The organism is Novosphingobium aquiterrae (assembly GCF_042434435.1).
Classification (GTDB): domain Bacteria; phylum Pseudomonadota; class Alphaproteobacteria; order Sphingomonadales; family Sphingomonadaceae; genus Novosphingobium; species Novosphingobium aquiterrae.
Window position 1 is genome coordinate 946503 of the sequence record NZ_JBHLTL010000001.1, and the last position, 56687, is coordinate 1003189.

Sequence of the window (56687 nt, forward strand, 5' to 3'; positions counted from 1 at the left end):
ATTGTATTGGCCGCGGTGCCCATGATTGCCGCCGCCGAAATCGACCAGCAGAACATCGGCTGCGCCTTTGTCATGGTCAATTTGTGGCGGCAATTCGGCCATGCTTCCAACGAATGTCCCGCCGCCGTGATTGGCCTGGCGCTCCCTTAGCGCGGCGGCGGGTTCGTGCAAACAGTGCCTTACAGGGTGCCCGCCGCCATGATCCGCCAGGCTCCGCGGTAGCGATAGCGGACATAACCATTTGCCGAGGCGGCCATCGTGTAATTGTTCGCGCTGACCGGATCGATTACCTGCAAGGTGAAGGCACCGGGTGTTGCAGCCTTGCGGACGATCTCGAACTCCATGCCCTCGTACAGCCCGGTATTGGGTAGGGTTACGGTGCGCGCAGCCGTCAGCGCGACGTTGAGGTACTGGATCCGGGTCGAAGCCGCGGTCAGGACGACACTGGCATCGGTCAGGTCGGTGATCCGGTCCTTCTGCCGGCGGTCGGCGTCGAACTTTGGACTGCACCCAGTCTGGGGGAAGATGTCATCGGACGAGCGCGGCCCGATGACCTTGACGTCGGCGACGAACGGCACCGTGTCTGCGGTATAGCCATAGAGTGTGCCCCCGGTCAGCGCATCGTTCACCGACAGCCCATAGACTGTCAGCGTCGTCCCCGAATTGCCGAACAGGAAATAGGTCACCCCGCCCGATCCGAGCACGCCGTTGACCGACGAATTGAACGCGCGGACATTGCACTGCGAAAACTTGAACAGCTGCGAACCGGTGGCGAGAACGTTGTAGTTCTCGGTCTTGCAGTCCATCAGCGTCACCGCGAAGGTGGTGGTGATCTGGATCAGCCCGACCGGCGCGGTGCCGTTGAGGAATTCCAGGCTGCGCAGGGTGATGACGTCGCCCGTCGAAATCTGGATCAGCTCCTCGGCGCTCGCCGCGCCGTCGAGCATGCAGCTTTCGATGCAGATGTTGGGCTGCCCGACCGAGGGGTTGGGCACGGCAAAGAACGCCGCGCCCTTCATCGTGTTGGCAAAGGTGCAGTTGTGGACGTGCACCCCCCAGATCGATGGGCTGAGCGTGGCATCGGCGGCGATCGCACGCCAGCCTTTCTCAAAGGTGCAGTCGCCAATCTCGAACTGGAAGAAGGTGTGCCCGGCGGTGCCCGTGCCGAAGCGGATCGCCACCGCGCTGGTATTGGCAGCAGTCTGCGCGGTGTTCCACGAGAAGAGCAGCCCGCGGATCGACCAGCCCCAGGTGCCGGTCCCTTCGAACGAGAAGATCGGGGTGTTGGAAGTGAACTGGATGATCCGGGTGGCGAGACGGCTGGCGCCTTCGATCGCCCAGCCATAGCTGACCGGGATGACCAGCTTGGCGGTGATCTTGTAGGTGCCGCGCGGAAAATACAGGCGGCTGCCCTGCCCGGTCAGGACGTTGTTGATCGCGGCCTGGATCGCGGCGGTATCGTCGGCCACGCCGTCACCCACCGCGCCGTAATCCTTCACGCTGACCTGGTCGCGCAGCCGGTCCTGCATGGTGCGGCCGACGGCGCTGCCCCCGGCGTGATATCCGACCAGGGCCGAACCATCGCCGCTGACGGCGGAAGCCAGCCGCTGGCTGGTCTGGCGGATGAGCCCGCGGGCTGAAAAGTCCGCGCTCATTGGGCCATCCGATAGGCCAGCGTGCCCGAAGTCAGGGTGACATCGAGATAGAGGCGCGCGTTGCCGTCGTTTTCTTCCCACACCGCTTCGCAGCAATTGCCGGTGAACTGGGCCCAGCTCGTCCCGGCTACGGTCAGCGGCAGGCGTGTTGTCCCGCCGTCGGTGGAGCGCATGACCTTGACCGTTCCGGCCCAGGTCCCGGACAGTGCCAGGACGACATCACGGCCCAGCGCCGGCTGGTAGGGGCCAAGAACGCTCGTGGTCGCAGTCGTGCCCGCCAGCGGCGTTGGCGAGGTGCCGGTCACCGCCGCCATGGTCACCGGCAGCGGGGTGGCCGCGCTGACGAGCAGCGCGGTGCCGTCGACATCGGAATAGGCCGCGGCCCGGCTGGGCACGAAGCTGGCCGGGGATTGGATCGGGGAATTGGGCATGACAGCTCCATGCTGATTCGGGAGGAGCTGCGTACGTAACCTATATGGTTATTTGTAGGAAAGTTTTTTGGTTATCTACCCGCGGCGTTTCGATTTCGTCTTGCGAATTGATCGAGGATCTTCCGGTATAATCGCGCCAACGGTAACCGGACCGACTGAATTACGGCATCACGGGCCGAAATATGAAAGCGGAAGGCCCACATCTGCCGCTCGCTCTCAGTGCCCGGCACAAGCGAAGCGGGATCCACCAGGGGCCATGTCAGCGTGCCGGTAGGGCGGCAGAAGCGCGGCACCGAGCGCAGCGCGGTGTTGGTGGCCAGCCTGCCGAAACCCAGGTTGCGGACCAGCGGCACCCTGGGATGCAGCGCGACCATGCCGCGGTGCCAGCAGGTCAGCATCCATTGGTAATCCCATGCCTTCATCCTGCCGGCCTTGGTCTCGTCCATGATCATCCGCCAATAGCGCACGAAGCGCGGCGAGGCGCCGGGCATCGCGGCAAGGCGGCCGCTATCGGCAAATTCCGGCCATGCATCCATCGCGGCGTCATAGTGCCGCCAACGGTCACGCCAGGTCGCCCAGCCCCACATGTCGATGAAGCTGGAGGCGTGGTAACTGCTCTGCGCCGGTTGCTGCAGGTAGGAAATTCCGCCGATCGTCGCCACAGCAGGGTTGTCCCGATACCGTTCGAGCAGTTCATCGCAAAAGCGGAAGAAATCGGGCTCCGGCGCAACATCGTCCTCGAGGATGATCGCCTGCTCCTCGGTTTCGAAGATCCAGTCGATCGCATCGACGACACCGTGCTGAACCCCAAGGTTGGCATCGCGGAAGCGCAAGTGCACGTCGCAAGGCCAGTCGATTCCTGCCGCGATCAGGCTGCGGCAGGCAGCGGTACCAAGGCAGTCTTCGGGGACGTCGGGGCGCGGTCCGTCGGCGGCCACGTAAAGCGTCGCAGGCCGGACGGCGCGCAGCTTGTCCAGCGCGATCTCGACCAGTTCCGGGCGCCGGAAGATGATCAGCAACACGGGGGTGCTGACCGGTCCATACGGCAAATCCATCAGGCTTCATCCAGCAGAAACAGGATGTTGCGGCCGATTTTCTGGACCCCGGCATAGCCCTGAACAACCATGAACCGGTATAGCGGATCGTCGAAGATGGTATCGAGCCGCGCGCTCAGGCTTTCGGCCAGCACCAGCCGGGGGCGCCAGCGCTGCCAGTCGTTGGATGCCAGCACCTGAAGGTCCAGCCCTTCGACATCGACGGTCATGAAATCGATCTGGCCGACCCCATGGCGGGCCAACACGTCGCGCAGCGGCAGTGTCGCAACCTTTTTCCGCTGAATGACGTGATAGGCCGGGCGCGCGCTCTGCGCCTCGGCCAGTGCGGGATCGAAGGTGTTGAGCGCGGGCTCGTTGAACATGACGTACTCAAGCTCGCCGGGTTCCTGCGAAATGCCCGCGGCAACCACAACGTCACGAGGACGGGCGCGGGCAAAGGCCTCGGTCACGCCGGGCAAGGGATCGATACACAGCCCCGACCAGCCGCGCCGATAGAGCCGGTAGGTGTTGGAAAACCGGTAGGGATGGTGGCAGCCGACGTCGACGTAGAAGCCCGCCTGGATGTGCTCCAGCAAGGGCCCGATCAAGATGTCCTCGCCTTCCTGCGAATAGCTGCGAACGGCCCAGGATGCGGGAAAGGCCGCCTTGTAGTAAGGCCGCAGGACCCGGCGCACAGCATCCATGACGCTCATTCGGCAACCCTCACCTTGCGCACGATCCCAAGCTGCAGGAAGAACATGTCACGACACGTCACGTAATTGATCAGCAGCGCCGAGGTAAAGTAGGACAGGTTTGCCGCGACAGCTGCGCCCATTACGCCATAGCGGGGGATCAAGGCCAGGTTGGCGATCAGCGAAACCACGCTGCCGGCAACCGTGTTGATCAGCAGCAGCTTGCCCTTGCCGCTGATCGTGGCCCAGACATTCCAGGCCAGCCCCAGCGCGACGGGGATGTTGGTGAAACCGTAGACGCGCAGTGCCGGAACGGCGCCCGCGTAGGCCTGGCCGAGCAGCAGGTTGACCGCAGGGCCCGCGGCGACCGCGATCAACAGGGCAATGGCAAGGCTCAGCGCGCCCAGCAGCAGGAACATGGCGCGCAAGGCCTGGGCATAGGCCTCTGGCCCCTTCTCGGCTTCACGCGCAATGACCGGCGTCAGGCTGGCGACGATCGAAACCGGCACGATCTGCCAGACCTGTGCCAATGGGACGATCGCCGCAAAGATGCCCAAAGCCTCTACCCCGTCGATCTGGCGGAGCAGCACCTGATCGAAACGCATGTAGATCGCAATCGCCAGGGCCGAGGCCATGAACGGCAACCCTTCGTGCAGCAAGCCGCGCGCGCGGTGTGCTGAAAAGCGCCAGCCTACCGATTGGCCATGCCACAGATAGGCGGCGGCGATAGCGGCGGCGGTCAGTCCGAACTCCAGACTGATCGCCAGGGCGAAAGTCCACAGCGGCATCTTGGCGAGGATCAGGCCGACCTTCAGCGCCGACATGACCAGGCTGACCACAAGGCGCAATCGCACCCCGTAGCGGCTTTCAAGCCGCGACTGGAACCAGCAATCGATCACTTCGGCGGATTGGAACACCAGCTGCCCGGCGATCAGCGCCCCGACCAGTCGCCCGGTAGCGGTCGGGTCGGTCGCGAACAGGAAGGCAATGGCGCCCACCAGCCCGAGCAAGCCTGCGCCCATGCGCAGGACAACACCGGTGCCGATAATCTCGCCGGCGGCACCGGGTTCGCGCGCCAGATCGCGGACGATCAGGTTGGATATGCCAAGCTGGGCGACGGGTCCGAAGAACGTCACGATCGCCAGCGCATAAGCGATCGACGCGTAGTTTGTCGGACCCAGATAGCGCGCGACCCATGCCGTCACCAGGGCGGCAAGCAGCGCGCGCCACACCTTTTCGCCCAGCAGCCAGCCGGTGTTGCCGGCGATCGCCCGCAAACCCTTGCCGCGCGATCGCGCGATCAGCGTGTCGAGGAGGACTCTCGGACTGGCCCCGGGCGGATCCGTGCTCATCGCACGAACATCGCGTCGAGGAAGATCACCTGGCCGTCGGGGGCGGGGTACTGTGCATAGTTGCCGGCATAGCGCAGCCCGGCGGCATAGGCGCGGGTGCACAGCGCAAGGAATTCGGCCTGGCCTTCGAACATCGGGCCGACGTTGACCTCGGTGATCAGCGCCGCGACCTGCGCCAGAGTCCGCTCGGCGCCTAGCATAACCTGTTCTTCAAAGCCCTGGACATCCAGCTTGATGAGGGTCTGCGGACCGATTTCGCGCCCCAGTTCGGCCAGCGCATCGTCGAGCCGGCGGACGCGGATCTCGGTCAGTTCGCTGCGGCCCATCTGCGGGAACCGGGCCACCCCCTCGCTGTGTGTCGGCAGCAGCGAGGAACTGGGTGAATGGCCGACGTGGCGGTGGAACGGCAGCACACCCTCGCTGTCGCCCAGTCCGATGTTCACCGCAGTGGCGTTGCCATCAGCCTGCGCCCAGGCCTGCAATTCGGCGAAGGGTTCGGGCAGCGGTTCAAAGCTGATAATGTGGGCGCGGGGAAACTTGCCGCGCATCTCGCGGGCGAACTGCCCGGTGTTGGCACCAACGTCGATCACCAGGTCGATCGGGCGATGGACCAGCCCGAGCACCGTGGTTCCCGGCTGCTTCGCCAGCTTTTCGACATGGGCCCCGGCCAGCGCGGCAAGACGCTTGATGGCGTCGTAAATCAGCATGGTGGCTGCGCTAGCCAATTGTCCGCACGCTTGGAAGGGCAATCACCGCGTCGGGACCGGCGCCTCGCCCGAATAGTCGTAGAAGCCGCGGCCGGCCTTGCGCCCCAGCCAGCCGGCCTCGACATATTTGACCAGCAGCGGCGCGGGCCGGTACTTGCTGTCGCCCGTCGTGTTGTAGAGCACCCGGACAATGTCGAGGCAGGTGTCGAGCCCGACGAAATCGGCCAGCTCGAGCGGGCCCATCGGGTGGTTGAGGCCGAGCCGGCAGCCCTTGTCGATATCGGCGATGGAGGCGGTGCCCTGGCCGAGCACGAAGACCGCTTCGTTGATCATCGGCAGCAGGATGCGGTTGACCACGAAGCCGGGCTCGTCCTCGGCTTGGACCACCTGCTTGCCCAGCATTTCGGCAAAGGCGCGGGTCCGCGCGACGGTATCGGCGCTGGTGGCAAGCCCGGGGATCACCTCGATCAGCCCCATCACCGGGACGGGATTGAAGAAATGCAGCCCGATGAAGCGCTTGGGATCGGGCGAGGAGGTCGCCATGCGGGTGATCGGGATCGAGCTGGTGTTCGAGGCGAGGATTGCATCTTCGCGCAGGACCTTGCCCGCCGCTTCGAAGATCTTGCGCTTGATCTCCTCGCGCTCGGTCGCCGCCTCGATGATCAGGTCGGCCTCGGCCATCGGGGCATAGTCCGCTACCGGCACGATCCGGGCGAGCGCCGCTTCGGCTGCATCGGGGGTCAGCTTGTCGCGCGAGACCAGCCGGGCCAGCGCCTTGTCGATCCCGGCCTTGGCCTTTTCGGCCAGGGCGATGTCGACATCGGACAGCAGCACCTTGATCCCGCTTTGGGCAATGGCCTGGGAAATGCCCGAACCCATCTGGCCCGCGCCGATAACGCCAACTGTCCGCATTTCCAGGTCCTTCGCAAGTGCAGCAAAGGCGGCTGCTTAGCGGCGCATTTCCGCGCTGGCTAGCGGTTTTGGCCGGGCACCCATTGGACGTCGCCGCCCGCCGCGGCGTTGACCGCGCGGCACAGCACGAAGAGGTAGTCCGACAGCCGGTTGATATAGGCCAGCGCCGCGGGATTGACCGGCTCGGCTGCGGCCAGCGCGGTCATCGCCCGTTCGGCGCGGCGCATCGCGGCGCGGGCGACATGGAGCCGCGCCGCGGCTTCGCTGCCGCCGGGCAGGATGAAGCTGGTCAGCGGCGGCAGTGTTTCGTTGGCCGCGTCGATCCGCCCCTCGATCCAGTCGGTCTGCGGCGGCACGATCCGCAGGACCATTTCGGATGGGGCAAAGTCACTGCCCGGCGTGGCAAGATCGGCACCAAGATCGAACAGGTCGTTCTGGACCCGGGTCAGGTCGGCGGCGTGCGCGCCCCCGGCCAGCGCAACCACCGCGACGCCCAGCGCCGAATTCGCCTCGTCCACCGCGCCAATCGCTTCCATCCGCGCGGCGTGCTTGGGACAGCGCGAGCCGTCGACCAGCCCGGTGGTACCGTCATCGCCGGTGCGGGTGTAGATCTTGTTGAGCTTGACCACTGAGCCGTGCCGCGGATCAGCGGTTGGCGAACAGCAGGATCGCCACGATCATGATCGCCGCGCCCTGGAATAGGATGCGCTGCATCATGGCCTTGTTCTGGCGCAGCTGGTTGGCGGTCGGACCGTTGCCCGCGGGGGCGTTGAGGTCGTCCCTGGTGCTCTGCATGAAAGCGATGATGCCCGTCACCAGGCTGTAAACCACGCCGGCCATCAGCGCGAGGAGGACTAAGGTGAGAAAGATTGTCATGGTTCCTCCATTAGGCCGACCCCCAGCGAAATACCAGCGGGGAAGCGTCGGGTGCGCAGGTTTTCGGCCAGCGCTCGCCCGTTTTCGCCAGCTTTGCGGCGGTCCGCAAGCGAGGGCGATCCGCGCCGTTTGGCCAGCTTGCGCCCATCGCCTTCGATCAGCAGGTCATGGTGATGCCACGTCGGCACCGGCAGCCCCAATAGGGCCTGGAGCAGGCGGTGGACATGTGTCGCTTGGTACAGGTCGCGCCCGCGCGTCACCAGGGTCACCCCGTCGGCGGCATCGTCCAGCGTGGCTGCCAGATGATAGCTGGCCGGGGCGTCCTTGCGCAGCAGGACGACATCGCCGAACAGCTCAGGCCGCGCGATCTGCGCACCGGCGCTTTCGTCAGTCCATTCGAGCGGTCCGGCCAGCGCCACTGCCCTGGCCATGTCGAGCCGCCATGCTGCGCCAACCGGGTCCACTTGGCGTGCACGGCACGTGCCGGGATAAAGCGGCCCGTCGGGACCGGAATCGCGCGCCGCGGACAAAATCTCTGCCCGGCTGCATTGGCATGAATAGAGCAGGCCCATTGCCTTGAGGCGCTCCCCGGCCGCGGCGTAGCCCGCCAGGCGCCGTGACTGGAAGACCACTGGACCGTCCCAGGCCAGCCCCAGCCATGCCAGATCGGCAAGCACTTCGGGGATCAGTTCGGCCCGGCTGCGCACCCCGTCGATATCCTCGATACGCAGCAGGAATTGCCCACCCCGCGCCCGTGCCAGATCGTGGGCAACGATCGCGGCATAGGCATGGCCCAGGTGCAGCGGGGCATTTGGGCTGGGGGCAAAACGTGTCGTCACGGTCACGGCGCGCTTGTCCTGTGGATTTCGGCATCACGCAAGCCTTGACGCACTGACTCTCGCCATGCTCTTTGTCCCCATGCGTTGTCACAGATCCGCAACCGCGACCAGTTACCGGGGGCCATGCTCAAGTCGGAGCTGATAGAGCGCGCGGCCCGGTTCCGCAGCGCGGAGGGGGATCCCTCCCGGCACCTGAACGATTGTCCGGCGCTGGTGCTAAATGCCGACTATACCCCGCTCAGCTATTATCCGCTCAGCCTGTGGCCGTGGCAGACCGCGATCAAGGCGGTGTTTCTCGAGCGGGTCGATATCGTCGCCAGCTATGCGCGCGAGGTGCATTCGCCCAGCTGGACCATGCCGATCCCCAGCGTGATTGCGCTGCGCCAGTATGTGAAGCCCAGCGAGTTTCCCGCCTTTACCCGTTTCAACCTGTTCCTGCGCGACCGGTTCTGCTGCCAGTACTGCGGCAGCCCGAACAACCTGACCTTCGACCACGTTGTCCCGCGCCGGCTGGGCGGCCGGACGAGCTGGGAAAACGTCGCCACGGCCTGTGCCCCGTGTAACCTGAAGAAAGGTGGCCGCACCCCAGCCCAGGCCAAGATGCCGCTACTGGTCCAGCCAATTCGCCCGACCAACTGGCATCTGCAGGAACGCGGTCGCGGCTTTCCGCCAAACTACCTGCACGAAACCTGGCGCGACTGGCTCTATTGGGACATCGAACTGGAAGCTTGAGGGGAATCGGCGGTCAGCCGACCGTCGCCGCTGGCCTGTTCAATCCAGCCTTGTTCTTGCGCCCGCCAATCACCCGGACCACCAGCGCCGTGAACGCCAGCATGATCGCCAGCGCGTAGCTGGGGTGCGCCGGGATCCGCTTGCCGAAATTGATCAGGAACATCAGCCAGATGAACCAAACACCAGTCGTATGCAGGCGGCGCCAGGTGACGGGCCCGATCGCGCGGGCCGTGGCATCGAACGATGTCGCCAGCATGGCAACGATTACGACATAGGCTGCGCCGCCGAAGATGAACGAGGCGGGCGTAGTCAGCGTGTCAAACAGCGCCGGATCGCGCCGCGCCAGGGCAACCAGCGCGGCAGCGTGGAGCAAGTGCGACAAGGCGAATCCGACCCCGATCTGACGGCGGTTGCGGCGCAGCCACAGGGCCGCCGGCGCCGAAGTCAGGGCGACCAACCCTGATGCGCAGAATGCCGCCATGAACAGCACCAGCGAAGTCCGGGCCGTGGCGCGAATGACCACGCGAATCGCCTCGGTGGTGTCGGGCGCGCCTGCTGCCAGGATCAATGTCATCGCCGCCAGACCGAGCGCGATCAAAAGAACAATTGCCCAATTTCCGCGCTGCTGCCCTGCCTGCTGTGTCACGGTTCGGTCCTCTGCGTTATGTAATCGTCGCTTACATAACGCAGAGTGATGTCGGTGCAAGCAAAATTGATCACTGCTTACATTAAGTCTGACATGCGCTATGCCGCCGCGATGACAGGATCCAAGCTGCCACGACTCGCCACGCGCAAGGGCTATCACCACGGCAACCTGACCGAGGTACTGGTGGCCGCCGCCGTCGCCCTGATCGAAGAGCGTGGGGTGGAGGCGCTGTCAGTACGCGAAGTTGCCAAGCGCGCCGGGGTTTCATCCGGCGCACCGTTCCGACATTTCGACAACAAAACCGCACTGCTGACCGCAGTAGCCGAACAGGCGATGGAACGCTTTGTCGCGGCCGTGGACCAGGCGTTGGACGGCTGGCCCGCGGGGGATCCGATCGGAGCGCTGCGCGCAATGGGGCGTGCCTATCTGCAATGGGCCACGAAAAGCCCGGTGCATTTCCGCATCATCAGCTCGCGCCGCATGATCGACTTTACGGGATCGGCCCGGCTTGTCGCGCAGAACGCAGCGCTTCAACAGACGATGCGGCTGTGGGTAGAGCGGGCAAGGAACACCGGGAAGCTGCGAGAAGGAATGGATACGACGGTGATCCTGTTGTCGAGCCGGGCCCAGGTCTATGGTCTGGCGCGGATGTGGTGCGATGATCACTTGCAGGACTGGCAGGGAAGCCAGGATTCGGCAGCAGCGATGTTGGCCAGCCTTGACAGCTACATCGACGGCTTAACCCCTCACTCCTGAGGCGCTCAGGCCACGCCGATCTGAACCAGGAAGGCACCGATCTTCACCTTGATCAACATGCCGTGCCGATTGTCGAACTACAGTCGGAGCAGCAGTTCGAGCGACAGCGCGCTGCCCCAGATCCGCCAAGCCATCGCCTGACCCCGTTCGGGTTGTCGGCCTAACGCACCGCCGCCAGGGCCTTCTGCCGCCGTCGCTGGACCGAACTGCCCAGCCCTATCGCCTCGCGATACTTGGCCACGGTACGGCGGGCGAGCTCAAAGCCCTTTTCCTTGAGCAGGTCGACCAAAGTATCGTCGGACAGGATCGCCTTCGGATCCTCGGCATCGATCAGCGTCTTGATCGCCGCCTTGACCGCTTCGGCCGAGGCCCCGCCTTCACCCTCGGTCGAAGCGACGCCAGAAGTGAAGAAGTACTTGAGTTCGAAGGTCCCGCGCGGACAATGCAGGTACTTGTTGCTGGTCACCCGGCTGACCGTGCTTTCATGCATCTCGATCGCTTCGGCTACGGCGCGCAGGGTCAGCGGCTTCAACTGCGAGACACCGCCCTGGAAAAACCCCTCCTGCTGTTTGACCAGTTCGCTTGCCACCTTGAGGATGGTCTTGGCGCGCTGGTCGAGCGCTTTCAGCAGCCAGTTGGCGTCGGCCAGCTTGTCCGACAGCCAGCCGCGCGCCGCCTTGTCATCGCAGGCGCCGCGCATTTCGACGTAATAGCTGCGATTGACGATCAGCCGCGGCAGCGTCGCCTGGTTGAGCTGGACCTGCCAGCCTCCGTCGGCGCCGGGCATGACCAGAATATCGGGCGTCACCGGATCGCCGCCGCCGCTGCCGAAGCGCAGGCCGGGCTTGGGATCGTAGCCGCGCAGTTCGCCCATCATCTCGGCGAAATCCTCGTCATCGACCCCGCAGATCCGCTTGAGCCGGGCCAGTTCGCCCCGCGCCAGCAGGTCGAGGTTGTCGAGCAGGCGCGCCATGCACGGATCGTGGCGGTCGGCCTCGATCGCTTGCAGCATCAGGCATTCGGCCAGGCTGCGCGCGCCGACCCCGGTGGGATCGAGCGACTGGAGCAGGGCGAGCCCGGCCTCGGCCTGCGCCGCCTCGATCCCCAGGTCCGCAGCCACCTCGCCCAGCGAGACCGGAAGGTACCCGGCCTCGTCGAGCAGACCGACGAGGTGCCGCGCCACGAAAGCGCTGACCGGATCGCCGGCCGCCGGGCCGATCTGGGCATGGAGATAGTCGGCCAGCGACACTTCGCCTTCGCCGCGTTCGTCTATATCGGGACCGGCTTCCCCACCGCTCATCCGGATATCGCCGCCCCAGTCGGCATCGCCCGGTTCGCGGTCGCGGTCCAGCGCGCCCGGGTCGATGTCAAGCGGACGATCGTCTTCGCCGCGGCCTTCACCGATCAGCTGGTCGACCGGAGAGCTCTCCAGAGTCGTGCGGCGCAGGTCGGGTTCGTCGTTCGCGCCATCGGTCGCGGCCGGCGCGCCGTCGCCAACTTCAAGCAGCGGATTGGCATCGAGTGCATCGCCGATGAAAGTCTCGATTTCCAGATTGGACAGCGCCAGCAGCTTGATCGCCTGCTGCAGCTGCGGCGTCATGACCAGCGATTGCGACTGCCGGAGATCGAGGCGCGGCCCCATTGCCATGGTTCAGTTCCGGCGCGAACCCTGTGTCACAGGGTAAACCCTTCGCCCAGGTACAGCCGCTTGACGTTTTCGTCCGCGACCAGCTGTTCAGGCGTTCCGCTGAACAGCACCTGCCCGCCGAAGATGACGCAAGCACGGTCGACGATGTCGAGCGTTTCGCGCACGTTATGGTCGGTGATCAGCACACCGATGCCGCGCTGCTTGAGGTCGATCACCAGGTGGCGGATGTCGCTGATCGACAGCGGGTCGATCCCGGCAAAGGGTTCATCGAGCAGCATGATCGAGGGCTTGGCCGCCAGCGCGCGGGCGATCTCGCAGCGCCGCCGCTCGCCGCCCGACAGTGCCATGGCCGCGCTGGCGCGCAGCCGGGTCAGGCCGAACTCACCCAGCAGGCGTTCCAGCTCGTCCTCGCGCACGGCCGCATCGGGCTCGGCCAGTTCGAGCACGCAGCGGATGTTCTGTTCCACCGTCATGCCGCGGAAGATCGAGGTTTCCTGCGGCAGATAGCCGAGGCCAAGGATCGCCCGGCGGTACATCGGCAGCTTGGTGACATCGACCCCGTCCATCAGGATGCGGCCGCTGTCAGGGCGGACCAGCCCCATGATCGAATAGAAGCAGGTGGTCTTGCCCGCGCCGTTGGGGCCAAGCAGGCCAAGCACTTCGCCCTTGCCGACCGACAGCGAGATGTCGCTGAGCACCGCGCGCTTGTCATAGCTCTTGGCGATCGAGATCACCTCGAGCCCGCCTTGCGGGATCGGCGTCATGGCGCTGACGGGCGCGGCGGGCATGGTGTCGGTAACGGTCATGTCATCCACGATTTACGGGTGCAGGACTCGCTCCGCAAGCCACCTTGGTTCGATTTGGCAGGTTTCATGCATGGCGCTCCGGCAATTCCTTGTCACAGACAATGCTTAACGGCCCTTGATCGAAGCGCACTTCGGTGATTTACTCACCCGTGGGACTGGAAGGAAAGGGACTGACCGTGGCAAAAGCCTGGCAGGACGTCGCAGCAGACAGCCGGCAGACGGCGCGCGCGATCGACTGGCGCAAGCGGATGAGCGACAATATCGCCTATGCGCTGCTGACCTACACCGCATTGCAGATCTTCATGACCATGGGGGCTTTGCACTCGAAAAGCGGCTCGTTGCTGCCCTATTTCGCATTGGTCGTGCTGGTCGTGGCGATCATCCCGGCCTGCCGCCATTTCGAAAAGCGCTGGGCACGTCTGGACGATATCCAGGCGCGCGATCCAGCCATGGCGCGGCATTTCCGCCATGACCGCCTGTGGCTGTGGGTCCTGGCAATCGGCCTGCCCTTTGCCGTGACCGGCCTGTTCAAGCTGCTCGCGCTGGGCTTCGGGCACGCCTGACCGTTTCGCCAGGCCGGGTTAATTCCGGTGTGGTGATTGCTGTTTAGCCGACCAGTGCCTAGATCGGCGACCCCGCCAGAGGAGTCGCCAGGTCGTCATGCTAAATCCCGATTCAGCCAAGGACCGTGTCGCCGCGCTGGTCGAGCGCGCCCGCAAGGCCGGCGCCGATGCCGCCGATGCGGTCTATTCCGGCTCCTCCTCCGAAAGCGTATCGATCCGGCTTGGCGCCCTTGAGGACGTCGAGCGATCGGAAAGCGAGCACCTGGATCTGCGCGTCTTTGTCGGGCGGCGTTCGGCCTCGATCGGTTCGAGCGACTTGTCCGATGCAGCTCTGGGCGAACTGGCTGAACGCGCCGTAGCAATGGCCCGCGCCGCGCCCGAAGACCAGTTTGCCGGTCTGGCGCCGCAGGATTGTCTGGCCAGCGCGCCCTGGCCCGACCTTGATCTGGCCGATACTGCCGAACCCGGCCCTGCCGCCTTACGCGCACTGGCCCAGGCCGCCGAGGACGCCGCGCGCGCGGTCAGCGGCGTGACCAACAGCGAGGGCGGCTCGGCCAGCGCCTCGGCGCGGACCTTTGCCCTGGCCACCAGCCATGGCTTTTGCGCGGCGACCAGCGGCACCGGCTTTGGGATCAGCGCCAGCGTTGTCGCGGGCGAAGGCGCGGGGATGCAGCGCGACTATGCCTGGCGCAGTGCGCGCCACGGTGCCGACCTGCCCTCGCCTGCGGAAATCGGCACGCTCGCCGGCGAACGCGCGGTCAAGCGCCTCAATCCCGGCCGGCTCAAGAGCGGGACGATGCCGGTGGTGTTCGATCCGCGGGTTGCAGGATCGCTGATCGGCCACCTGGTCGGGGCCATGTCAGGCAGCGCGATCGCGCGCCGGGCCAGTTTCCTGCTGGACAAGGACGGGGCGCAGATCTTTGCCCCCGGCATCACCATTGTCGACGATCCGCGCCGCCTACGCGGGCTGAGCTCGCGCCCGTTCGATGGCGAGGGGCTGCCCACCGCGTCGCGACGGCTGGTCGATGACGGGCGGTTGACCGGCTGGCTGATGGACAGCGCTGCGGCGCGCCAGCTTGGCGGGACGCCAACCGGGCACGCGGTGCGCGGCGCGGGCGGTGCGCCCGGCGTTTCGGCCAGTAACCTGCATCTGGAACCCGGTGCGCTTTCGGTAGCCGAGCTTATCGCCGACATTACCGAGGGTGTGCTGGTGACCGAACTGATCGGGCACGGTGTCAACGGCGTCACCGGCGATTACAGCCGCGGCGCCTCAGGCTTTCGCATCGTCAATGGCGAGATCGCCGGGCCGGTGGCCGAATTTACCGTGGCCGGCAACCTGATCGACATGTTCGCCGCACTGGTTCCGGCCAACGATCTGGAATGGCACCGCAGCGTCAACGTGCCCACAGTGCGGGTCGACGGCATGATGGTGGCGGGGGACTGAACCCTACTTGCTCGCCTCGTACCGCGCGATGCATTCGATCACCACGCGCTTGGCGTCCTCGGCGTCGCCCCATTTGCCGACGCGGACCCACTTTTCCTTCTCCAGGTCCTTGTAGTGGGTGAAGAAGTGCTCGATCTGGGCAAGCACGATCGAGGGCAGATCCTGCCGCTCACCCACGTCTGAATAGTACGGAAAGGTCGTGTCGACCGGCACGCAGATCAGCTTTTCGTCGCCGCCGTGCTCGTCTTCGAGGTTGAGTACGCCGATCGGCCTGGCGCGGACCACGCAGCCCGGAACGAAGGGCGAGCGGGCGATGACCAGCGCGTCAAGCGGGTCGCCATCATCCGACAGGGTGTGCGGGATGAAGCCGTAATTGGCCGGATAGCGCATCGGCGTGTGGAGGATGCGGTCGACGAACAGCGCCCCCGATTCCTTGTCGAACTCGTACTTCACCGGCTCTCCGCCGACGGGCACTTCGATGATGACATTGAGGCTTTCGGGCGGGTTGTCGCCAACCGGGATCTTGTCGATGCGCATAGTGGACGGGCCTTTAGACCCGCATATGTTGCACTGCAATGTCAACGTGAGGGAAATTCACCCAGCAGCGCCGGCCAGCACGTTGATACTGAACGCCAGCACGCCGATGTTGAACACGAACGACAGCAGCGAATGCAGCACCACCACCCTGCGCACCGCGCCGCTGGTCACATCGACGTCGGAGGCGGCAAAGCTCATCCCCGCGGTGAAGGCGAAATAGACGAAGTCCCAATAGTCGGGCTCTGCCGTCCCGGGAAAATCGAACCCGCCGTGATCGCCTTTGCCTGCGGAAGCGCGGGCGTAGAACATGTGGGCATAGTGCAGCGCGAAGATGACATTGGTGAAGGCCCACGACAGGCCGAGCGTGCCGATCAGCTTGGCGATGGCGAGCACGTGGCCTTGCTTGGCCGCAGGCAGTTCCGCCGAAATTGCCATCAGGATCGCCAGCGCCGTGGCCCCGGTCAGCGCCAGCACGAAGAAGCGGTTGGCGTCGTTCTGGGCCGCATGACGCCGCATAGTTGCCGCGCTGCGATCGCGCAGTAGCGGAAGCAATGTGGCCATGAAGACTACCGCGGCCAGATCGAACCCGATCACCAGGGCATCGCCCGGCGGCGCGGCGTGGAGCAGGCGCCAGGCCAGTGCCACCGCGCCCAGCAGCACCACGAACAGCACGAAGCGCGGCGGCGCGACCTTGCTGCCGAGCGCGCTGCGCAGATCGGCAAGCAGGCCGCGCCGCGCGGTCATTTCTTTGCCTTGGCCGGGGCCTTCACCGCGCGCTTGGGGGCAAGCAGCAGGTCCAGCCCGGTCGGCGCCTTGCCCGCCGCGGTGCGTTCCAGCCAGGGATAGCGCAGCCCGCCCTTGTAATCGATCCTGACCGTCTGGAAGCGGTCGCCGCGCTGGAACAGCAGTTCCAGTGGCGCCCCGCTCTTGGCCGCGGTGATCGCTTTCTTCAGTGCGTCGCCATCATAGGTCACCCCGTTCACCGCCAGGATCTTTGATCCGGTGACAACCCCGGCGTTGAATGCGGGGCTGTCCCACTGCGTGCCGGTGACCTTGGCATCCTTGTCGATCCCGATGCCCAGCGAATAGGCCAGGCTGGTTACCTTCGCCTCGGCGAAGCGGGCCTTGTCATAGGGATTGGGCTCGTCCTTCCAGACCAGCTTGTAACCGCCCTTTTCCAAGCCCTGGATCGGGGCCGGCTGGCCCGGCTGGTTGATCTTGGTGTCGATGAACCGCTTCCAGTCATAGGGATAGACCTGGTTCAGCTTGGCGACGATCTCGTCGGCTTCGAACGCCACCTGGCCCCAGTCGCCGTCGTTCATCCCGAAGAACAGCTTGGCGAAATCGTCGATGCTCTTCTTGCCGCCCGTCCCGGCGCGGATGATCTGGTCGGCTTCCAGCCAGACCAGCGCGCCTTCGGTGTAATAGTCCTCGCTGCGGGCCAGGCTGGCATAGGGCTTCGGCTTGCGCGCGGCGAAAACCGGATCGCTGCCGGTATCCTCGACCGAGCGCCAGCGCCGCCCGGCCTGTTCGGAAAAACCGCCGGCCCATGCCGCCAATTGCCCCAGCACCATGTCCTTGCTTTGCAGACCCGAGCGCGCCGAGAGCACCAGCCCCCAGAACTGGTCCTGACCTTCATAGGTCCACAAGAGGTCGCCCTGCATCGGCTGGCGATAGTCCGGGGTCCACAGCCGCGCCGGGCGGCGGTACTTGCCCGACCACGAATGACCGAATTCGTGCGGCAACAGGCCGCGATCCCATTCCTGCTTGTCCCATTCGGTAAAAGCGGCCGGCTCGAGCTGGTTCTCGCTCGACCGGTGGTGCTCCAGCCCGATCCCGCCGATCTTGTCCGACACGGCGAGCAGGAAATCGTAGTGATCGAAGTGGTTGGCGCCGAAGGCCAGCCGCGCCTCGGTCACCAGCGCCTTGTGCGCATCGATGTGCGCCGGCTTGGCCTCGAGCTGTTCGGCCTTGTCGGCCACGACGTTGAGCGTCACGCGCTGGCGGCCCGGTTCGGTCAGGTCCCACTTCCTGAAATAGCGCCCGGCAAAGATCGGCGAATCGACCAGCACTTCGTAATTGGTCGGTGCCCAGGACCAGCGATTATTGAGCTGGCTCGCTCCATCGAGCGCAGTCGCCGGGGTCCAGCCGGCCGGCAGGGTGACGAAGGGCTGGACCTGGATCTGCCGCACGTAATAGCCAGCGGGATAGAGACTCATCTTTTCCCACTGCAGATTGAGCATGTCCGGGGTCATGGTGATGCGTCCCTCACTGCCCTGCAGCGGCGAGGTGTGGATGAACTTGGCGACGACTTCGCTAACCTCGACATCGCTGGGCAAGGACACGTGGAAGGCGAACACTTCGACCGGATCGCGCTTCCATTCCAGCTTGCGGCCGTTCGCTGTGAAGGTCAGGTCGACCAGTTCGGCCATGGTCCCGCGCGGGCCGTGGTTGCCGGGCAGCCATTGCGGCAGCAGCAGGGTCAGCGTGCGGGTGCCGGCGGCAACCGGGATCGTCTCGGTCACCCGGTAGGCGCCGCGCACGGTATCGCTGGCGTCGATATCGAGCTTGATCGTGCCGGGATAGGGCACATCCCTGGCATCGGGCACGGTCTGGGCGATCGGCACGGCGGTGGGCGCGGAATTGGTAGCGAACGCTGGGTTGGAGGCAAGGGCGGCGGAGGCAAGCAGAGCTGCGACAAGGCTTTTGTGGATCATGCCGGGGTGATGCCGAAAGCCGCACGGCTGCGCAACGGTTTCTCAGGTGCCTTTTCGACCAGCGACAAACGCGGTAGGGGCCAGCGCCATGAGCAACACCCCGCAGGCCATTCGCGGCACCCAGGACATTTTCGGCGCAGAAGCCGAAGCTTTCGCCCACGTGATCGAGACCTTCGAGCGGGTGCGCAAGCTCTACCGCTTTCGCCGGATCGAGATGCCGGTGTTCGAGAAGACCGAGGTGTTCAGCCGCTCGATCGGTGAGACCACCGATGTCGTCTCCAAGGAAATGTACAGCTTCGAGGATCGCGGCGGCGAATCGCTGACCCTGCGGCCCGAATTCACCGCCGGGATCGCCCGCGCCTACATCACCAATGGCTGGCAGCAGCACGCCCCGCTGAAGGTCGCGACGCACGGGCCTTTGTTTCGCTACGAACGCCCGCAGAAGGGCCGCTATCGGCAGTTTCACCAATTGGACGCCGAGATCATCGGCGCGGCGGAACCGCAGGCCGATGTCGAATTGCTGTGCCTGGCGGATCAGTTGCTCAGCGAACTGGGCATCGCCGATGGGGTGACGCTGATGCTCAACACCCTGGGCGACGCCGACAGCCGCGAGGCGTGGCGCGCAGCCCTGGTCGAATACTTCCGCGCGGTGAAGGGCGAGCTGAGCGAGGATTCGCAGGACCGGCTCGAGCGCAACCCGCTGCGCATCCTCGACAGCAAGGACCCGTGCGACCGGGTATTCGTGGCGGATGCGCCGAAGATCGACGATTTCCTGAGCAGCGAAGCGCAGGACTTTTTCGGCAAGGTCACCGGCGGACTGGATGCCGCTGGGGTGGCCTGGACTCGTGCTCCGTCACTGGTCCGCGGCCTCGACTACTACCGCCACACCGCGTTCGAATTCGTCACTGACCGGCTAGGGGCGCAGGGCACCGTGCTCGGTGGCGGGCGCTATGACGGGCTGATGGAGAGTTTGGGCGGGCCAGTAACACCTGCGGTCGGCTGGGCGGCGGGCATCGAGCGCTTGGCGATGCTGGTTGGGGATTCTGGCTCGGATGCAAGCGAAGGCTTGGACGTCGCCATTGCGGTGGAGGACGATGCAGTTATCGACTTTGCCATTCGCTTCGTTTCGGCCCTTCGTCGCAACGGAATTTCTGCGGATCTCGTGGCAACTGGGTCCGCGCGCAAGCGCTTCGACAAGGCTGGCAAGTTGGGTGCTACCTTGTTGGCTTCGGTCAGCCAGCGAGACGGCCTTCTCGCGCATCACCTTCGCACCAGCGTTGAGACGCCGCTGAAGGATCGGGTGATCGCGATTCTTGATACCATCGCCTAATGGCAGTTTCCGACACCCGTCTCGCCCAGATCGCCGCACGCTTTTCCGAAATCGAGGCGCGGCTGGCTTCGGGGACGCTTGAGGGCAAGGATTTCGTCGCTGCCAGCCGCGACTTTTCCGAACTGGAACCGGTCGCCCGCGCTGCCGCTGAAGTCCAGGCGATGCGCGCCGAGCTCGCCAGCCTCGCCACCATCGACGATCCCGAAATGCGCGAGCTGGCCGCCGAAGAAATTGCGCGGATCGAGTCTGAGCTGCCCGAGGCCGAGCACCGCCTGGCCCTCGCCATGCTGCCGCGCGACAGCGCCGACAGCCGCTCGGCAATGCTCGAAATCCGGGCTGGGACCGGGGGCGATGAAGCCGCGCTGTTCGCCGCAGACTTGCTGCGGATGTACGAGCGCTATGCCGCCGAGCAGGGCTGGCGGATCGAAGTGGTCAGCGCCAATGCCAGCGATATCGGCGGCTTCAAGGAAGTGGTCGCTCAGATCAACGGCAACGGCGTCTTCGCCAAGCTGAAGTTCGAAAGCGGGGTCCACCGCGTCCAGCGCGTGCCGGTGACAGAAAGCGGCGGGCGCATCCACACCAGCGCGGCGACCGTGGCGGTGCTGCCCGAGCCTGACGAGGTCGACGTGGCGATCGAGGACAAGGACCTCAAAATCGACGTCTACCGTGCCTCGGGCGCCGGCGGCCAGCACGTCAACACCACCGATTCCGCCGTGCGCATCACCCACTTGCCGACCGGTACCGTGGTCACCTGCCAGGACGGGCGCAGCCAGCACAAGAACAAGGCCCAGGCGATGCTGGTGCTCCGCGCCCGGCTTTACGAGGCCCAGCGCGACGCCGCCCAGGGCGAGGAAGCGGCGGCGCGCAAGGCGATGGTCGGATCGGGCGATCGCAGCGAACGCATCCGCACCTACAATTTCCCGCAAGGCCGGGTCACCGACCACCGCATCAACCTGACGCTGCACCGCCTGACCGAAGTGCTCGAAGGGCCGGGCCTGGGCGAACTGATCGACGCGCTGATCGCCGAGGACCAGGCCAAGCGCCTCGCGGCATTGGGAGAGTGAATCTCCCCCCGACCCGCACCGTCGCCCAGGCGATCCGCGCCGCCAGCGAGGAACTGGGCGCGCGCACTGACAGCGCCCGGCTCGATGCCGAGCTGCTGATGGCCCACGCCCTGGGGGTCAGCCGCTCGACCATGTTCCTGCAGCGGATGGGCGACGCCGTGCCCACCGCCTTCGCCGGCTATGTCGCGCGGCGCCTGGGCCACGAACCGGTCGCCTATATCCGCGGCCACCAGGAATTCTTCGGGCTCGATCTTCGCGTCACTCCCGATGTGCTGATCCCCCGCGCCGACAGCGAGACGCTGGTCGAGGCGGCGCTGGCAGCGCGGCCCAAGGCAAAGCGCGTGCTCGATTGCGGAACCGGATCGGGGGCGCTGCTGCTGGCCGTGCTAGACGGCCTACCTGCAGCGGAGGGAATCGGGATCGACCGCTCGGAAGCCGCTCTGGCCGTGGCGCAAGACAACGCCGCGCGGCTGGGCCTGGCCCAACGCACCGAACTGCGCCAGTCCGACTGGCACCAGCCAGGCTGGGCCGATGGGCTCGGCACGTTCGACCTGATCCTGACCAACCCGCCCTATGTCGAATCCGCCGCCGCCCTGTCTGCCGACGTCCGCGATTTCGAACCGGCGGGCGCGCTGTTCGCCGGGGCGGACGGGCTTGACGATTACCGTGTGCTGGTGCCGCAGCTGCCTGCGCTGCTGAACCCGAACGGCATGGCATTGGTCGAAATCGGTGCGACTCAAGCCGAAGCGGTCCGCGCCATCGGCACGGCGGCAGGGCTGGAATCGGTCGTTCACCAAGACCTGGGTGAGAGAAATCGGGTGATTGCCTTCACGATTTCGCTTGGCAAGGCAGGATCCAGCGCCTAAATCCGCAGGCAAGCCCGCGCTGGTCCGCCTTTTCGTTGACCCGCTGGCCAAATCCAACATTTGCGATTCGGCGGTTTCCCGCCGTGCAAGCTGCAGATGTCGGGACCACGAAGCGCGATCGTGCGCCCGTGGCACGGGTCATGCGACCGGACAGGCAGAATAGCCAAGCGGTCGCCGGATTAGGGAAATCGTACCCTTGAACAACAATAATCGTGGGAACAACAACCGTCGGCGCGGACGGGGTAACCGTCCGAATGGCGGTGGCAGTGGCGGCGGACAGCAGCTCAACCGGATCGACAGCCGGGCGCGCGGGAATGCCCCGCAGCTGCTGGAAAAGTATCGCAAGCTGGCGCAGGACGCGCACCTCAACGGTGACCGGGTCCAGGCTGAATACTATCTGCAGTTTGCCGATCACTATTTCCGCGTGATCGCCGACACCCGCGTCCGTCAGGAAGAGCAGCGCAATCGCCCGCAGGGTGAGCGCTGGCAGGAATCCGCCGACGAGAACGACGACGGCGGCGATTTCAACGGCGATGCCGATTTCCCCAGCTTCGACCAGCCCAGCTATAACCGCCAGCCGCGCGAGGATCGCCCCCGCCGCGAAGAACGCCCGTCCAGCGAAGAGCGCGACGTAGAGTCGCGTGGCAACCAGCAGGAAGAACCGGTTGCAGTCAGCGATGACGGCGGCGACAATCCTTACGAACCGCCTGAAAATCCGTTTGTGCGCGAACGCGAGCCGCGCGGATCGCGCGGGCTGCGTCCCCGGCGTGAGCGCGACGATCGCGGCCCGCGCCGCGACAGCCGCAGCGATGACGGCGGTGAACCGGCCGGGCTTGACCCGACCCTGTTACCGCCTGCGATTGCCCCGCGCGAAGAGGTGTCGGGTGACGAGGGTGTTGCCAGCGACGGGGCCAAGCCGCGCCGCGGCCGCCCGCGCAAGAAGCCGTCGGCCGACGATGCCGGCGAAACGCTTGAATCGGTGAACTGATCCCCGGCGTGCAGCGCGCGCTAGGCCTGTTCCATAGTCACCCGCGCTGGGCTGCACTGCTGTGCGGCGCGGTGGCGGCAACCGGATTCGAACCGCTTCATCTCACCCTGCTGGCCCTGCTTGGCCTTACCGGGCTGATCGACCTGGTTTCACGTGCACCGACCTGGAAAGCAGCCGCGCTGATCGGCTGGCTCTTCGGAGTCGGCCACTTTACGACCGGTAACACCTGGATCGCGACGGCTTTCACCTATCAGGCGGCGATGCCGGTATGGTTGGGGTGGATCGCGGTCGTCCTGCTCAGCTTCTATCTTGCGGTCTATCCGCTATTGGCAGCCGTTGCGGCATGGCGGCTGGGGCGCGCCAATCTGGGCGCTACGATTCTGGCCTTTGCTGGCTGCTGGATCGTTAGCGAATGGCTTCGTGCATGGATTTTTACCGGTTTCGCGTGGAACCCGTTGGCAGCGATCGCGCTGGGACCATTTGGGAGCCCAGGCTTTGCGTCGGTCCTGCCGTTGACCGGAACCTATGCCCTGTCGGGGATTGTCATCCTGTTTGCCGGCAGCGTGCTGATAGCCTTGCGCAAGGGCAAGGTGAACTGGCGCGGCGCCGTGCTGTTGCTTGTGCCTATCGTGTTGCTGACCAATCCGCTGCGCCTGAGCCCCAGTTCCCCTGCCCCGGGCAATGGCCCAGCCGTCACGCTGGTCCAGCCCAACATCCCGCAGGACCAGCTCAACGATCCGGCGATGTTCCCGCGCAACTTCACCCGGCTTGCCGCCTTGTCCGCACCGCGCCAGCCCGGCCAGCAACGTTTGCTCCTGTGGCCTGAAAGCGGCGTCCCCGACTATTTGCGCGATGGCTATCCCGAGCGGTTCTACCTCGACAATGTCGGTGCCGACCCCGGCATCGCGCGCAAGCGGCTGGGCATGATTGCCGGACCGGGTACGGTTTTGATGACCGGCGCGGTCGACCTTGAGATCAAGGACGACAACGCCGTAGGGGCACGCAATGTCGTGACAGCGGTCGGCAGCGGCGGCGACATCGTCGGTTCCTATGCCAAGGCGCATCTGGTGCCCTATGGCGAATACCTGCCGATGCGCGCGCTGCTGACCCCGCTGGGACTGTCGCGGCTGGTGCCGGGCGATATCGACTTCTGGCCCGGCCCCGGGCCGCAGACGCTTGATCTTGGCCAGTGGGGCCGGCCCGGCGTCCAGATTTGCTATGAGATCATCTTCTCAGGGCAAGTGGTCGATCGCGCCGCGCGGCCACAGTTTCTGTTCAATCCGTCCAACGACGGCTGGTTCGGTGCGTCCGGCCCGCCCCAGCATCTTGCCCAGGCCCGTCTGCGTGCCATCGAAGAGGGTCTGCCGGTGCTGCGCGCCACCACGACCGGGATCAGCGCCGTGATTGAACCCAGCGGCGTGGTCCGCCAGTGGGTTCCGCGGCACAAGGCGGGGCGGATCGATGGCACGATCCCTCCGGCGCGCCAAGCGACCCTGTTTGCCAAGCTGGGTAATAAGCTTGCACTTGTCTGGGCGACACTGTTTCTTGTCGCAAGCGTGGTTGCCAGCCGCCGTAGCCGAAGCTAGACGGCAGCAGACATAAAGCTTTCTTTATATCGGAATCCGTTGATGCGCACCGACTACCTGTTCACGTCCGAATCCGTCTCCGAAGGCCATCCCGACAAGGTCGCGGACCAGATTTCCGACGCTATCGTCGACTTGTTCCTGTCCAAGGATTCCGAAGCGCGGATTGCCTGCGAGACGCTGACCACGACCCAGCTGGTCGTGCTGGCCGGCGAAATCCGCTGCAAGGGCGTCTATGAGAACGGCGAATGGATACCGGGCGCCCAGGACGAAATCGAAGCCACAGTGCGCCGCACGGTCAAGGAAATTGGTTACGAGCAGGATGGCTTTCACTGGGACAAGTTCGAATTCATCAATCGCCTGCACGGCCAGTCGGCGCACATCGCGCAAGGCGTCGACGCAGCCGACAACAAGGATGAAGGCGCGGGCGACCAGGGCATCATGTTTGGTTATGCCACCGACGAGACTCCCGATCTGATGCCGGCGACGCTGTACTACAGCCACAAGATCCTTGAGCGTATGGCCGCCGACCGCCATTCGGGCGCGGCTCCGTTCCTGGAACCCGATGCCAAGAGCCAGGTGACCCTGCGCTATGAAGGCAGCTTGCCGGTCGCGGCGACTGCAGTGGTTGTCTCGACCCAGCACGCCCCCGGTTACGACGAGGGCGACAAGGAAGCCGCGCTGCACGCCTATGTGAAGCGCGTGGTCTCCGACGTGATCCCGCCGGTACTGCTGCGCGAAACCGAGTACTTCATCAATCCGACCGGCAGCTTCGAAATCGGCGGCCCCGACGGCGACGCCGGGCTGACCGGGCGCAAGATCATCGTCGACACCTATGGCGGCGCCGCCCCGCATGGCGGTGGTGCCTTTTCCGGCAAGGATCCGACCAAGGTCGATCGCAGCGCAGCCTATATCAGCCGCTATCTGGCGAAGAACGTAGTCGCCGCCGGCCTTGCCACGCGCTGCACGATCCAGCTGGCCTATGCCATCGGCGTGTCGAAGCCGCTGTCGCTTTATGTCGATACGCACGAAACCGGCACGGTCGGCGATGACAAGATCGAAGCGGCTTTGCTGGCCATGCCCAAGCTGGGCGGCCTGACCCCACGCGCGATCCGCACGCACCTGAGTCTGAACAAGCCGATCTACCGCAAGACCGCTGCCTATGGCCACTTCGGCCGCAAGGCGGAAGGCGATCTGTTCCCGTGGGAACGGCTTGATCTGGTGGCGGATCTGAAGGCGTTGCTGGGCTAAGGCCTCAATTCTGGATCAGGCGGAGCAAAGTGCCATCCAGATCGACGAGGTAGCCGATCGTCAAGCCGCTTGGTTCGCGCGCGGGCCGGTGCAATCGCGGAAATCCCTTGCTTGCAACCGCGATGCCGGCAGCAGCACAGGCAGCGACAAAAGCCTCGAGATCATCGAGTCGAAGGCAAGTTCCAAACGAACTCGTCGTTGGGTCCAACTCGGGATATGGGAAGAATTCCAACCGCAAACTGCCGCGATCGATGATCATCCATCCAGCGTCATGCCACGTCTCAGTGAAACCGAGCATCGCGTAAAAACGCGATGTCGCCGAAAAGTCACGGGCGGGAAGGTTCGGGGTAGCGTGATCCATCGCGGTCGTCAGGCTTTTCCGCGGTAATCAGCAGTGATCGCCCCGCAGGCAGCAAGTTCTGCCTCATGGCTTTCCTCGCGCCACGTCTCGGCCAGCGCGGCCCTCTCCCAATCGCGCATCGCTGGATGGTCCAGCATATGCTCAACCCAGGCCTGCCCCTTGCCGACATCGAGCCCGTATGTGCGAATCCGGAAAGCAACCGGGGCGTAAAAGGCGTCGACTGCGCCAAATTCCGATCCTGCGAGCCACGGTCCGCCGAAGCGTGACAGACCGCTTTCGAATATCTCGCGCACGCGCGTGAGATTGCGCTGCAAGCCTTCGCTCGGCGCCCGGGGGCTGACGCGCACGCCGACGTTCATCGTGCAGTCGTTGCGCAGATGCCCGAACCCGCCGTGCATTTCGCACACCGCCCCTTGCGCGAAAACCCGCGCCTCCTCGTCCGCTGGCCAGTGGCCGGGGTGCCGGTCGGCCAGATAGAGCGCAATCGCCAGCGAATCGGCAATGACTCGATGCCCATCGATCAGCACCGGCACCTGACCGGTCGGGCTGAACTTGCGGAAATCGTCGTAGTTGTCAGGCTTGGCGAAGGGCTCCAGCCGATCGGCAAAGGGGATGCCCAGCCCTTTCATCAGCACCCAGGGGCGCAGGCTCCAGCTGGAATAGTTCCGGTTCGCGGTGATCAGGGTATAGGCCATGGCGCTCAACCTAGCGCCGGACCGATCTTGGTCAATGCGCGTAGGCGGCGGCATCCTCGTCCGGCCAGCGCGCGATGCGCGGGCGCCCCGCATCGAGGAACAGCGCCGGCAGCTTGGCCAGCATCAGGATCTTGTGAATGCACCAGTCGGCAGCGCGCTCATTCCACTTCGCGGTCGCCCGGCCCTGCCGTTCCAGCCAGCGCTGGTAGGGCAGGAAATGATCGGGCTCGTCGCGGTGGACGATCTCGAAGATCTTTTTCATCACCGGATCGGACATGATCAGCCGGTTCTTCAGGATGATTTCGACCTGGGCATAGCCGCGCTGCTCGGTCAGCATGATCACCCGGCACAGCCGCTCGAACTCGTCCGGCGTGGCGATGATGTGCTGGGTATCGAGCTCCTCGATCGAACAGCGGAACACCCATTGAATGAAGCGGTCGATGTGTCCGACCCCCGAATCGACCTGCAGCGGCATCCGCCCCTGGCGTTCGAACCAGCGGCGGAACATCAGGTAGTGGGTATGTTCGTCCTTGCGGTGCTTGGCGATTTCGCCCTGGAATTCCAGATCGTCGGGACAGCGCAGCCGCACCGCTTCAAGCACGCGGTCAAGCGAGGTATAGCCCCGGTGTTCATTGTAGATGTAGATCGACGCCAGGACATCGAGATAACGTTCGCGAAAACCTGCGCCCAGCATTGCAACCTACTCCAAATCAACTCACTCCAGCATGCTGGTCAATCCCAGCACCGCTTCGGCAAACTCCTCGCGGAAATCCTGGACCACGCCCTTGGCGCTGCGCACCTGGTCGATCAGGCCTACGCCCTGCCCCACGAAGTACGAAACGAGCGCGCGGGCCTCTTCGTTCCCGTTTATGACAGCTTTTTCGATACGCTGGAACGCCGGTTCGGACACCATACCCATAAGGGGCATCGGCAGCGTGCCGGGACTGCCTTCACCGTCCCAGGCCTCGTGCCACGCGGTTTTGAGCTGGCGGGCCGGCTTGCCGGTGCGGCTGCGGCTGCGCACGGTGTCGCGGCTGCGCGCCGCGACCATCTTGTCGCGGAAGGCTTCGCTGGTCTCCGCTTCGGTGGTCGCCAGCCAGACCGAGCCAGTCCAGGCCCCTTGCGCCCCCGCCGCCATCATTGCCGCCATCTGTGCCCCGGTCATGATCCCGCCCGCGGCCAGCACGGGAATGTCCTGCCCCGCCGCCTTCAGCGCGCGGACCACTTCGGGGATCAGCACCAGGGTCGAAACCTCGCCGCAGTGGCCGCCCGCCTCGCCGCCCTGGGCAACGATAATGTCGACCCCCGCCGCGGCCTGGCGCAGCGCGTGCTCCTTGGCCCCGACCAGTGCTGCCACCGGGATGCCGCGGCGCTTGCCCTCCGCAATCATTTCCGCCGGAGCAATGCCCAGTGCGTTGGCGATCAACCGGATCGGGTGGCGGAAGGCCACTTCCATCTGGGCAAAGCCGTTTTCCGGGGTAATCCCGGCGCGCCCTTCATAGCGCACGACTTCGTCCGGGCTGACCGCCACGCCATACTGGTTCAGCAAGCCGGCAGTGAAATCGCGGTGCTGCGCGGAAATCGCTTCGGCCCGCTGGGCATTGTCGGCAAAGTCGGCAACCCGCGGATCGACCGTTTCCGGCACCAGCACGTCGACACCGTAAGGCGCGCCGTCGATGTGCTCGTCGATCCAGGCCAGCTCTTCCTCAAGCTGCTCGGGCGTAAAGCGCGTTGCCCCCAGCACGCCAAAGCCGCCCGCCTTGCTGACCGCTACGACGACATCGCGGCAGTGGCTGAAGGCAAACAGCGGAAATTCGCAGCCGGTCAGGCGGCAGACGGCATTGTCCATGATTCTCTCCCGTTACGGGAGCGATCATTGCGCCGCCGGACCGTGGCTGCAAGTCCGATTAATCGGCCAGTTAAACGATGTAGTGCGCCGTCGTCCTGGCGGCCAGCGCATCGGCGGTCACCCCTGGGGCCAGCTCGATCAACCGGAACGGGCTGGCGTGATCGTCGCGCTTGAACACCGCGAGGTCGGTGATCACCATGTCGACGACGTTGCGCCCGGTCAGCGGCAGGGTGCAGGCCGGGATGAACTTGGCGCTGCCATCCTTGGCGCAGTGCTCCATCACCACGATGATCTTCTTGACCCCGGCAACCAGGTCCATCGCCCCGCCCATGCCCTTGATCATCTTGCCCGGGATCATCCAGTTGGCGATGTCGCCGTTTTCGGCGACTTCCATAGCCCCCAGCACGGTCAGGTCGATCTTGCCGCCGCGGATCATCGCGAAGGACTGGGCCGAATCGAAATAGGCCGAATGCGGCAATTCGCTGATCGTCTGCTTGCCGGCATTGATCAGGTCGGCGTCGATCTGGTCCTCGGTCGGGAACGGACCGATGCCCAGCATCCCGTTTTCGCTCTGCAAGGTTACGGTCATGCCCGCAGGGACATGGTTGGCGACCAGGGTCGGAATGCCGATCCCCAGGTTGACGTAATAGCCGTCCTGCAGCTCCTGCGCGGCACGGGCCGCCATCTGGTCTCGGCTCCAGCCCTGGGCGATGTGATCGTGTTGGGTCATCAGCCGACATCCGTGCTGCGAGTGGTGCGGAATTCGATCTTCTTATCATAGGGCGCGCCGACAATCAGGCGCTGGACGTAGACCCCAGGCAAGTGGATGCAATCGGGATCGAGACTGCCGGTGGGGACGATCTCTTCCACCTCGACCACGCAGACCTTGCCGCAGGTTGCCGCCGGCTGGTTGAAATTGCGCGCGGTTTTGCGAAACACGACATTGCCGGTCTCGTCCGCCTTCCACGCCTTGACCAGCGCCAGATCGGCGAAGATGCCCTGCTCAAGGACATACTCCTCGCCATTGAAGACCTTGGTTTCCTTGCCCTCTGCCACCAGTGTGCCGACCCCGGTCTTGGTGTAGAAGCCCGGAATCCCCGCCCCGCCGGCGCGCATCCGTTCGGCCAGGGTGCCCTGGGGGCAGAACTCGACTTCCAGCTCGCCCGACAGGTACTGGCGCTCGAACTCCTTGTTCTCGCCGACGTAGGAACTGATCATCTTCCTGACCTGCCGCGTGCGGAGCAGCTTGCCGATGCCTTCGTTGTCGATCCCGGCGTTGTTGCTGGCAAAGGTCAGGTCCTTGACCCCGCTGTCGCGCACCGCATCGAGCAGGCGTTCGGGAATGCCGCACAGACCGAAACCGCCGCAGGCGATCAGCAGGCCGTCGCGCAGCAGGCCATCGAGCGCGGCCGGTGCATCGGGATAGATCTTTCGCATCACTGCTCCCACAGGTTGAAGCGCCAGCCGCTACGTCAAGCGCAGGATCGTTACAATTGCAACAGACGCCGCGCCAGTTGCGCGGCGCGCAACGATCAACCCAGCGCCAGGCCCACAATGGCCGAAAGGTCGGCCAGGGCTTGCTCCCCGCTGGTGACCTTGATCGCTTGCATGCCCAGCTGCGCCGCAGGTTTACAGTTGATCCCCAAATCGTCGAGGTAGACGCAGGCCGCCGGTTCCAGTCCAAGCCGTTCGCACATCAACAGGTAGATCCGCGGGTCGGGCTTGCGTACCCCGGCCTTGCTGCTTTCGATCACCTGTTCGAACCGCGCGAAGACCTGTTCGTAGGCGTCCTTGGCATCGCCGCTGCGTGCCATCCCGGCGCCGTGACCCGCAGGGACGTTGTTGGTAATGCAGGCCAGGCGAAATCCCGCCGCCTTAAGCTGGTCGAGCGCGGTGACCATTGCCGGGCGGATCGCCCCGGACAGGACAGCAAGCACCGACGCACCGTCCAGCGTGTGACCCAGGGCTGCGGCTTCGGCAGCAAACAGCGTATCGAACCGCGCGGCGTCGATCTCCGCCCGCTCGAACAGGGCCCAGGCATTTCCGTCGGGATTTGCTGCATTGACCTCGCGGATGAAATCGCGCGGTAGGCCGCGTTCGGCCTCTAGCCGATTGAACGCCTCGAACGGTGAGGCGGTGATTACCCCGCCAAAGTCGAAAATCACGGCATCGAAACGGCGCTGGTTCACGTTGGCAGGTCTCCTGTGCGGGTTACTCCGTTCCGTGGCCGATCCTGGCGGTGCGGGCAAGCCGTGTTGATTGATCGAAATCATGGACAGGTCTAGCGCAGGGGCGCAGCATCGCTCCAACTTGCGGAGGACCTGCCATGCGTTCCATCTTGATCCAAACCGGCCGCGACAGCGGCATGGCCGCGCGCCTCGACACGGCTATGGCCATCGCCCGCGCCAATCACGGCCACGTGACCCTGCTGATCGACACGCCGGTAAGCCGCTATGTCACAGTCGATCCCTACGGCGGGACCTATGTCGCGCGCGAGGCGCTGGACGATGCGCTGGCCCAGGACGATGCGCTGGCAGCGGCCTTCGCCGGACGCCTGACGCGCGATGACGTGCCTTTCGACGTGGTCCAGTACGAAACCGAGCCGCTGGCGGCGATGGCCGATGCGGCGCGATTGGCCGACCTGATCGTGGTTTCGCGCGGCTGTGGCTATTGCGGCGACCTGGCCCTGGAAGCCCGCGCGCCCGTCCTGGCCCTGCCCGATGACCGTCCGCTGGCCTTGCCACTGCGGGCCGCGGCCATTGCCTGGGACGGCGGGCGCGAGGCGGCGCATGCCTTGCGCGCCGCAGTGCCGCTGCTGCGCGATTGCCCGGCGGTTTCGGTAATTTCGGTTCCGCCCGCCAAAAGCGGCGATTTCCCGGCGACCGAGGCACTGCGCTATCTCTCGCGGCACGGGATCAAGGCCGAACTGGCCGAACCGGCCAAGGTCAATTCGGTCGAGGAAACGATCGCCAGCGAAGTCCATGCCCGGAAGGCAGAACTCCTGGTCATGGGCGCTTACAGCCACAGCCGGGTGCGCGAATTCCTCTTTGGCGGAGTGACGCGCTATTTCCTGGAAGAAGGCGCCGCACCGCCCCTGCTGATCGCGCACTGACCGGGCGGTATCGGCACTTTGTCGATTGCGGTTCGCCGAGGGGGCATGCCAGCAGTAAGCTGCGGCACGACCTGATCCGGGGAGAGACGCCATGACCCACCTGCGCAGACTTACCACCCTTGCCGCCGCTGCTTGCGCCGTGCTGCTGGCCCCGCCGCTTTCCGCCAAGCCAGCGGACTATGCGGCAGCCGTCGCCGCCAATGATCGCGGGGAAAAGAACCGCACTCTGGATGCCTCGCGCATGCCGGCTGAGATTCTCGATTTTGCCAAGGTTCGCCGCGGCCAGACCGTGGTTGATTTCATGGCTGGATCGGGTTACTGGACCGAACTGTTTTCCCGCGCGGTCGGGCCCCGGGGCCGGGTCTATGCCAGCGATCCGCCCAGCTTCAACGATGCCAAGTCCTGGGCACCGATTCTGGCCAGCCACGGCAATGTCCGGCAGGTTCTGCAGCCGATCGCCACGACAACCTTTCCGGCCCGCAGCGTCGATCTGCTGTTCATCAACCTCAACTTCCACGACCTCTACTGGGAATCGGAAAAGTACACCTTCCCGCGCCTTGACGTCCCCGCAGTCCTGTCCGGCTGGTTCCAGGCGGTGAAGCGCGGCGGCCACGTGGTGATCATCGATCACGTCGGACCGGCCGGCGATACCCGTGCCCTGGTCGAAAAGCTCCACCGCATCGATCCGGCCAAGGTCAAAGCCGACATGGCCGCCGCGGGCTTCGTGCTGGAAGCCGAAAGCAACCTGTTGCAGCGCACAACGGACACCCACGAGGTCAATGTCTTCGATCCAAGCGTGCGCGGCAACACCGACCGATTTATTCTGAAATTCCGCCGACCTTGAGCTATTTTCACGTCATGTTGCAAATTATGCAACTTGAAATGCGCTTTTCGCACTTGCACAATAATCCAGTCGAAGCCAGATAGAGCCTGCCTTTCAGGCATCCTCTCCCAAAAACTTTCATAGGCCCGGACGGCGACGTCCGGGCCTTCTTTTTTGCACGCCGGGCTGCTTGTCGGGCAACGCCGCGCCCGGATCGGCGTTATGCGTCAAAGCGCACGGACCGGTTTGCATTCCCGCCAATCAGTTCCTAGCTTCGCATCCCACAGGGCAAAGGCCCGGCACAGACAGGAACCGATACAATGGCCGATGGCGATGACGCCGCCGCTAAGAACAAGGCGGTCAAACTGCAGGTGGCTGCCGCCCGGCAGGAAGAAAGCGGCCAGGGCATCGCCCGCATGCCCAAGTCGGCCCTAGCCGCCCTTGGTGTGACCGAAGGCGACGTGGTCGAGATCGTCGGCAAGCGCAGCACGGCGGCGCGAGTCGTGCTGGCCTATGCCGAGGACGAAGGGCTCGACGTGATCCGCCTCGATGGGCTGCAGCGCGCCAATGCCGAAGTCGGTTCGGGCGATCACGTCCAGGTCGCCAAGGCCGAATCGCGCCCGGCGCAGCGGGTCGTCTTCGCCCCGGCGCAGCGCGAGATGCGGTTGCAAGGCCCCGGCCAGGCGCTCAAGCGCAACTTTTTCCAGCGTCCGCTGGTCGCGGGCGATCTGGTTGCCACCACCGGGCAGACTCAGGTCCGCGACATGCCGCCGCAGGTCGCGCGGATGTTCAACGCCCCGGCCTTTGCCCTCACGCAAATCCGCCTGACTGTGGTTTCGACCGTGCCCAAGGGCATCGTCCACATCGACGAGAACACCGAGGTCGAGCTGCGTGAGGAATTCGAGGAAGCCCGCGGATCGCGCGGCGACGTCAACTACGACGACGTCGGCGGCATGGGCGATACCATCCGCCAGCTGCGCGAAATGGTCGAACTGCCGCTGCGCTATCCCGAACTGTTCACCCGACTGGGCGTCGATCCGCCCAAGGGGGTGCTGCTCCATGGTCCGCCGGGCACCGGCAAGACCCGCCTGGCCCGCGCCGTCGCTAACGAAAGCGAAGCCAGCTTCTTCACCATCAACGGCCCCGAGATCATGGGCAGCGCCTATGGCGAGAGCGAACGGCGTCTGCGCGAAGTGTTCGAGGAGGCCGAGAAGGCCTCGCCCTCGATCGTCTTCATCGACGAGATCGATTCGATCGCGCCCAAACGCTCGGGCACGCCGGGTGAAGCGGAAAAGCGCCTGGTCGCCCAGCTGCTGACCCTGATGGACGGGCTGCAGGCGCGCTCCAACATCGTGGTCATCGCCGCGACCAACCGCCCCGACGCGATCGATGAAGCCTTGCGCCGCCCCGGCCGCTTCGACCGCGAGATCGTGGTCGGCGTGCCCGACGAAAGCGGCCGGCGCGAGATCCTGGGGATCCACACCCGCGGTATGCCGCTGACCGGGGTCGACCTCGATGAACTGGCGCGCACCACCCACGGCTTCGTCGGCGCCGATCTGGGCGCGCTGGCGCGCGAGGCGGCGATGGACGCGGTGCGGCGGATCATGCCCCAGCTCGATCTCGAGGCGCAGACCATCCCGGCCGAAGTGCTTGAAGGCCTGACCGTCACGCGCGAGGATTTCCTCAATGCGCTCAAGCGGGTCCAGCCTTCGGCGATGCGCGAAGTCATGGTTCAGGTCCCCAATGTCGGCTGGGCCGATGTCGGCGGCGTGGATGACGCCCAGGACAAGCTCAAGGAAGGGGTCGAGCTGCCGCTGAAGAACCCGGACGCCTTCCGCCGCCTGGGCATCCGCCCGGCCAAGGGTTTCCTGCTCTATGGCCCGCCCGGCACCGGCAAGACCCTGCTGGCCAAGGCTGTCGCCAAGGAAAGCGAGGCCAACTTCATCGCGATCAAGTCATCCGACCTCTTGAGCAAGTGGTATGGCGAAAGCGAGCAGCAGATCGCCCGGCTGTTCCAGCGCGCGCGTCAGGTCGCGCCTTGCGTGATCTTCATCGACGAGATCGACAGTCTGGTTCCGGCCCGCGGCACCAGCGGCAACGAGCCGCAGGTCACCGCCCGCGTGGTCAATACGATCCTGGCCGAAATGGACGGGATGGAAGAACTGTCCAGCGTGGTGCTGATCGGCGCGACCAATCGCCCCGGACTGGTCGATCCGGCGCTGCTGCGTCCGGGCCGGCTGGACGAGCTGATCTATGTCGGCACGCCGGACGCCAAGGGCCGCGAACACATCCTGGGGATCCACACCGCCAAGATGCCGCTGGCCAAGGACGTCGACCTTGGTGCGATCGCCGCCAAGGCCGACCGCTTTACCGGGGCCGATCTTGAAGATGTCGTGCGCCGTGCCGGGCTCAACGCGATCCGCCGCAGCGACGGCGATGCCAAGACCGTCACTGCCGCCGACTTTGCCGAGGCGCTGGAGGATTCGCGCGCCACGGTCTCGGCGGAAATGGAAGCCGAGTATCTAAAGATGAAAGGCGAATTGAAAAAGCGCGCTGCTGAAGTCACCGCGCAGCAGATCGGCTTCCTCGCGCCCGGCATGGTCGAATCGACGCGGGAGAAGAAGCACGGGTGAAAAGCGCCCCCCGGTGGGGGGGCGTTCAAACCTCGTCGCACAGCGCAGCGGGCATGTTTTCGCGCAGCCATTCGAGCATGGCTTCGCGCATCACCGGGCGCAGCCGGCCGAGCGCGGTGGGGCCTGCCGCGCTCATCACCAGCTTGAGCTCGATCGAACCGACCTGGACCTCGCTGACCTGGAGCGCGCCGGTGCGCTTGTCCCAGTCAGGATTGGCGGCAAGCAAAGCCTCGTAGGCTTCGCGGATCGGGCCGATCGGGTTGCCCGGCTTGATCGGCAGGACCACCGACCCGGTAATTCCGCCCCCGGCACGGGTCCAGTTCTGGAACGTGCTGTCGAGGAACTTCGAAGTCGGCACGATGATCCGTCGCTCGTCATTGGTGCGGATCACCACATAGCTCAGGCGAATATCCTCGACCCGGCCATTCTCGCCATCGACAACCACGAAATCGCCGATGCGGATCGGCTCGGTCAGCGCGATCTGCATCCCGGCGATCAGCGACTTGAGTGCGGGCTGCGCCGCCGCGCCGACCGCCAGGGTCGCCACCCCGGCCGAGGCGAGCAGCGTGGTGCCAAGATTGCGCACCGCCGGGATGCCGAACAGCACCAGCGCGACGGTGACGAAGACGATCAGGAAGCTGGCGGTCCGCGACAGGATCGCGATGCGCGTGCGGCGGCTGCGCGCGGCCAGTTCGTCGTCATAGGCTTCGGCGCGGTGATCGAGCGCCGCAGCCAGCGCCTTGACCAGCGCGAAGAACAGCCAGCCAAGCAGCGCGGGTTCGATGAAACGGCCCAGTTCGCCCCAGACCCGCCCGATCAGCGCGTCGCTTTCCGCCGCGACCGAGATCGCCACCGCGATCATCAGCCACAGCGTCGGCATGCGCAGCCCGGCCAGCACCAGATCGTCGCCCTTGGTTGTCGACAGCCGCGCGGCGCGCTTCAGCCCGGCGAAGATCAGCAGGTGAAGGGTGAAGGCCACGCCGATTGCGATGCCGCCATGGATCGCGGCGCGGGTCAGGCTTTCCGACCAGCCGAGCACAGTTTCGCCCGAAGGCAGGCCCGCCGGCAGCCGGGTCGCCATGCCGCCGCTCAATGCGCAGCTCCCCAGCTTTCGCCGTGGCCGATCTCGACCCCCAGCGGCACGCTCATGTCGACCGCCGGGGCGGCGGCACCAGCCATTACCGCGCGGATGACGTCGGACGCCGCGGCGACATCGCCGGCCGGCAGTTCAAAAACCAGTTCATCGTGGACCTGCAATAGCATCCGCACATGACCGAGCCCGGCGGCTTCCAGCGCAGGGTTCATCCGCGCCATCGCCCGCTTGATGATGTCGGCCGCGGTGCCCTGGATCGGGGCGTTGATCGCGGCGCGCTCGCTGCCCTGGCGCTCCGCCTGGTTGGGCGACTTGATCCGCGGGAACCAGGTCTTGCGCCCGAACAGCGTTTCTGAATAGCCGCGCTCGCGCACTGCATCGAGCGTTTCGTGGATATAGCGCTGGATCCCCGGAAAGCGTTCGAAATAGCGGTCGATCATCGCCTGGGCTTCATCCGACGTGACTCCCAGCCGTCCGCCCAGCCCCCAGCGGCTGATCCCGTAAAGGATCGCGAAGTTGATCGTCTTGGCCCGGCCGCGGGTGTCGCGGTTGACCTCGCCAAACATTTCCTGCGCGGTGCGGGCGTGGATGTCCTCGCCATTGGCAAAGGCTTCCTTCAGCGCGGGCACGTCGGCCATGTGTGCGGCCAGGCGCAGTTCGATCTGGCTATAGTCCGCGGCGAGCAGCACGTTGCCCGGTTCCGCGACGAAGCAATCGCGGATCTGGCGGCCGATTTCGGTCCGGATCGGGATGTTCATCAGGTTGGGGTCGGTCGAGGACAGCCGTCCGGTCTGCGCCCCGACCAGGCTGTAGCTGGTGTGGACCCGCCCGGTATCGGGATTGATCGCCGCCTGCAGCGCCTCGGTATAGGTCGAACGCAGCTTGGACAGCTGGCGCCATTCGAGCACTTTGCCCGCAATCGGTGCGCCTTCGCCGGCCAGCCCTTCCAGCACCGACTGGTCGGTCGAATACTGCCCGCTCTTGCCCTTCTTGCCGCCCTTGTAGCCGAGCGTATCAAACAGGACGTCGCCCAGCTGCTTGGGACTGCCGATCGTGAAAGGCCCGCCGGCAAGCGCGTGGATTTCGCTCTCAAGCGCGCCAATCTGCTCGGCAAAGGTGGCGGACAGCCCGGCCAGCCGCTCGCGATCGACGCGAACGCCGTGGCGCTCCATCTGCGCCACCACGGGAACCAGTGGCCGGTCGACCCGCTCATAGATGCGGGTTGCACTCTCTTCGGAAAGGCGCGGCTTGAGCACGCGGTGCAGCCGCCAGGTGACGTCGGCATCCTCGGCGGCATATTCGGTGGCGCGGTCAAGCGGGACCTCGCCGAACGGGATCACCTTCTTGCCGGTGCCGCAGACCTCCTTGAAGGTCAGCGTGGTATGGCCAAGGTGGCGGCTCGACAGCTCGTCCATCCCGTGGCCGCCGCCGATCCCGTCCTCGCTGCGCCCGGCATCGAGATCGAAGCTGATGATCATCGTATCGTCGATCGGGGCGACCGCGATGCCATGCCGCGCCAGCACGTTGAGATCATACTTGATGTTCTGCCCGACCTTGAGCACCGCATCGCTTTCCAGCAGCGGTTTGAGCAGGGCTAGGGCGCGGCCCTTGTCGATCTGCACCGGACGCTCGGCAAACATGTCGCTGCCACCGTGGCCCAGCGGAATATAGCAGGCATCATTCGGACCCAGCGCCAGACTGATCCCGGCGAGGTCGGCGCGCATCGCATCAAGAGCGGAGGTTTCGGTATCGACCGCGACCAGCCGCGCAGCAAAGGCACGCTCGATCCACGCGGCCAGTGCCGCTTCGTCCTGGACACAGGCATAGGCCGTGCGGTCGACCGGCGGCATCGCGGCCAGTGGCTGGCGCCCCCCCGCGGGTACGGCCGCTTCTCCGGCGGTGACCGGCTTGGCCGGATTGAGCTGGGTCGCGCGTTCGGGGCTGCCGCGCCCGTCGCCCAGGCGCTTGAGCAGACTGGTGAAGCCATGTTCGCTGAGGAAGTGGATCAGCGGATCGGGCGGGATCGCATCGAGCTTCATGTCATCGAGCGGCACAGGCAGCGCGCAGTCTTCCTTCAACTGCACCAGCACCCGGCTCAATCGGGCCATTTCGGCCTGTTCGATCAGGCTGTCGCGCAGCTTCGACGGCTTCATCCCGGGCGCAGCAGCGAGTGCACCTTCAAGGCTGCCATGTTCCTGGATCAGTTTGGTCGCGGTCTTGGGACCGATTCCGCGAATGCCGGGTACGTTGTCGACCGAATCGCCCATCAGGGCCAGCACGTCGCCGACCAGTTCGGGCCTGACCCCGAACTTCTCCTCGACCTCGGCCACATCGATCCGCTGGTTCTTCATCGTGTCAAGCATGTCGATGCAGCCACCTTCGCAGCCATCTTCGCCGGGGCAGCAGCGACCCACCAGCTGCATCAGATCCTTGTCGGACGATACGATGGTCACGTCCCAGCCGCGTTCGGTCGCGGCCCGGGCGTATGAAGCGATCAGATCGTCCGCTTCCAGCCCGATCTCCTCGATGCAGGGCAGGCTGAAGGCGCGGGTGGCGTCGCGGATCAGCGGGAACTGCGGCTTGAGATCCTCTGGCGGGGGCGGGCGATTGGCCTTGTACTGGTCGTAGATTTCGTTGCGGAACGACACGCTCGACGCGTCGAGGATCACCGCCAGGTGGGTGGGTCCATCGGCCTTGTTCAGATCTTCGGCCAGCTTCCACAGCATGGTGGTATAGCCATAGACCGCGCCGACCGGGACACCCTGCGGGTTGGTCAGCGGCGGCAGCCGGTGATAGGCGCGGAAAATATAGGCCGATCCATCGACCAGGTAGAGATGCTGCTTGGGCTCCATGCGGTCCACGCTAGCAGCATGGCAGGGGCAGTGTAAGCCCGCCACAAGCGCGTTTCCATTGAAGCCGCAGCGCGGGCGGTGCGCTGCGTCATACCCTCGCCACAATTGGGATGCATTCCGACTCTTGCGCGCTAATGTGCGCATGGAATCATGCTGGACGCGACAATCGCTTGCATCCCCCGACGAAGGGCATTATTTGTCCGCGCGAAGTCTACTGATAAGGTAGGCTTTCCGCGCGGTCGCGTATGCCCGGCATCTGTCAGGTTATCTGGCGGGAACCGGGAAATGCCAGCCGCGCGTGGTCCACTCGCTGTTCTAAGGAATACCATTCATGCGCAAGATCGTTCTCGCTGCCGCCGCTGCTGGCGCCGCTCTCGCTCTGTCGGCCTGCTCGTCGGAAAAGGCTGAAGACGCCACCACCGCTGCTTCGGAAGCCGCCACCGACACCATGGGCGCCGCTTCGGACGCCGCTGCCGACACCATGGGTGCCGCTTCGGGCGCTGCTGCTGAAGCCGCTACCGCCGCTTCGGGCGCTGCCACTGCCGCTGCCGACGCCGCGACCGCCGCTTCGGGCGCCGCTGCCGACGCTGCTGCTGCTGCTGCGGATGCCGCCAAGAAGATGTAATCTTCGCCGGCAGGCAAAGAATTGGGGCGCGAAGGGTAACCTTCGCGCCCTTTTTCTTTGACCTGGACGCGCCGCACCGCGACAGCGCTTGACTGATTTAATCGCGCGATTAACATTGCTCCCGAAGGTCCGGAACGGGCCCGAGAGGAGGCCGCGGCATGTCCCCATCCCCAGCCCTGGTGCTGGCCAAAGGCCTGGCCCGCGCGCTGGCGCGCGTCGGGCTGCCCGGGCCGGAGGGGTTGGAGCGGCTGTCGGGCGGTGCCAACATGGAAAGCTGGCGCTTTACTGCCGGCGACCACACCCTGATCCTGCGCCGCGCCCCGTCTGCTGAAATGATGGCCGGCCGGCCGATGGACCACCACGGCGAAGCTGAACTGATCCGCGCCGCCCATGCTGCCGGTGTGATGGCGCCGGAAGTGATTGGCGAACTCGAACCCGGCGACGAAATCGGCAGCGGCTTCATCATGCGGGCAATCCCGGGCACCCCAGACCCCGTGGCGATCCTGGCCGAGGCCGATGGCGAGACCCTGATCGGTGACATCGCGCGCGAACTGGCCGCCACGCACCGCATCCCCGCCGCGGAACTGGCCGTGCCGGTGATGGACACCGCAGCAGCTCTGGCCGAGCTCAAGGCGCGCTATCTGTCCTATGGCGGCGATCGCCCGATCCTGGCGCTTGCGGTGCGTTGGCTGGAGCGCAATCTGCCAGCGGATGTCGCCCCCCACCTGGTCCACGGCGATTTCCGGCTGGGCAACCTGATGGTCGAGAATGGCCGCCTGTCGGGCGTGCTCGACTGGGAGCTGGCCCATCTGGGCGACCCGCACGAGGATCTGGCCTTCGGCTGCATGACCGTGTGGCGCTTCACCCGGCCCGACCGGCCCGGCTACGGCCTGAGCTCGATCGAGCGATTGGTCGAAGCCTATCAGGCGGCCGGCGGTGTCCCGTTCGATCCGGCGCGGTTCCGCTTCTGGACGGTCTACCGCACCTTCTGGTGGGCACTGGGCTGCCTGCAGATGGGCAATTTCTGGCGCGACGGCCACGACCGCGCGGTTGAACGCGTCGTCGTCGCCCGGCGCACCTCCGAACAGGAGCTCGACCTGCTGCTGCTGCTCGAAGACCAGGCTCCAGAAGCAGAACGGAGCCGCCCCTTGCCGCCCGCCGCAACCCCTGTCCAACGCGGGCGCGGCGAACCCGATGGCAGCGAGATCCTCGAAGCCGTGTCCGAATGGCTCAACGGCGATCTCAAGCGGCTGGTCAGCGGGCGCGACAAATTCAACCTGGCCGTGGCGCGCAACGCGCTGGGCATCGTCGCGCGCGAACTGGCGCAGCGCCCGCCGGCCACCGATGCCGCGCTGTCGGCGCAGCTGCTGGCCGGCACCGCCGATCTTGCCACCCCGGGACTGCTGGCCCGCCTGCGCCGCATGGCGCTCGACAAATTATCCGCCGACGTACCGAAATATCCCGCGCTGGCTGAAGCGCGGACCCGCTGGGAAGGACCCTGAGCCATGGATTTTGCGCTGCCCCAAGACCTGATCGCCTATCTGGCCGAACTCGATGATTTCATCGCCAGCGATATCAAGCCGCTGGAACAGGCGGATGACAACATCCGCTTCTTCGATCATCGCCGCGAATATGCCCGGACCGATTTCGAGAACGACGGACTGCCACGCCACGAATGGGAAATGCTGCTGCGCGAAGCCTCGCTGCGCGCTGACAAGGCCGGGCACTGGCGCTTTTCCGCGCCGAAGAAATACGGCGGCAAGGATGGCTCGAACCTGGCCATGGCGGTGATCCGCGACCGCTTTGCCGCGATGGGCCTGGGCCTGCACAACGATCTGCAGAACGAACATTCGATCGTCGGCAATTTCCCTTTCGTCGCCATGTTCGAGCATTTCGGCACGCCCGAACAGCAGGAGGAATTCATCCTGGGCGGGTTCAACCGCCAGCGCCGCGTTGCCTTCGGCCTGACCGAGCCCGATCACGGCAGCGATGCCACCCACATGGAAACCCGTGCGGTGCGCGAGACCCGGGACGGGGTGCCTGGCTGGCGGATCGACGGGCGCAAGATGTGGATTACCGGCATGCACGTTGCCACCCACTGCGCCGCGTTCTGCCGCACGTCGGGCAAGGACGGCGATGCCAAGGGGATCACTTGCATCCTGGTGCCGATCGACACCCCCGGCATGGTGGTCGACGAATATATGTGGACCTTCAACATGCCGACCGACCACCCGCGAATGCATTTCGAAAACTGCTGGGTGCCTGAAAGCGCGGTGCTCGGCCCGGTCGACGGCGGGCTGTCGATCGCGCAGAGCTTCGTCCACCAGAACCGCATTCGCCAGGCCGCATCGTCGCTGGGCGCGGCGACCTATTGCGTCGAGGAATCGGTCAAGTACGCCCGCCAGCGCAAGCCCTTCGGGCAGGAACTGGCGCGCAACCAGGGGATCCAGTTCCCGCTGGTCGAGCTGGCCACCCAGTGCGAGATGCTGCGCGCTTTTATCTACCAGACCGCCTGGCAGATGGACCAGATCCCGCACAAGGAGCTGGAGCACCAGCTGTCCGACAAGATCAGCATGTGCAACTATTACGCCAACCGCCTGGTCTGCGAGGCCGCCGACCGGGCGATGCAGGTGCACGGCGGGATCGGTTATTCGCGGCACAAGCCGTTCGAGCACATCTATCGCCACCACCGCCGCTACCGCATCACCGAAGGGGCAGAGGAAATCCAGATGCGCAAGGTCGGGGCCTACCTGTTCGGTTATCTTGGACCACGCCGGGCGGAATTTGCGCAATAAGCGCCAAGCAATGCGTGGCAGACACGCAACACCATTGCACGATTCGCCGCGGCGCCCTTGCGGGCATTGCGCCTTGCGCGCTAGGAGCGCGGCGTCATCCCGAATTGACCAGCAAAGGCCAGCGGGGTTCAGCACACGATCTTCCGGGAGGGGAGAGGGGCGCATCGGCACGGCCGGTGCGCCCCAATCGTTTTTGCAGGCTGCAACGCCGCGATAAACCGCTTTAGCTCTGCTGCGATTGCATGTTAGCCAGCGCGCAACAGGCAATTGGGGGACAGGAAATGAAGCGCTTTGCACAGCTGGCAATGGCGGGGCTTCTGGTCGGAACGGCAAGCGCCGCGCTGGCCCAGACCGCGCCAATCACCATGCCCGGCGCGCCGGGCCAGGCGCCGCGCACGATCACGGCCGAAGCGGCAAGCAAGCTGGCCAATTCGGGCTATTCCCCCGCCGACGTCGCTTTCATGCAGCACATGATTACCCATCACCAGCAGGCGGTCGACATGGCCGCGCTGGTCAAGGCGCGGACCAACAATCCCGACATCATTGCAATCGCCGGGCGGATCGACGCCGGCCAGGCCGATGAAATGAAGTTCATGCGCAAGTGGCTGGCCGATCGGGGAGAGGCGACCGCGATGCCGGATATGGCGCACATGGGCCACGAAGGCCACATGGGCATGGCCATGCCGGCGATGAAGGGGATGGCCAGCGCCGAGCAGATGGCCGCCCTGGCCGCGGCAAACGGCACGGCCTTCGACCGGCTGTTCCTGCAGCTGATGATCCCGCACCACCGCGGCGCGCTGGATATGGTGGACAATCTGCTGGACGCCCAGGGCACCGCCTATGACCCGGCGATGTTCCAGTTCACGACCGATGTTACCACCGATCAGAAGGCCGAAATCGAGCGGATGAACAAGACCCTTGCCGGGCTGTCGGGCGATCCGCGCGCCACCCTGGCCGCGGGTTTTCGCAACGCCGGCGAGGCGACGCTCAATCTGCGCAAGATCGCCAGCCTGCCCAAGCCGCCCGGGTTTTTCGATCCGACCAACCCGGCCGGACTGTTCCCGCTCAAGGCGAAATCACCCAAGGACGCCGACAAGCCGGCCGAGCCCGCGAAGAAGGACGGCGAACCGCCCAAGCCCGAATTTGCCGATCGCTGGGCGCTGCTCGACTTCATGAATTCGGACATGGCCTTTTCCGGCGACATGATGATCGCCGGCAGTTTCCACGGCTTCAACGTCTATCGGCTGGGCAAGGACGGGGTGCCGGGCCTGGTCAGCTCGGTGGTCTGCCCGGGCGGCCAGGGCGACGTCTCGATCGTCGGCACGCTGCTGATCACCAGTGTCGAGGAACCGCGCGGCCGCACCGACTGCGGCCTGCAGGGGGTCAATGCCAAGGTCAGTGCGGAACGCTTCCGCGGCATCCGCATCTTCGATATTTCCGATGTAACCCGTCCGCGCCAGGTCGGCCAGGTCCAGACCTGCCGCGGCAGTCACACCCATTCGGTAGTCGACACCGATGCAAGCCGCATCGTGGTCTATGCCTCGGGCACCTCGTTCGTGCGCAAGAGCGAGGAACTGAGCGGGTGCATGGACACCGCCGGAGACGACACCGCGCTGTTCAGCATCGACCTGATCGAGATCCCGATTGCCAACCCTGCTGCAGCGCGGATCGTCGACCGGCCGCGGGTCTTTGCCAGCGAAGGCCGCATTGCCGGGCTGTGGCGCGGCGGCGATCACGGCGAAGGCACCCAGGACACCGAAGTGACCGACCAGTGCCACGACATTACCGTATTCCCGGCCAGGAAGATCGCCGCCGGGGCCTGCTCGGGCAACGGCATCCTGCTCGACATTTCGAACCCGCTGAAGCCCAGGCGGATCGATGACGTTTCGGACAAGGGCTTTGCCTACTGGCATTCGGCCACGTTCAACAACGACGGCACCAAGGTGCTGTTCACCGACGAATGGGGCGGCGGGATGCGGCCGCGCTGCCAGGCGGGCGATCCCAAGACTTGGGGCGCCGACGCGTTCTACGGGATTGAGAACGGCAAGCTGGTCTACCGCGGCCATTACAAGCTGCCCGCGCCGCAGAGCGACAAGGAAAACTGCGTCGCGCACAACGGATCGATCATCCCGGTGCCGGGGCGCGATATCTTTGTCCAGGCCTGGTACCAGGGCGGAATCAGCGTGATCGACTTCACCGACGCCGCCAACCCGAAGGAAATTGCCTACTTTGATCGCGGTCCGATCGACAAGGACCAGCTGATCCTGGGCGGCTACTGGTCGGCCTACTGGTACAAGGGCCGGATCTACGCGACCGAGATCACCCGCGGGATCGACGTGTTCAAGCTGGAGCCGAGCGCCTTCCTGACCAAGGCGGAAATCGCCGCGGCCCAAAGCGCGATCTATCCGGGCGGGGTGTTCAACCCGCAGAGCCAGACGCAAGTGACCTGGCCCGCCGCACAAGTGGCGGCAGCGCGGGCCAGCCGGAAGTAGCGGAAGGGAGAGAAGACGGGGCTACCCGGCGCCCTATCGGATCAGCGCGACGCGGTGCGGCGGAAGCTGGACGCCTCGATCTGGTAACCGTCGTAGATCGCCCGGGCAATACTGGCGATGCGGGCATCGCGCAGTGACTTGCCGCCCTGCCCGGTGACATAGACCGCGACCGCGATGGCCCGGCCATCGGGGGTGTTGATGATCCCGACGTCGCTCGACGTGTTGCTGAGCGTGCCAGTCTTGTGCATGATCGTGGCATCACCCGGCAGCAGTGCACGCAGGCGGCCCTTGCCGGTTACGCAGCGTTGCATCGCCGAAATCAGCACCGCGTTGCTGCCGCGGCTGAGCCAGCGGCTCTGATAGATACCGGTCAGCAGCTGGACCATGGTCAGCGGCGTCGCGCTGTCGCGCGGATCGACCACGCGGGCCGGATCGTACTGACCGTCGTCGCGCACCAGAGTGGCGATATCGCGATCGAGCCGGAAGCCCGAAAGGCCGGCGGTGTTCCTGACCCACTGGTTGACCGCACTTGGACCACCGACGGCGGCAAGCAGGGCATCGGTGGCGCGGTTATCGCTGTGGATGATGGTGCGGTCGATCAGTTCGATCGCCGACATCGTCGCCCCGGGGCGGACCGGCGCAACCGCGCTGGAATACTTGGCCGAGGGAACCGGCATCATCAGCGGATAGCGGTCGGTCAAATGAAACCGGCCCTGATCGACCCCACTGAGGAACGTGGCGACAATTGCAATCTTGCTGGTGCTGGCCATCGGGAAGGGCTGGTTGCCCAGGACCGAAACCGTGCGCCCGGTGCCAAGATCGACCGCGGCAACCCCGATCCGGCCCTGCGCGCCATCGGCCAAAGCGGCAACCTGGGCTTCCAGACCCGATTCGTAGCGGCGCGGTTCGGCGGTCCCGCTCCAGCCCTGGACCGGCAGGATCGATACCGGCGCACTGACCACGGCCGAGCGCTGGGGCTTGGCTTCGGCGCGCAAAGCCTGGTCGAACGCCGATTCAAGGCTGTTGGTGGGCGCCGCAGTTGCCGGCACGACAACCGACCCGGCCAGAGCCAGATAGGCAGCGAAGCGAAGGAACAGGTTGCTTTTCACGCGTACAGTGATCGCCCAAACATGCTTTCATTTTGTATAACGAAGCGGGATCCGGATAGACAGCTGCGACGAAGCGCACTTTTAATGCGAGGACTTGCAGGAACCTTGCAACGGCTCTTGCCGGTGAGTCGCCCTCAAATCGCGTATTGCGCGCCCAGTTCGATCACCCGGTTTGGCGGGATATTGAAGTAATCGGTCGGATCGGCGGCATTGCGGTGCAGCGTGATGAACAGGACATCCTGCCACAGCGGCATCCCCCCTTCGGCCACGTGCGAGTACGAATTGCGCCCGATGAAGAAGCTGGCCTTGGCCGCATCGGGGATGGCCGCGCCGCCGCGGATCAGGTCGGCGCGCACATCGGGCTGTTCCATGAAGCCATAGCGCAGCTCGACAATCGCGAAGCGGTCATCGACCCGGGTAACGGTCAGGCGCTCATCCGGATCGCAGTGCGGCTTTTGCAGGGTGCGCACCGTGGTCACCAGGTTGTGGCGATGGAGCACGCGGTTGTGCTTGAGATTGTGCAGCAGCGCATGCGGGGTCAGATCGGGCCGCGCTGTCAGGAACACCGCAGTGCCTGGCACGGTCTTGGGTGGGCGGGCAGCAAGTGCGGCGGCCATGTCGCGCAGCGGAACGGCGCCGTCGTGTTCCAAGGCGGAAACTATCTTGCGGCCGCGCACCCAGGTCCAGACCACTGCCAGAATGCCGGCAGCAATCGTCAGGGGAACCCACCCCCCTTCGACCACGCGCAGGATGTTGGCACCGAAGAAGATGAGGTCGATGGACAGGAAGGGTACGATCACCGCCAGGCTGAGCGGCAGGCCCCAGCCCCAGCGCCGACGGACGACCATGAAGGCCAGGCAGCAGGTGATCACCATCGTCCCGGTGACCGCGATGCCATAGGCTGCGGCCATCGCCGAGCTGTTGCGGAAGCCGATGGTCAGGACCATCACCCCGAACAGCACCAGCCAGTTGATCGCCGGCATATAGATCTGCCCGGCATGCCCGGCTGAGGTCTGGCGTATTGCCAGCCGCGGCAACAGGCCCAGCTGCATCGCCTGCTGGGTCAGCGAGAAGGCCCCGGTAATCACCGCCTGGCTGGCGATGATCGTGGCCGCCGTGGCCAGCAGCACCATCGGCAGCCGCACAGCCTCGGGGATCATCTGGAAGAACCAGTCCTGGTTGGCGAACGGCTGGCCCATGCGGCCGGCCTCTTCCAGGGTATGGATCGCAAAGGCCCCCTGCCCCAGATAGTTGAGCGCCAGCGCCGGGAAGACCAGCGCGAGCCAAGCCAGGCGGATCGGCGCCTTGCCGAAGTGGCCCATGTCGGCGGTCAGCGCTTCGGCCCCGGTAACGGTCAGGAACACCGCACCCAGCACGAACAGCCCCAGCACGCCGTGTCCGGTGACGAAGCTGACCGCGTGCCACGGCAGGAATGCGGCCAGGATGCCGGGTCCATCGGCGATGTGAATCGCGCCCAAGGCACCTATCGCCAGGAACCACGCGATGCAGACCGGGCCGAATAGCTTGGAAACCATCTCGGTCCCGCGCGACTGGATTGCAAACAGGGCGGCCAGGATCACCAGGCTGATGACCAGGATCCGTCCCTCGGTAAACACCGCCGCGCCGCCGGGCAGGGTCTTGAGGCCTTCCACTGCGGAAAGCACCGACAGCGACGGCGTGATGACCGCATCGCCGTAGAACAGCGCCGCGCCGACCGCCCCCAGGGCAATGATCCAGCCGCCCTTGGCGACCCCGCGCTGAGCCAGGGCCAACAACGCGAGCACGCCGCCTTCGCCGTCATTGTCGGCACGCATGAGAAAGACGACGTATTTCAGCGTGACGATGATGATCAGCGCCCACAGCGCCAGGCTCATCACCCCGATGATCTCGCCGCGATCGAGGCCGTCGGAAGCGGCCTGGCCCAGCGCTTCGCGAAAGGCATAGAGCGGGCTCGTGCCTATATCGCCAAAGACCACGCCGATTGCGCCGATGGTCAGCGGCAACATGGCTTTTGCGGTGGCGGAAGTGTGGCCGCTCTGGCCAGTGATACTTGCGTCGGCGTCGTCCGCCGCGGTCTCGCTATCGTGCATCGGTGCGCCTTCCTGACGCTGGGGAAGGCGCGGCAGATAGGCGTGTTGCACACCGGTGCAATTGCGTTCGCTGCAACGGCAAGTGCAGATTTCGCATGACGCGGCGCAACGCCGATTTGAGCGTTCCGGCGTCAAGCGCAAAAGCAAAGGGCCGGAAGGATTGCTCCTTCCGGCCCCTGCATTCGGTTCGGAAACGGACTGGCTTAGAAGTCCATCCCGCCCATGCCGCCGCCGGGCATTGCCGGCATGGCGGGCTTGTCTTCCGGCTTTTCGCTGATCGCCGCTTCGGTGGTGATCAGCAGGCCGGCGACCGAGGCCGCATCCTGCAGCGCGGTGCGGACGACCTTGGTCGGGTCGATCACGCCGGCCGCAACCAGGTTTTCATAGGTGTCGGTCGCGGCGTTGAAGCCCTGGGTTTCGTCGTCCTCGCGCAGGAGGTTGCCCGAAACCACGGCGCCGTCGTGACCGGCATTGGTGGCGATCTGCTTGACCGGGGCGGTGATCGCGCGGCGCACGATGTCGATACCCTTGGTCTGGTCGTCGTTGGCGCCCTTCATCCCGGCCAGAGCCTTGGTGGCATAGAGCAGCGCGGTACCGCCACCGGGGACGATGCCTTCTTCAACTGCGGCGCGGGTCGCGTGGAGTGCGTCGTCGACGCGGTCCTTGCGTTCCTTGACTTCGACTTCCGAAGCCCCGCCGACCTTGATCACCGCAACCCCGCCGGCCAGCTTGGCCAGACGTTCCTGCAGCTTTTCCTTGTCGTAGTCGCTGGTGGTGGTTTCGATCTGGGCGCGGATCTGTTCGACCCGGCTCTTGATCTCGTCACCCGAACCGGCGCCATCGACGATCGTGGTGTTGTCCTTGTCGATCGACACGCGCTTGGCCTGGCCGAGCATGTTCAGCGTGACCGATTCGAGCTTGATGCCCAGGTCTTCGCTGATCATCTCGCCCTTGGTCAGGATCGCGATGTCCTGCAGCATCGCCTTGCGGCGATCGCCGAAGCCGGGGGCCTTGACCGCCGCGACCTTGAGCCCGCCGCGCAGCTTGTTGACCACCAGGGTGGCCAGTGCTTCGCCTTCGATGTCTTCGGCGATGATCAGCAGCGGACGGCCCGACTGGACCACGGCTTCGAGCACCGGCAGCATCGCCTGGAGGCTCGACAGCTTCTTCTCGTGGATCAGGATGTAGGGGTTATCCAGCTCGACGGTCATCTTGTCGGGGTTGGTGATGAAATAGGGCGAAAGATAGCCGCGGTCGAACTGCATGCCTTCGACGACATCGAGTTCGAACTCAAGCCCCTTGGCTTCCTCGACGGTGATCACGCCTTCCTTGCCGACCTTTTCCATCGCTTCGGCGATCTTGTTGCCGACTTCGCTGTCGCCATTGGCCGAGATGATCCCGACCTGGGCGATTTCCGACGAACCCGAAACCGGCTTGGAGCGCTTGACCAGGTCTTCGACGACCTTGGCCACGGCCAGATCGATGCCGCGCTTGAGGTCCATCGGGTTCATGCCTGCGGCGACCGAGGTCATGCCTTCACGGACGATCGCCTGGGCCAGCACGGTGGCGGTGGTGGTGCCGTCACCGGCCTGGTCGTTGGTCTTGCTGGCAACTTCGCGCAGCATCTGCGCGCCCATGTTCTCGAACTTGTCCTTGAGCTCGATTTCCTTGGCGACGGTGACGCCATCCTTGGTGATGCGCGGTGCGCCGAAGCTCTTGTCGATCACCACGTTGCGGCCCTTGGGACCCAGGGTAACCTTGACGGCATTGGCGAGGATGTCGACGCCGGCGAGAATGCGCTCACGCGCGTCGCGGCCGAACTTTACGTCTTTGGCAGCCATTGTGCTGTTCCTTCAGGTTCGAATGTTCACAAAATTCACAGGGTGCGGGAAGCGGGATTATCCCGGCAGACGGCGGTTCAGCCGATGATGCCGAGGATGTCCGATTCCTTCATGATGATCAGGTCTTCGCCGTCGAGCTTGACCTCGGTGCCCGACCACTTGCCGAACAGCACCTTGTCGCCGGCCTTGACGTCCAGCGGAGTAACCTTGCCGTCTTCGGCCTTGTTACCGGCACCGGCGGCAACGACGATGCCCTCGGCCGGCTTTTCCTTGGCGCTGTCGGGGATGATGATCCCGCCAGCAGTCTTTTCCTCGGCCTCGACGCGGCGAACCAGCACGCGATCGTGCAACGGACGGAAGCTCATGTGATGTACCTCTCTACATGACGTTGAAGTGTCTTGGCACTCTCACGCGGTGAGTGCCAGCGGTGCGCATATGGGTGCGCGTTCAGGTGTCGTCAAGGAGAGTCTGGCGGGAAAAATTCAGCGCGGCAGCAGCCCCAACGCCTCGCGCCGCCGCCAGCGGTGGAGCAGCAGCACGGCGACCACCACCAGCCCCACGGCCAGCCCGATCCACACGCCCAGGCCGCCCAGAGGGGTAAACAGACCCAGCCCCAGCGACAGGCCGAAACCGGGCAGCCAATACCCGAACAGCGCGATCGCCATCGGCATCCGCGTATCCTGCAGCCCGCGCAGCGCGCCCGCGCCGACCGCCTGGATCCCGTCGAACAGCTGGAACAGCGCCGCCACCGCCAGATATTGCACGGCCAGGGCAATCAGCTGGGCATTGGCCGGATCGGCCACGTCGACGTAGAGCGCCAGGACGTGACGCGGGAACAGCAACATGATCCCGGCCCCGACGAACGAGAAGGCGAAGGCGGTCCACAGCGCCGCCAGTCCGGCCAGCCGCACGCCTTCGCGGTCGCCCGCGCCGTAATGGTAACCGACCCGGATCGTCGCTGCCTGGCCCACGCCAAAGGGCACCTGGAACGCCAGCGCCGCAATCTGCAGCGCCACGGTGTGGGCGGCCAGTTGCGCCGCGCCGATCCGCCCCATCAGATAGGCCGCGCTGCTGAAGAAGCCACCTTCGGCAATGATGATGCAGGCGATCGGAAGGCCGATCCGCAGCATCTCGCGCAGCCGCTGCCATTCGGGCCGCCACCAGTTGCCCAGCAGGCGATAGCGGCGCAGCCGCCGGTCGGCGGCGATGACCACGGCATAGGCGGCGACCATCGCAAAGGCGGTGATCACGCTGGCCAGGGCCGAGCCTTCGAGGCCCATAGCAGGCAGGCCAAAGTGACCAAAGATCAGCACCCAGTTGCCCAGCGCATTGACCAGAATCGCCACTGCAGTGATCGCGGTGGCCAGCATCGGGCGGCCCAGCGCGGCAACGAAGGTGCGCTGGACGCTGGACACCACCATGGCCGGGATGGCCCAGCGGATGATCGCCAGGAAGGCACCGGCGCGGCGCGAAATCTCGGGATCCTGTCCGGTCAGCAGCATCAGCGCTTCGCCCCAGCTGCACAGCGCCACGCCGATCATGCCGGTCCCCAGCGCCAGCCACAGCGCCATCCGCACCGACCGCCGCACTTCGCGCACCGCGTGCTTGCGGCGGCCCAGCTCCGCCGCGACCAGCGGCGCGACCGCACCGGTCAGGCCGGTCAGCGCCCAGCTGATCAGCATGTATTGAGTCACCGCTAGGCTTGAGGCGGCCAGCGCCTGCTGGCCCAGCATGGCGACGAAGATCACGTCGGTGGTCCCGATCGCCATCCACAGCAGGTTGGCCAGCGCAAGCGGCGCCGCGAGGTGCAGCGTCGCGCGCAGTTCCGTGCGCCAGGGGGTCAAGGCGGGTCCGTCCGACATAAAGCCGGCCCGGATAGGCGCGATCCGCGTATCGCAAAAGTCGATTTGCCGCAGGCCGCGCACTTCTCGTCGCCACCGTGCGAATAATGCAACGCCTGTCACCCCCTTTGCACTAGGCGCGGGCAAAGGCCGGGTTCATGGTTCCCGTCATCGGATCGCACCCCGCGGGGTGCCGTGCGATGGACCGAGAGGAGGCAGGGGATCATGGGCGTTCGTTTCGCCGCGGGGGTGGCAGTGTTTTCGGCTCTGGTCTTGGCGGGCTGCGGCTCTCCGCCTGACGATCAGGCATCGGGCACCAGCGCATCGCCCGCAACCAGCGCCGAGCCTTCGGCGGCAGCCACAGTCGCAGCGGCAGATGGCAGGCCTGCGGCCTTTGCCCAGTGCGCCGCCTGCCATTCGGTCGAGCCGGGCAAGATGGGCATCGGGCCCAGCCTGGCCGGCGTCTTCGGCACCAAGTCTGGCGCGATTCCCGGCTACGCCTTCAGCGAGGCGATGAAGACCGCCAACCTGACCTGGGACGAAGCCACGCTGGACCGCTATCTGACCGCGCCGGCCAAGGTCGTGCCGGGCACCAGGATGACCTATGCCGGCCTGGCCGATCCGGCCGCGCGCAAGGCGATTATCGCATACCTGAAGGCACTGAAGTAAGCATACTTCGGGCTCTTCGGGTCGCAGGGGAAAGGGTCGGGGCGAAAGCCCTGGCCCTTTCTTGTCTATCGTGTGCCGATCGTGTGTGCGATTAACTGGCAACACAAGCCGTACCAACAGAAAAAGGGCGGCCCCGTGGGACCGCCCTTTCCCGTAATCCGAAAAGGATCGAGGTCGAAATTACTTGATTTCGACGGTGCCGCCAGCGGCTTCGATCTTCTTCTTGATTTCTTCGGCGTCGGTCTTGTTGGTGCCTTCCTTGATCGCCTTCGGCGCGGCTTCGACCAGCGCCTTGGCTTCGGTCAGGCCCAGCGAGGTGATCGCGCGGACTTCCTTGATGACGGCGATCTTGTTGCCGCCGTCGCCGGTCAGGATGACGTCGAATTCGGTCTTTTCTTCGACTGCTTCAGCAGCAGCGCCACCGCCGGCAGGGGCAGCAACGGCAACAGCGGCAGCAGCAGACACGCCCCAGGCTTCTTCAAGTGCCTTGGCAAGGTCAGCAGCTTCCAGGACGGTCAGCTTCGAAAGTTCTTCAACGAGCTTGGCGATATCAGCCATGATGTTTCACTCCTAGTTGTTGGCCGGAGCGGGCGGCGCCCATAACTCCGGTAAATCGTACGAAAACGTCTTAAGCAGCATCCTTGGCGGCATAGGCCCCGAAGACGCGAGCCAGCTTGGCCGCCGGAGCGGTGGCAAGCTGGGCGACCTTGGTGGCCGGTGCCTGGACCAGGCCGATGACCTTGGCGCGCAGTTCGTCGAGCGAGGGCATCGAGGCGAGCGCCTTGATCCCGTCCGCATTCAGAACCTGTGCACCCATCGATCCGCCGACGATTTCGAGCTTGTCGTTCGTCTTGGCGAATTCGACGACAGCCTTCGCGGCGGCAACCGGATCTGCCGAAACGGCAAGAGCGGTCGGGCCGGTCAGGAACTCGTCGATACCGGCGTAGTCGGTGTCCTGGATGGCAAGCTTGGCAAGACGATTCTTCGCAACCTTGTAGGTCGCACCCGCATCACGCACCTTGCCGCGCAGAACGGTGGACTGGGCCACCGTCAGCCCGAGGTTGCGGGTGACAACCACCACGCCGGCCTCGGCAAGACTTGCGTTGAGCGAAGCGACCGATTCGGCTTTCTGCGAACGATCCATGCCTTACTCCTTCAAAATGACCGCGCGTGAGCGAACCCCCGCACGGCCGGCTACGTATGTCCATGGCGCAGGGTGCACCACGGGCGAGTCCGTTCGAAGGGGAAGGAGGACGTGAACCACGTCGAAGGCGGACCTTGCGCAAAGGCAGGGGCCGCGTAAATCTCTGTCCCCGTCTAGGCTGCAAATTAAGAGGGGAACCCTCAGCAACTGTCTCGGACGGCTGACCGGAGCGGACGAATCCGTGCCGGTCGGGGCGGGCCAATAGCAGCACCCGCCCCTGAGTCAAGGATTGCCGCTATTCCGCCGCATAGCCCAGCAGATCCCCCGGTTGGCATTCGAGCACCTGGCAGATCGCCTCAAGCGTCGAAAAGCGGATCGCCTTGGCCTTGCCGGTCTTGAGGATCGACAGGTTCGCAAGGGTGATGTCGACCCGATCGGACAGCTGGGTCAGCGTCATGCCGCGCGCCGAGAGAAGTTCGTCGAGGTGAATTACGACTGGCATCAGACCGTTCCCTCAAGGTCGCCCTGCATTTCCGCGCCCTTGCGGAACACGCGCGCAAGGATAAACAGCAGCAGGGCAATGGCGACGCCGCCAGGAGCGGGATCGATGCTGACCGGGAAGCCGTTGATGTCACCGCGCACCGCAACGCCGATCATGTTGGCAAAGAAGCCCAGCGCCATAAGCCCGACCACCGCGCCGCCGATCCATTCCAGCCGCTTGGCATTGGCCATGGCAAAGACCTCGCCGCTTTCTACAGTGTCGATCAGCGCCATCAGTCGCAGAACGATCCCGATCGCCGTATCGAGTGCGGCCAGTCCGATCAGCAGGCGCGTAGCTGGTCGCCACACGGGCTCGAGCGGGGAGACCAGCAGCGCGGTACCTTGCGACACGCCATAGCCGACCAGCCCGACTATGCTCATGACGAAGCTGAGGATCAGGCCGACCAGCAGGACATAGAGCAGCACCTTGGCGGCGATCAGCAGGCCATCGCCTTTCATTCCCTTGACACCGAGCTCGCCGAAATCACGGGCAAACTGTTGCAGCAGCATTTTCATAGTCAGATCCTTGTCAGTGCGCAGCCGGCAATGTCCTGCGCCGCCCCATATCGTTTTTCGATATACCTGATTCGCCATATCGTCAATCGATAATATTGAAAAACGATATGCGCGATCGAGATGGTCAGGTTTGACAAGCCGGCACCTCCTTCCTATATGCCACCCCTGCCCAGGGCTTCGAGCAAGGGCGTCCCATGCGCGGGGGGCGTCCACGGAAGGAAGCTTCGGACAATTCATCTGACGCCAAAGGCTGCGGGCCGCTTCTGCGAAACAGGGGCGATTGCCATGCGGCCTTTTTGACGTCCGATGGATGCCACCACACCGCGCGTGGCACAGTTTTTCGCCGGATTTCCTGTCCGGCACCCCAGCGAAAGAGGCTCCTTCCCTCATGGCAACCAAGCCCGCCCCCACGCTCCGCGCATCGGCCAAGCGCCGCATCCGCAAGATCTTCGGCGACATCCACGAAGTGGTGAAAATGCCGAACCTGATCGAGGTGCAGCGCGAATCGTACGAGCAGTTCCTGCGCTCCGATCCGGCCACCGGCTATGTCTCGGGGCTGGAAAAGACCCTGCGCTCGGTCTTCCCGATCCGCGATTTCGCCGGCACCAGCGAATTGGACTTCGTCCATTACGAGCTGGAAGACCCCAAGTACGACACCACCGAGTGCCGCCAGCGCGGGATCACCTATGCCGCGCCAATGAAGGTCACGCTGCGCCTGATCGTGTTCGAAGTGGATGCCGAAACCGAAACCCGCTCGGTGCTCGATATCAAGGAGCAGGACGTCTACATGGGCGACATGCCGCTCATGACCGAGAACGGCACTTTCATCATCAACGGCACCGAACGCGTCATCGTGTCGCAGATGCACCGCTCGCCGGGTGTGCTGTTCGACCATGACCGCGGCAAGACGCATTCCAGCGGCAAGTATCTGTTCGCTGCCCGCGTCATCCCCTATCGCGGATCGTGGCTCGATTTCGAATTCGACGCCAAGGACATCGTCAACGTCCGCATCGACCGCAAGCGCAAGCTGCCGGTCACCGCGCTGCTGCACGCGCTGGGCCTGGGGAACGAGGACATCCTCGGCTATTTCTACCAGACCGTCACCTGGAAGCGCGGCGAAGGCGGCTGGCGCTTGCCCTATCAGACCGAGCAATGGCGCGGTCAGAAGCCGGCGTTCGACATCGTCGACGCCAAGTCGGGCGAAGTGATCTTCCCTGCCGGCACCAAGATCAGCCCGCGCGCCGCCAACAAGGCGGAAAAGGACGGCCTCGCTGAACTGCTGATCCCGACCGAGGAAGTCTTCGGTCGCTATTCGGCGCTCGACCTGATCGACGAGAGCACCGGCCGCATCTACATCGAAGCCGGTGACGAAGTGTCGCCGGAAAACCTCGATGCGCTCGACAAGGCCGGGATCGACCAGCTCGAATTGCTCGACATCGACCACGTCAACACCGGGCCGTGGATCCGCAACACGCTGAAGGCCGACAAGGCCGAGGACCGCGATCATGCGCTGGCCGATATCTACCGGGTGATGCGCCCGGGCGAACCGCCGACGCGCGAAACCGCCGAAGCGCTGTTCGACGGCCTGTTCTTCGATCCCGACCGCTACGACCTCTCGGCCGTGGGCCGGGTCAAGCTCAACATGCGTCTGCAGCTCGATGCCGAGGATACCGTCACCACCCTGCGCAGCGAGGACATCCTTGCCGTGGTCAAGGAGCTGGTGAACCTCAAGGACGGCAAGGGCGAAGTCGACGACATCGACAACCTCGGCAACCGCCGGGTCCGCTCGGTCGGCGAGCTGCTTGAAAACCAGTACCGCGTCGGCCTGCTGCGCATGGAACGCGCGGTCAAGGAACGGATGAGCAGCGTCGACGTGTCGACCGTGATGCCCAACGACCTGATCAACGCCAAGCCCGCGGTCGCCGCGGTGCGCGAGTTCTTCGGTTCGTCGCAGCTCTCGCAGTTCATGGACCAGACCAACCCGTTGTCCGAAGTCACTCACAAGCGCCGCGTCTCGGCGCTCGGGCCGGGCGGCCTGACCCGTGAGCGCGCCGGCTTCGAAGTCCGCGACGTCCACCCGACGCACTATGGCCGGATCTGCCCGATCGAAACGCCGGAAGGCCCGAACATCGGCCTGATCAACTCGCTGTCGACCTTCGCCCGGGTCAACAAGTACGG

54 protein-coding genes (2 of these 54 cut by a window edge) are annotated in these 56687 nt (G+C 65.2%); 19 read left to right on the plus strand and 35 right to left on the minus strand.

From position 1 onward, the window contains the following. The 11 genes from ACFFF7_RS04575 to gluQRS all read right to left on the minus strand — a co-directional run. Positions 1-171, minus strand: partial view of a hypothetical protein gene (locus ACFFF7_RS04575; protein ID WP_379480172.1) — the 5' portion only. It extends 963 nt beyond the left edge of the window; only the first 171 of its 1134 coding nucleotides appear in the window; the start codon lies at positions 169-171; the stop codon falls past the left edge of the window. Positions 172-179: 8 nt separating this feature from the next. Beyond that, the gene (locus ACFFF7_RS04580) at positions 180-1655 is read right to left on the minus strand and encodes a glycosyl hydrolase family 28-related protein (RefSeq protein ID WP_379480173.1); all 1476 of its coding nucleotides are present in this window, start codon (positions 1653-1655) and stop codon (positions 180-182) included. Continuing rightward, positions 1652-2086, minus strand: coding sequence for a hypothetical protein (locus tag ACFFF7_RS04585; RefSeq protein WP_379480174.1), 435 nt, complete (start codon positions 2084-2086; stop codon positions 1652-1654). Before ACFFF7_RS04585 ends, ACFFF7_RS04580 begins: the two co-directional genes overlap by 4 nt. A gap of 71 nt (positions 2087-2157) precedes the next feature. Further along, positions 2158-3141: a hypothetical protein gene (locus tag ACFFF7_RS04590; RefSeq protein WP_379480175.1), complete on the minus strand. Its 984-nt coding sequence runs from the start codon at positions 3139-3141 to the stop codon at positions 2158-2160. Further along, the gene (locus ACFFF7_RS04595) at positions 3141-3833 is read right to left on the minus strand and encodes an FkbM family methyltransferase (RefSeq protein WP_379480176.1); all 693 of its coding nucleotides are present in this window, start codon (positions 3831-3833) and stop codon (positions 3141-3143) included. Before ACFFF7_RS04595 ends, ACFFF7_RS04590 begins: the two co-directional genes overlap by 1 nt. Further along, positions 3830-5164 (minus strand): flippase, encoded by a 1335-nt coding sequence (locus tag ACFFF7_RS04600; RefSeq protein WP_379480177.1) that lies wholly within the window; start codon positions 5162-5164, stop codon positions 3830-3832. Before ACFFF7_RS04600 ends, ACFFF7_RS04595 begins: the two co-directional genes overlap by 4 nt. Further along, entirely contained in the window at positions 5161-5871 is a 711-nt protein-coding gene (locus ACFFF7_RS04605; RefSeq protein WP_379480178.1) for an FkbM family methyltransferase, read from the minus strand. Before ACFFF7_RS04605 ends, ACFFF7_RS04600 begins: the two co-directional genes overlap by 4 nt. Before the next feature lie 42 nt (positions 5872-5913). Continuing rightward, positions 5914-6783 (minus strand): 3-hydroxyacyl-CoA dehydrogenase NAD-binding domain-containing protein, encoded by an 870-nt coding sequence (locus ACFFF7_RS04610; RefSeq protein WP_379480179.1) that lies wholly within the window; start codon positions 6781-6783, stop codon positions 5914-5916. Positions 6784-6842: 59 nt separating this feature from the next. Then, positions 6843-7412 carry a cob(I)yrinic acid a,c-diamide adenosyltransferase gene (locus tag ACFFF7_RS04615; RefSeq protein WP_379480180.1) on the minus strand — a complete coding sequence of 190 codons (570 nt, stop codon included), beginning with the start codon at positions 7410-7412 and terminating at the stop codon, positions 6843-6845. A gap of 16 nt (positions 7413-7428) precedes the next feature. Then, positions 7429-7659 (minus strand): hypothetical protein, encoded by a 231-nt coding sequence (locus ACFFF7_RS04620; RefSeq protein WP_379480181.1) that lies wholly within the window; start codon positions 7657-7659, stop codon positions 7429-7431. Next, positions 7656-8504 carry a tRNA glutamyl-Q(34) synthetase GluQRS gene (gene gluQRS / locus ACFFF7_RS04625; RefSeq protein WP_379480182.1) on the minus strand — a complete coding sequence of 283 codons (849 nt, stop codon included), beginning with the start codon at positions 8502-8504 and terminating at the stop codon, positions 7656-7658. Before gluQRS ends, ACFFF7_RS04620 begins: the two co-directional genes overlap by 4 nt. 117 nt (positions 8505-8621) lie before the next feature. Between gluQRS and ACFFF7_RS04630 the strand changes: the two genes are divergently transcribed. Beyond that, entirely contained in the window at positions 8622-9230 is a 609-nt protein-coding gene (locus ACFFF7_RS04630) for an HNH endonuclease (RefSeq protein ID WP_379480465.1), read from the plus strand. 13 nt (positions 9231-9243) lie between these two features. Here the strand turns inward: ACFFF7_RS04630 and ACFFF7_RS04635 are convergent, their stop codons facing one another. After that, the gene (locus ACFFF7_RS04635) at positions 9244-9876 is read right to left on the minus strand and encodes a hypothetical protein (RefSeq protein ID WP_379480183.1); all 633 of its coding nucleotides are present in this window, start codon (positions 9874-9876) and stop codon (positions 9244-9246) included. 111 nt (positions 9877-9987) lie between these two features. Between ACFFF7_RS04635 and ACFFF7_RS04640 the strand changes: the two genes are divergently transcribed. Then, positions 9988-10632, plus strand: coding sequence for a TetR/AcrR family transcriptional regulator (locus tag ACFFF7_RS04640; RefSeq protein WP_379480184.1), 645 nt, complete (start codon positions 9988-9990; stop codon positions 10630-10632). A gap of 160 nt (positions 10633-10792) precedes the next feature. Here the strand turns inward: ACFFF7_RS04640 and rpoN are convergent, their stop codons facing one another. Both rpoN and lptB read right to left on the minus strand, forming a co-directional pair. Beyond that, positions 10793-12280, minus strand: coding sequence for an RNA polymerase factor sigma-54 (rpoN, locus tag ACFFF7_RS04645; RefSeq protein ID WP_379480185.1), 1488 nt, complete (start codon positions 12278-12280; stop codon positions 10793-10795). A 26-nt stretch (positions 12281-12306) separates the two neighbouring features. Further along, entirely contained in the window at positions 12307-13086 is a 780-nt protein-coding gene (gene lptB / locus ACFFF7_RS04650; RefSeq protein ID WP_379480186.1) for an LPS export ABC transporter ATP-binding protein, read from the minus strand. 149 nt (positions 13087-13235) lie between these two features. On the opposite strand from lptB, the gene ACFFF7_RS04655 reads away from it, so the two are divergent. Next, positions 13236-13649: a hypothetical protein gene (locus tag ACFFF7_RS04655; protein ID WP_379480187.1), complete on the plus strand. Its 414-nt coding sequence runs from the start codon at positions 13236-13238 to the stop codon at positions 13647-13649. A gap of 97 nt (positions 13650-13746) precedes the next feature. Beyond that, entirely contained in the window at positions 13747-15093 is a 1347-nt protein-coding gene (locus ACFFF7_RS04660; RefSeq protein ID WP_379480188.1) for a TldD/PmbA family protein, read from the plus strand. Positions 15094-15096: 3 nt separating this feature from the next. Here ACFFF7_RS04660 and ppa read toward each other — a convergent pair whose 3' ends face one another. The 3 genes from ppa to ACFFF7_RS04675 are packed head-to-tail and all read right to left on the minus strand — an operon-like array spanning position 15097 to position 18347. Next, positions 15097-15630: an inorganic diphosphatase gene (ppa, locus tag ACFFF7_RS04665; protein WP_379480189.1), complete on the minus strand. Its 534-nt coding sequence runs from the start codon at positions 15628-15630 to the stop codon at positions 15097-15099. A 57-nt stretch (positions 15631-15687) separates the two neighbouring features. After that, positions 15688-16374 (minus strand): DUF1345 domain-containing protein, encoded by a 687-nt coding sequence (locus ACFFF7_RS04670; protein WP_379480190.1) that lies wholly within the window; start codon positions 16372-16374, stop codon positions 15688-15690. Further along, complete coding sequence (locus ACFFF7_RS04675; protein WP_379480191.1) at positions 16371-18347, minus strand: M61 family metallopeptidase; 1977 nt, start codon at positions 18345-18347, stop codon at positions 16371-16373. The genes ACFFF7_RS04670 and ACFFF7_RS04675 overlap by 4 nt, the downstream gene beginning before the upstream one ends. Before the next feature lie 88 nt (positions 18348-18435). Between ACFFF7_RS04675 and hisS the strand changes: the two genes are divergently transcribed. The 6 genes from hisS (at position 18436) to metK (ending at position 25429) form a co-directional block, all read left to right on the plus strand. After that, on the plus strand, positions 18436-19677 hold the full coding sequence (gene hisS, locus ACFFF7_RS04680) for a histidine--tRNA ligase (RefSeq protein ID WP_379480192.1): 1242 nt from the start codon (positions 18436-18438) through the stop codon (positions 19675-19677). Further along, positions 19677-20741, plus strand: coding sequence for a peptide chain release factor 1 (prfA, locus tag ACFFF7_RS04685; RefSeq protein WP_379480193.1), 1065 nt, complete (start codon positions 19677-19679; stop codon positions 20739-20741). Before hisS ends, prfA begins: the two co-directional genes overlap by 1 nt. Beyond that, positions 20738-21607 (plus strand): peptide chain release factor N(5)-glutamine methyltransferase, encoded by an 870-nt coding sequence (gene prmC, locus ACFFF7_RS04690; RefSeq protein WP_379480194.1) that lies wholly within the window; start codon positions 20738-20740, stop codon positions 21605-21607. Before prfA ends, prmC begins: the two co-directional genes overlap by 4 nt. A 196-nt stretch (positions 21608-21803) precedes the next feature. Continuing rightward, positions 21804-22595 (plus strand): DUF4167 domain-containing protein, encoded by a 792-nt coding sequence (locus ACFFF7_RS04695; protein WP_379480195.1) that lies wholly within the window; start codon positions 21804-21806, stop codon positions 22593-22595. Positions 22596-22603: 8 nt separating this feature from the next. Next, on the plus strand, positions 22604-24181 hold the full coding sequence (gene lnt / locus ACFFF7_RS04700) for an apolipoprotein N-acyltransferase (RefSeq protein ID WP_379480196.1): 1578 nt from the start codon (positions 22604-22606) through the stop codon (positions 24179-24181). 42 nt (positions 24182-24223) lie between these two features. Then, positions 24224-25429: a methionine adenosyltransferase gene (gene metK, locus ACFFF7_RS04705; protein WP_379480197.1), complete on the plus strand. Its 1206-nt coding sequence runs from the start codon at positions 24224-24226 to the stop codon at positions 25427-25429. 4 nt (positions 25430-25433) lie between these two features. On the opposite strand, the gene ACFFF7_RS04710 is transcribed toward metK, so the two are convergent. The 7 genes from ACFFF7_RS04710 to ACFFF7_RS04740 form a co-directional block, all read right to left on the minus strand. Beyond that, on the minus strand, positions 25434-25790 hold the full coding sequence (locus tag ACFFF7_RS04710) for a DUF8817 family protein (RefSeq protein ID WP_379480198.1): 357 nt from the start codon (positions 25788-25790) through the stop codon (positions 25434-25436). Between the two features lie 8 nt (positions 25791-25798). Then, entirely contained in the window at positions 25799-26485 is a 687-nt protein-coding gene (locus ACFFF7_RS04715) for a glutathione S-transferase family protein (protein WP_379480199.1), read from the minus strand. A gap of 31 nt (positions 26486-26516) precedes the next feature. After that, complete coding sequence (locus ACFFF7_RS04720) at positions 26517-27179, minus strand: ferritin-like domain-containing protein (RefSeq protein ID WP_379480200.1); 663 nt, start codon at positions 27177-27179, stop codon at positions 26517-26519. A 21-nt stretch (positions 27180-27200) separates the two neighbouring features. Continuing rightward, entirely contained in the window at positions 27201-28334 is a 1134-nt protein-coding gene (locus ACFFF7_RS04725) for an NAD(P)H-dependent flavin oxidoreductase (RefSeq protein ID WP_379480201.1), read from the minus strand. Between the two features lie 70 nt (positions 28335-28404). Then, positions 28405-29064 carry a CoA transferase subunit B gene (locus tag ACFFF7_RS04730; protein ID WP_379480202.1) on the minus strand — a complete coding sequence of 220 codons (660 nt, stop codon included), beginning with the start codon at positions 29062-29064 and terminating at the stop codon, positions 28405-28407. After that, positions 29064-29771, minus strand: a complete 708-nt coding sequence (locus ACFFF7_RS04735) for a CoA transferase subunit A (protein ID WP_379480203.1) — start codon at positions 29769-29771, stop codon at positions 29064-29066. Before ACFFF7_RS04735 ends, ACFFF7_RS04730 begins: the two co-directional genes overlap by 1 nt. Positions 29772-29866: 95 nt before the next feature. After that, positions 29867-30523 carry an HAD-IA family hydrolase gene (locus tag ACFFF7_RS04740; RefSeq protein WP_379480204.1) on the minus strand — a complete coding sequence of 219 codons (657 nt, stop codon included), beginning with the start codon at positions 30521-30523 and terminating at the stop codon, positions 29867-29869. A gap of 137 nt (positions 30524-30660) precedes the next feature. Between ACFFF7_RS04740 and ACFFF7_RS04745 the strand changes: the two genes are divergently transcribed. From ACFFF7_RS04745 to ACFFF7_RS04755, 3 genes are all read left to right on the plus strand, one after another. Beyond that, on the plus strand, positions 30661-31446 hold the full coding sequence (locus ACFFF7_RS04745) for a universal stress protein (RefSeq protein WP_379480205.1): 786 nt from the start codon (positions 30661-30663) through the stop codon (positions 31444-31446). Between the two features lie 91 nt (positions 31447-31537). Then, positions 31538-32290 (plus strand): class I SAM-dependent methyltransferase, encoded by a 753-nt coding sequence (locus ACFFF7_RS04750; RefSeq protein ID WP_379480206.1) that lies wholly within the window; start codon positions 31538-31540, stop codon positions 32288-32290. Between the two features lie 299 nt (positions 32291-32589). Continuing rightward, positions 32590-34902, plus strand: a complete 2313-nt coding sequence (locus ACFFF7_RS04755; protein WP_379480207.1) for a CDC48 family AAA ATPase — start codon at positions 32590-32592, stop codon at positions 34900-34902. A gap of 25 nt (positions 34903-34927) precedes the next feature. On the opposite strand, the gene ACFFF7_RS04760 is transcribed toward ACFFF7_RS04755, so the two are convergent. Beyond that, positions 34928-35983, minus strand: a complete 1056-nt coding sequence (locus tag ACFFF7_RS04760; protein WP_379480208.1) for a mechanosensitive ion channel family protein — start codon at positions 35981-35983, stop codon at positions 34928-34930. Between the two features lie 8 nt (positions 35984-35991). Beyond that, positions 35992-38847 carry a DNA polymerase I gene (gene polA, locus ACFFF7_RS04765; protein ID WP_379480466.1) on the minus strand — a complete coding sequence of 952 codons (2856 nt, stop codon included), beginning with the start codon at positions 38845-38847 and terminating at the stop codon, positions 35992-35994. A 331-nt stretch (positions 38848-39178) separates the two neighbouring features. On the opposite strand from polA, the gene ACFFF7_RS04770 reads away from it, so the two are divergent. From ACFFF7_RS04770 to ACFFF7_RS04785, 4 genes are all read left to right on the plus strand, one after another. Beyond that, the gene (locus ACFFF7_RS04770; protein ID WP_379480209.1) at positions 39179-39472 is read left to right on the plus strand and encodes a hypothetical protein; all 294 of its coding nucleotides are present in this window, start codon (positions 39179-39181) and stop codon (positions 39470-39472) included. Positions 39473-39630: 158 nt separating this feature from the next. Beyond that, positions 39631-40974, plus strand: coding sequence for a phosphotransferase family protein (locus tag ACFFF7_RS04775; RefSeq protein WP_379480210.1), 1344 nt, complete (start codon positions 39631-39633; stop codon positions 40972-40974). A gap of 3 nt (positions 40975-40977) precedes the next feature. Further along, positions 40978-42267 (plus strand): acyl-CoA dehydrogenase family protein, encoded by a 1290-nt coding sequence (locus tag ACFFF7_RS04780; protein ID WP_379480211.1) that lies wholly within the window; start codon positions 40978-40980, stop codon positions 42265-42267. A gap of 281 nt (positions 42268-42548) precedes the next feature. Then, the gene (locus tag ACFFF7_RS04785; RefSeq protein ID WP_379480212.1) at positions 42549-44759 is read left to right on the plus strand and encodes a DUF305 domain-containing protein; all 2211 of its coding nucleotides are present in this window, start codon (positions 42549-42551) and stop codon (positions 44757-44759) included. 41 nt (positions 44760-44800) lie between these two features. Here ACFFF7_RS04785 and ACFFF7_RS04790 read toward each other — a convergent pair whose 3' ends face one another. From ACFFF7_RS04790 to ACFFF7_RS04810, 5 genes are all read right to left on the minus strand, one after another. Then, positions 44801-45868 carry a serine hydrolase gene (locus ACFFF7_RS04790; RefSeq protein WP_379480213.1) on the minus strand — a complete coding sequence of 356 codons (1068 nt, stop codon included), beginning with the start codon at positions 45866-45868 and terminating at the stop codon, positions 44801-44803. A 134-nt stretch (positions 45869-46002) separates the two neighbouring features. Next, on the minus strand, positions 46003-47958 hold the full coding sequence (locus ACFFF7_RS04795; protein ID WP_379480214.1) for a potassium transporter Kup: 1956 nt from the start codon (positions 47956-47958) through the stop codon (positions 46003-46005). Between the two features lie 203 nt (positions 47959-48161). Further along, positions 48162-49799, minus strand: coding sequence for a chaperonin GroEL (groL, locus tag ACFFF7_RS04800; RefSeq protein ID WP_379480215.1), 1638 nt, complete (start codon positions 49797-49799; stop codon positions 48162-48164). A 77-nt stretch (positions 49800-49876) separates the two neighbouring features. Further along, a complete protein-coding gene (gene groES / locus ACFFF7_RS04805) occupies positions 49877-50164 on the minus strand; it encodes a co-chaperone GroES (RefSeq protein WP_379480216.1) in 288 nt (95 codons plus the stop codon). A gap of 117 nt (positions 50165-50281) precedes the next feature. Beyond that, the gene (locus ACFFF7_RS04810) at positions 50282-51661 is read right to left on the minus strand and encodes an MATE family efflux transporter (protein WP_379480217.1); all 1380 of its coding nucleotides are present in this window, start codon (positions 51659-51661) and stop codon (positions 50282-50284) included. A gap of 204 nt (positions 51662-51865) precedes the next feature. Here ACFFF7_RS04810 and ACFFF7_RS04815 point away from each other — a divergent pair, with 204 nt between their 5' ends. Then, a complete protein-coding gene (locus ACFFF7_RS04815) occupies positions 51866-52309 on the plus strand; it encodes a c-type cytochrome (protein WP_379480218.1) in 444 nt (147 codons plus the stop codon). Positions 52310-52489: 180 nt separating this feature from the next. Here ACFFF7_RS04815 and rplL read toward each other — a convergent pair whose 3' ends face one another. From rplL to ACFFF7_RS04835, 4 genes are all read right to left on the minus strand, one after another. Further along, on the minus strand, positions 52490-52867 hold the full coding sequence (gene rplL, locus ACFFF7_RS04820) for a 50S ribosomal protein L7/L12 (RefSeq protein ID WP_100866741.1): 378 nt from the start codon (positions 52865-52867) through the stop codon (positions 52490-52492). A 70-nt stretch (positions 52868-52937) separates the two neighbouring features. Then, complete coding sequence (gene rplJ, locus ACFFF7_RS04825; RefSeq protein ID WP_379480219.1) at positions 52938-53453, minus strand: 50S ribosomal protein L10; 516 nt, start codon at positions 53451-53453, stop codon at positions 52938-52940. 295 nt (positions 53454-53748) lie between these two features. Next, entirely contained in the window at positions 53749-53955 is a 207-nt protein-coding gene (locus ACFFF7_RS04830) for a helix-turn-helix domain-containing protein (RefSeq protein ID WP_379480220.1), read from the minus strand. Further along, a complete protein-coding gene (locus tag ACFFF7_RS04835; RefSeq protein ID WP_379480221.1) occupies positions 53955-54509 on the minus strand; it encodes a DUF2975 domain-containing protein in 555 nt (184 codons plus the stop codon). The genes ACFFF7_RS04830 and ACFFF7_RS04835 overlap by 1 nt, the downstream gene beginning before the upstream one ends. Positions 54510-54897: 388 nt before the next feature. Between ACFFF7_RS04835 and rpoB the strand changes: the two genes are divergently transcribed. Next, positions 54898-56687, plus strand: partial view of a DNA-directed RNA polymerase subunit beta gene (rpoB, locus tag ACFFF7_RS04840; RefSeq protein WP_379480222.1) — the start only. Its footprint extends 2371 nt past the window's final position; the window shows 1790 of its 4161 coding nt (coding positions 1-1790); its start codon is at positions 54898-54900; the stop codon falls past the right edge of the window.

Excerpts from the sequence above, each read along its gene's own strand:
- ACFFF7_RS04580 (WP_379480173.1), bottom strand. The coding sequence starts at position 1,655 with ATGAGCGCGGACTTTTCAGCCCGCGGGCTCATCCGCCAGACCAGCCAG.
- ACFFF7_RS04585 (WP_379480174.1), bottom strand. The coding sequence starts at position 2,086 with ATGCCCAATTCCCCGATCCAATCCCCGGCCAGCTTCGTGCCCAGCCGG.
- ACFFF7_RS04590 (WP_379480175.1), bottom strand. The coding sequence starts at position 3,141 with ATGGATTTGCCGTATGGACCGGTCAGCACCCCCGTGTTGCTGATCATC.
- ACFFF7_RS04595 (WP_379480176.1), bottom strand. The coding sequence starts at position 3,833 with ATGAGCGTCATGGATGCTGTGCGCCGGGTCCTGCGGCCTTACTACAAG.
- ACFFF7_RS04600 (WP_379480177.1), bottom strand. The coding sequence starts at position 5,164 with ATGAGCACGGATCCGCCCGGGGCCAGTCCGAGAGTCCTCCTCGACACG.
- ACFFF7_RS04605 (WP_379480178.1), bottom strand. The coding sequence starts at position 5,871 with ATGCTGATTTACGACGCCATCAAGCGTCTTGCCGCGCTGGCCGGGGCC.
- ACFFF7_RS04610 (WP_379480179.1), bottom strand. The coding sequence starts at position 6,783 with ATGCGGACAGTTGGCGTTATCGGCGCGGGCCAGATGGGTTCGGGCATT.
- ACFFF7_RS04620 (WP_379480181.1), bottom strand. The coding sequence starts at position 7,659 with ATGACAATCTTTCTCACCTTAGTCCTCCTCGCGCTGATGGCCGGCGTG.
- ACFFF7_RS04630 (WP_379480465.1), top strand. The coding sequence starts at position 8,622 with ATGCTCAAGTCGGAGCTGATAGAGCGCGCGGCCCGGTTCCGCAGCGCG.
- ACFFF7_RS04640 (WP_379480184.1), top strand. The coding sequence starts at position 9,988 with ATGACAGGATCCAAGCTGCCACGACTCGCCACGCGCAAGGGCTATCAC.
- rpoN (WP_379480185.1), bottom strand. The coding sequence starts at position 12,280 with ATGGCAATGGGGCCGCGCCTCGATCTCCGGCAGTCGCAATCGCTGGTC.
- lptB (WP_379480186.1), bottom strand. The coding sequence starts at position 13,086 with ATGACCGTTACCGACACCATGCCCGCCGCGCCCGTCAGCGCCATGACG.
- ACFFF7_RS04660 (WP_379480188.1), top strand. The coding sequence starts at position 13,747 with ATGCTAAATCCCGATTCAGCCAAGGACCGTGTCGCCGCGCTGGTCGAG.
- ppa (WP_379480189.1), bottom strand. The coding sequence starts at position 15,630 with ATGCGCATCGACAAGATCCCGGTTGGCGACAACCCGCCCGAAAGCCTC.
- ACFFF7_RS04670 (WP_379480190.1), bottom strand. The coding sequence starts at position 16,374 with ATGACCGCGCGGCGCGGCCTGCTTGCCGATCTGCGCAGCGCGCTCGGC.
- ACFFF7_RS04675 (WP_379480191.1), bottom strand. The coding sequence starts at position 18,347 with ATGATCCACAAAAGCCTTGTCGCAGCTCTGCTTGCCTCCGCCGCCCTT.
- hisS (WP_379480192.1), top strand. The coding sequence starts at position 18,436 with ATGAGCAACACCCCGCAGGCCATTCGCGGCACCCAGGACATTTTCGGC.
- prfA (WP_379480193.1), top strand. The coding sequence starts at position 19,677 with ATGGCAGTTTCCGACACCCGTCTCGCCCAGATCGCCGCACGCTTTTCC.
- metK (WP_379480197.1), top strand. The coding sequence starts at position 24,224 with ATGCGCACCGACTACCTGTTCACGTCCGAATCCGTCTCCGAAGGCCAT.
- ACFFF7_RS04710 (WP_379480198.1), bottom strand. The coding sequence starts at position 25,790 with ATGGATCACGCTACCCCGAACCTTCCCGCCCGTGACTTTTCGGCGACA.
- ACFFF7_RS04715 (WP_379480199.1), bottom strand. The coding sequence starts at position 26,485 with ATGGCCTATACCCTGATCACCGCGAACCGGAACTATTCCAGCTGGAGC.
- ACFFF7_RS04720 (WP_379480200.1), bottom strand. The coding sequence starts at position 27,179 with ATGCTGGGCGCAGGTTTTCGCGAACGTTATCTCGATGTCCTGGCGTCG.
- ACFFF7_RS04725 (WP_379480201.1), bottom strand. The coding sequence starts at position 28,334 with ATGGACAATGCCGTCTGCCGCCTGACCGGCTGCGAATTTCCGCTGTTT.
- ACFFF7_RS04730 (WP_379480202.1), bottom strand. The coding sequence starts at position 29,064 with ATGACCCAACACGATCACATCGCCCAGGGCTGGAGCCGAGACCAGATG.
- ACFFF7_RS04735 (WP_379480203.1), bottom strand. The coding sequence starts at position 29,771 with ATGCGAAAGATCTATCCCGATGCACCGGCCGCGCTCGATGGCCTGCTG.
- ACFFF7_RS04745 (WP_379480205.1), top strand. The coding sequence starts at position 30,661 with ATGCGTTCCATCTTGATCCAAACCGGCCGCGACAGCGGCATGGCCGCG.
- ACFFF7_RS04750 (WP_379480206.1), top strand. The coding sequence starts at position 31,538 with ATGACCCACCTGCGCAGACTTACCACCCTTGCCGCCGCTGCTTGCGCC.
- ACFFF7_RS04755 (WP_379480207.1), top strand. The coding sequence starts at position 32,590 with ATGGCCGATGGCGATGACGCCGCCGCTAAGAACAAGGCGGTCAAACTG.
- ACFFF7_RS04760 (WP_379480208.1), bottom strand. The coding sequence starts at position 35,983 with ATGGCGACCCGGCTGCCGGCGGGCCTGCCTTCGGGCGAAACTGTGCTC.
- polA (WP_379480466.1), bottom strand. The coding sequence starts at position 38,847 with ATGGAGCCCAAGCAGCATCTCTACCTGGTCGATGGATCGGCCTATATT.
- ACFFF7_RS04770 (WP_379480209.1), top strand. The coding sequence starts at position 39,179 with ATGCGCAAGATCGTTCTCGCTGCCGCCGCTGCTGGCGCCGCTCTCGCT.
- ACFFF7_RS04775 (WP_379480210.1), top strand. The coding sequence starts at position 39,631 with ATGTCCCCATCCCCAGCCCTGGTGCTGGCCAAAGGCCTGGCCCGCGCG.
- ACFFF7_RS04780 (WP_379480211.1), top strand. The coding sequence starts at position 40,978 with ATGGATTTTGCGCTGCCCCAAGACCTGATCGCCTATCTGGCCGAACTC.
- ACFFF7_RS04785 (WP_379480212.1), top strand. The coding sequence starts at position 42,549 with ATGAAGCGCTTTGCACAGCTGGCAATGGCGGGGCTTCTGGTCGGAACG.
- ACFFF7_RS04795 (WP_379480214.1), bottom strand. The coding sequence starts at position 47,958 with ATGCACGATAGCGAGACCGCGGCGGACGACGCCGACGCAAGTATCACT.
- groL (WP_379480215.1), bottom strand. The coding sequence starts at position 49,799 with ATGGCTGCCAAAGACGTAAAGTTCGGCCGCGACGCGCGTGAGCGCATT.
- groES (WP_379480216.1), bottom strand. The coding sequence starts at position 50,164 with ATGAGCTTCCGTCCGTTGCACGATCGCGTGCTGGTTCGCCGCGTCGAG.
- ACFFF7_RS04810 (WP_379480217.1), bottom strand. The coding sequence starts at position 51,661 with ATGTCGGACGGACCCGCCTTGACCCCCTGGCGCACGGAACTGCGCGCG.
- ACFFF7_RS04815 (WP_379480218.1), top strand. The coding sequence starts at position 51,866 with ATGGGCGTTCGTTTCGCCGCGGGGGTGGCAGTGTTTTCGGCTCTGGTC.
- rplL (WP_100866741.1), bottom strand. The coding sequence starts at position 52,867 with ATGGCTGATATCGCCAAGCTCGTTGAAGAACTTTCGAAGCTGACCGTC.
- rplJ (WP_379480219.1), bottom strand. The coding sequence starts at position 53,453 with ATGGATCGTTCGCAGAAAGCCGAATCGGTCGCTTCGCTCAACGCAAGT.
- ACFFF7_RS04830 (WP_379480220.1), bottom strand. The coding sequence starts at position 53,955 with ATGCCAGTCGTAATTCACCTCGACGAACTTCTCTCGGCGCGCGGCATG.
- ACFFF7_RS04835 (WP_379480221.1), bottom strand. The coding sequence starts at position 54,509 with ATGAAAATGCTGCTGCAACAGTTTGCCCGTGATTTCGGCGAGCTCGGT.